The 57,671-nt window shown below is 66.6% G+C and carries 46 protein-coding genes, 1 tRNA gene and 1 pseudogene (2 of these 48 cut by a window edge); 15 read left to right on the top strand and 33 right to left on the bottom strand.

Annotated features, from left to right (window positions below; genetic code table 11):
• The 9 genes and pseudogenes from ITJ67_RS01685 to ITJ67_RS01645 all read right to left on the bottom strand — a co-directional run.
• Positions 1-1,250, bottom strand: the 5' portion of a protein-coding gene (locus tag ITJ67_RS01685; protein ID WP_194676538.1) for an ATP-binding cassette domain-containing protein. Its footprint begins 661 nt before the window's first position; 1,250 of the gene's 1,911 nt are visible here — the first part of the coding sequence; it begins with the start codon at positions 1,248-1,250; its stop codon lies beyond the left edge, outside the window.
• Positions 1,247-2,488 carry a hypothetical protein gene (locus ITJ67_RS01680; RefSeq protein ID WP_194676537.1) on the bottom strand — a complete coding sequence of 414 codons (1,242 nt, stop codon included), beginning with the start codon at positions 2,486-2,488 and terminating at the stop codon, positions 1,247-1,249. Before ITJ67_RS01680 ends, ITJ67_RS01685 begins: the two co-directional genes overlap by 4 nt.
• A complete protein-coding gene (locus ITJ67_RS01675; protein WP_194676536.1) occupies positions 2,451-3,206 on the bottom strand; it encodes a hypothetical protein in 756 nt (251 codons plus the stop codon). The genes ITJ67_RS01680 and ITJ67_RS01675 overlap by 38 nt, the downstream gene beginning before the upstream one ends.
• Positions 3,207-3,328: 122 nt before the next feature.
• Positions 3,329-3,691, bottom strand: a complete 363-nt coding sequence (locus ITJ67_RS01670; protein ID WP_194676535.1) for a peptidase inhibitor family I36 protein — start codon at positions 3,689-3,691, stop codon at positions 3,329-3,331.
• A 595-nt stretch (positions 3,692-4,286) separates the two neighbouring features.
• The gene (locus ITJ67_RS01665) at positions 4,287-4,466 is read right to left on the bottom strand and encodes a hypothetical protein (RefSeq protein ID WP_194676534.1); all 180 of its coding nucleotides are present in this window, start codon (positions 4,464-4,466) and stop codon (positions 4,287-4,289) included.
• 30 nt (positions 4,467-4,496) lie between these two features.
• Positions 4,497-4,679, bottom strand: a pseudogene (locus ITJ67_RS01660) (transposase); the annotation flags it as partial.
• 240 nt (positions 4,680-4,919) lie between these two features.
• Positions 4,920-5,009 (bottom strand) — tRNA-Ser (locus tag ITJ67_RS01655).
• Positions 5,010-5,095: 86 nt separating this feature from the next.
• Complete coding sequence (locus tag ITJ67_RS01650) at positions 5,096-5,554, bottom strand: hypothetical protein (protein ID WP_160074587.1); 459 nt, start codon at positions 5,552-5,554, stop codon at positions 5,096-5,098.
• Between the two features lie 151 nt (positions 5,555-5,705).
• Positions 5,706-6,662, bottom strand: coding sequence for a diacylglycerol/lipid kinase family protein (locus ITJ67_RS01645; RefSeq protein WP_194676533.1), 957 nt, complete (start codon positions 6,660-6,662; stop codon positions 5,706-5,708).
• 121 nt (positions 6,663-6,783) lie between these two features.
• On the opposite strand from ITJ67_RS01645, the gene radA reads away from it, so the two are divergent.
• Complete coding sequence (gene radA, locus ITJ67_RS01640) at positions 6,784-8,112, top strand: DNA repair protein RadA (RefSeq protein ID WP_194676532.1); 1,329 nt, start codon at positions 6,784-6,786, stop codon at positions 8,110-8,112.
• 131 nt (positions 8,113-8,243) lie between these two features.
• Here radA and ITJ67_RS01635 read toward each other — a convergent pair whose 3' ends face one another.
• From ITJ67_RS01635 to ITJ67_RS01625, 3 genes are all read right to left on the bottom strand, one after another.
• Positions 8,244-10,505 carry a bifunctional metallophosphatase/5'-nucleotidase gene (locus ITJ67_RS01635; RefSeq protein ID WP_194676531.1) on the bottom strand — a complete coding sequence of 754 codons (2,262 nt, stop codon included), beginning with the start codon at positions 10,503-10,505 and terminating at the stop codon, positions 8,244-8,246.
• Positions 10,506-10,629: 124 nt separating this feature from the next.
• Positions 10,630-11,277 carry a hypothetical protein gene (locus tag ITJ67_RS01630; RefSeq protein WP_194676530.1) on the bottom strand — a complete coding sequence of 216 codons (648 nt, stop codon included), beginning with the start codon at positions 11,275-11,277 and terminating at the stop codon, positions 10,630-10,632.
• A 100-nt stretch (positions 11,278-11,377) separates the two neighbouring features.
• Positions 11,378-11,881: an amino-acid N-acetyltransferase gene (locus tag ITJ67_RS01625; RefSeq protein ID WP_104242911.1), complete on the bottom strand. Its 504-nt coding sequence runs from the start codon at positions 11,879-11,881 to the stop codon at positions 11,378-11,380.
• A 67-nt stretch (positions 11,882-11,948) separates the two neighbouring features.
• On the opposite strand from ITJ67_RS01625, the gene ITJ67_RS01620 reads away from it, so the two are divergent.
• Entirely contained in the window at positions 11,949-12,878 is a 930-nt protein-coding gene (locus ITJ67_RS01620; RefSeq protein WP_104242939.1) for a Ppx/GppA phosphatase family protein, read from the top strand.
• Between the two features lie 10 nt (positions 12,879-12,888).
• On the opposite strand, the gene ITJ67_RS01615 is transcribed toward ITJ67_RS01620, so the two are convergent.
• Positions 12,889-14,178: an MFS transporter gene (locus tag ITJ67_RS01615; RefSeq protein WP_323741354.1), complete on the bottom strand. Its 1,290-nt coding sequence runs from the start codon at positions 14,176-14,178 to the stop codon at positions 12,889-12,891.
• Between the two features lie 120 nt (positions 14,179-14,298).
• On the opposite strand from ITJ67_RS01615, the gene ITJ67_RS01610 reads away from it, so the two are divergent.
• The gene (locus ITJ67_RS01610; protein WP_104299630.1) at positions 14,299-14,634 is read left to right on the top strand and encodes a PadR family transcriptional regulator; all 336 of its coding nucleotides are present in this window, start codon (positions 14,299-14,301) and stop codon (positions 14,632-14,634) included.
• A gap of 1 nt (position 14,635) precedes the next feature.
• Positions 14,636-15,586, top strand: a complete 951-nt coding sequence (locus tag ITJ67_RS01605; protein WP_194676528.1) for a permease prefix domain 1-containing protein — start codon at positions 14,636-14,638, stop codon at positions 15,584-15,586.
• Between the two features lie 165 nt (positions 15,587-15,751).
• Here ITJ67_RS01605 and ITJ67_RS01600 read toward each other — a convergent pair whose 3' ends face one another.
• The 7 genes from ITJ67_RS01600 to ITJ67_RS01570 all read right to left on the bottom strand — a co-directional run bounded on the left by ITJ67_RS01600 (position 15,752) and on the right by ITJ67_RS01570 (position 26,479).
• The gene (locus tag ITJ67_RS01600) at positions 15,752-16,822 is read right to left on the bottom strand and encodes a hypothetical protein (RefSeq protein WP_194676527.1); all 1,071 of its coding nucleotides are present in this window, start codon (positions 16,820-16,822) and stop codon (positions 15,752-15,754) included.
• Between the two features lie 278 nt (positions 16,823-17,100).
• Complete coding sequence (locus ITJ67_RS01595; RefSeq protein WP_104305904.1) at positions 17,101-19,632, bottom strand: ATP-dependent Clp protease ATP-binding subunit; 2,532 nt, start codon at positions 19,630-19,632, stop codon at positions 17,101-17,103.
• Between the two features lie 198 nt (positions 19,633-19,830).
• Positions 19,831-20,547 (bottom strand): hypothetical protein, encoded by a 717-nt coding sequence (locus ITJ67_RS01590; RefSeq protein ID WP_160070999.1) that lies wholly within the window; start codon positions 20,545-20,547, stop codon positions 19,831-19,833.
• A 254-nt stretch (positions 20,548-20,801) separates the two neighbouring features.
• Entirely contained in the window at positions 20,802-23,342 is a 2,541-nt protein-coding gene (locus ITJ67_RS20090; RefSeq protein ID WP_194676526.1) for a LuxR C-terminal-related transcriptional regulator, read from the bottom strand.
• A gap of 243 nt (positions 23,343-23,585) precedes the next feature.
• Positions 23,586-24,815, bottom strand: a complete 1,230-nt coding sequence (locus ITJ67_RS01580) for a hypothetical protein (RefSeq protein WP_194676525.1) — start codon at positions 24,813-24,815, stop codon at positions 23,586-23,588.
• Between the two features lie 116 nt (positions 24,816-24,931).
• On the bottom strand, positions 24,932-26,221 hold the full coding sequence (locus ITJ67_RS01575; protein WP_194676524.1) for an MFS transporter: 1,290 nt from the start codon (positions 26,219-26,221) through the stop codon (positions 24,932-24,934).
• A 78-nt stretch (positions 26,222-26,299) separates the two neighbouring features.
• On the bottom strand, positions 26,300-26,479 hold the full coding sequence (locus ITJ67_RS01570) for a hypothetical protein (RefSeq protein WP_068477200.1): 180 nt from the start codon (positions 26,477-26,479) through the stop codon (positions 26,300-26,302).
• 89 nt (positions 26,480-26,568) lie between these two features.
• On the opposite strand from ITJ67_RS01570, the gene ITJ67_RS01565 reads away from it, so the two are divergent.
• From ITJ67_RS01565 to ITJ67_RS01555, 3 genes are all read left to right on the top strand, one after another.
• A complete protein-coding gene (locus tag ITJ67_RS01565; protein ID WP_160071003.1) occupies positions 26,569-27,357 on the top strand; it encodes an HAD-IIA family hydrolase in 789 nt (262 codons plus the stop codon).
• Positions 27,358-27,430: 73 nt separating this feature from the next.
• Complete coding sequence (locus ITJ67_RS01560) at positions 27,431-29,182, top strand: BCCT family transporter (RefSeq protein WP_160071004.1); 1,752 nt, start codon at positions 27,431-27,433, stop codon at positions 29,180-29,182.
• Between the two features lie 158 nt (positions 29,183-29,340).
• Positions 29,341-30,423, top strand: coding sequence for a hypothetical protein (locus ITJ67_RS01555; RefSeq protein WP_160071005.1), 1,083 nt, complete (start codon positions 29,341-29,343; stop codon positions 30,421-30,423).
• A gap of 139 nt (positions 30,424-30,562) precedes the next feature.
• Here the strand turns inward: ITJ67_RS01555 and ITJ67_RS01550 are convergent, their stop codons facing one another.
• From ITJ67_RS01550 to ITJ67_RS01515, 8 genes are all read right to left on the bottom strand, one after another.
• Positions 30,563-31,480 carry an endonuclease domain-containing protein gene (locus ITJ67_RS01550; RefSeq protein ID WP_194676523.1) on the bottom strand — a complete coding sequence of 306 codons (918 nt, stop codon included), beginning with the start codon at positions 31,478-31,480 and terminating at the stop codon, positions 30,563-30,565.
• 253 nt (positions 31,481-31,733) lie between these two features.
• On the bottom strand, positions 31,734-33,233 hold the full coding sequence (gene lysS / locus ITJ67_RS01545) for a lysine--tRNA ligase (RefSeq protein WP_194676522.1): 1,500 nt from the start codon (positions 33,231-33,233) through the stop codon (positions 31,734-31,736).
• Between the two features lie 130 nt (positions 33,234-33,363).
• Positions 33,364-34,059 (bottom strand): low molecular weight phosphatase family protein, encoded by a 696-nt coding sequence (locus ITJ67_RS01540; protein WP_160071008.1) that lies wholly within the window; start codon positions 34,057-34,059, stop codon positions 33,364-33,366.
• A 114-nt stretch (positions 34,060-34,173) separates the two neighbouring features.
• A complete protein-coding gene (gene panC / locus ITJ67_RS01535; RefSeq protein WP_194676521.1) occupies positions 34,174-35,028 on the bottom strand; it encodes a pantoate--beta-alanine ligase in 855 nt (284 codons plus the stop codon).
• 28 nt (positions 35,029-35,056) lie between these two features.
• On the bottom strand, positions 35,057-35,794 hold the full coding sequence (locus ITJ67_RS01530; protein ID WP_160071010.1) for a DUF2520 domain-containing protein: 738 nt from the start codon (positions 35,792-35,794) through the stop codon (positions 35,057-35,059).
• Entirely contained in the window at positions 35,791-38,292 is a 2,502-nt protein-coding gene (locus ITJ67_RS01525) for a PH domain-containing protein (RefSeq protein WP_194676520.1), read from the bottom strand. The genes ITJ67_RS01530 and ITJ67_RS01525 overlap by 4 nt, the downstream gene beginning before the upstream one ends.
• Positions 38,292-38,777, bottom strand: a complete 486-nt coding sequence (locus ITJ67_RS01520; RefSeq protein WP_160071012.1) for a PH domain-containing protein — start codon at positions 38,775-38,777, stop codon at positions 38,292-38,294. The genes ITJ67_RS01525 and ITJ67_RS01520 overlap by 1 nt, the downstream gene beginning before the upstream one ends.
• Positions 38,778-38,879: 102 nt before the next feature.
• Entirely contained in the window at positions 38,880-39,458 is a 579-nt protein-coding gene (locus ITJ67_RS01515) for a YdcF family protein (protein WP_194676519.1), read from the bottom strand.
• 485 nt (positions 39,459-39,943) lie between these two features.
• Here ITJ67_RS01515 and ITJ67_RS01510 point away from each other — a divergent pair, with 485 nt between their 5' ends.
• Positions 39,944-40,633, top strand: a complete 690-nt coding sequence (locus tag ITJ67_RS01510; RefSeq protein WP_194676518.1) for a hypothetical protein — start codon at positions 39,944-39,946, stop codon at positions 40,631-40,633.
• Here ITJ67_RS01510 and ITJ67_RS01505 read toward each other — a convergent pair.
• Entirely contained in the window at positions 40,617-42,083 is a 1,467-nt protein-coding gene (locus tag ITJ67_RS01505; RefSeq protein ID WP_194676517.1) for a hypothetical protein, read from the bottom strand. The genes ITJ67_RS01510 and ITJ67_RS01505 overlap by 17 nt on opposite strands.
• Positions 42,084-42,219: 136 nt before the next feature.
• A complete protein-coding gene (locus ITJ67_RS01500) occupies positions 42,220-43,344 on the bottom strand; it encodes a glycosyltransferase family 4 protein (protein ID WP_194676516.1) in 1,125 nt (374 codons plus the stop codon).
• Positions 43,345-43,487: 143 nt separating this feature from the next.
• On the opposite strand from ITJ67_RS01500, the gene ITJ67_RS01495 reads away from it, so the two are divergent.
• From ITJ67_RS01495 to ITJ67_RS01465, 7 genes are all read left to right on the top strand, one after another.
• On the top strand, positions 43,488-44,549 hold the full coding sequence (locus ITJ67_RS01495) for an acyltransferase family protein (protein ID WP_194676685.1): 1,062 nt from the start codon (positions 43,488-43,490) through the stop codon (positions 44,547-44,549).
• A gap of 211 nt (positions 44,550-44,760) precedes the next feature.
• Positions 44,761-45,594: a glycosyltransferase family 2 protein gene (locus ITJ67_RS01490; protein WP_194676515.1), complete on the top strand. Its 834-nt coding sequence runs from the start codon at positions 44,761-44,763 to the stop codon at positions 45,592-45,594.
• 434 nt (positions 45,595-46,028) lie between these two features.
• Entirely contained in the window at positions 46,029-46,586 is a 558-nt protein-coding gene (locus ITJ67_RS01485) for a glycosyltransferase (RefSeq protein ID WP_194676514.1), read from the top strand.
• 116 nt (positions 46,587-46,702) lie between these two features.
• The gene (locus ITJ67_RS01480) at positions 46,703-48,517 is read left to right on the top strand and encodes an ABC transporter ATP-binding protein (RefSeq protein WP_194676513.1); all 1,815 of its coding nucleotides are present in this window, start codon (positions 46,703-46,705) and stop codon (positions 48,515-48,517) included.
• 4 nt (positions 48,518-48,521) lie between these two features.
• Positions 48,522-50,693, top strand: a complete 2,172-nt coding sequence (locus tag ITJ67_RS01475) for a glycosyltransferase (protein ID WP_194676512.1) — start codon at positions 48,522-48,524, stop codon at positions 50,691-50,693.
• Positions 50,694-50,722: 29 nt separating this feature from the next.
• Positions 50,723-52,006, top strand: coding sequence for a hypothetical protein (locus ITJ67_RS01470; RefSeq protein WP_194676511.1), 1,284 nt, complete (start codon positions 50,723-50,725; stop codon positions 52,004-52,006).
• Positions 52,003-52,950 carry a glycosyltransferase gene (locus ITJ67_RS01465; RefSeq protein ID WP_194676510.1) on the top strand — a complete coding sequence of 316 codons (948 nt, stop codon included), beginning with the start codon at positions 52,003-52,005 and terminating at the stop codon, positions 52,948-52,950. Before ITJ67_RS01470 ends, ITJ67_RS01465 begins: the two co-directional genes overlap by 4 nt.
• A gap of 28 nt (positions 52,951-52,978) precedes the next feature.
• Here ITJ67_RS01465 and ITJ67_RS01460 read toward each other — a convergent pair whose 3' ends face one another.
• The 3 genes in view from ITJ67_RS01460 to ITJ67_RS01450 are tightly spaced (at most 53 nt apart) and all read right to left on the bottom strand, a layout consistent with a single transcriptional unit that may run on beyond the window.
• The gene (locus ITJ67_RS01460) at positions 52,979-54,112 is read right to left on the bottom strand and encodes a glycosyltransferase (protein ID WP_194676509.1); all 1,134 of its coding nucleotides are present in this window, start codon (positions 54,110-54,112) and stop codon (positions 52,979-52,981) included.
• A gap of 16 nt (positions 54,113-54,128) precedes the next feature.
• On the bottom strand, positions 54,129-56,201 hold the full coding sequence (locus ITJ67_RS01455; RefSeq protein WP_194676508.1) for a glycosyltransferase family 4 protein: 2,073 nt from the start codon (positions 56,199-56,201) through the stop codon (positions 54,129-54,131).
• Between the two features lie 53 nt (positions 56,202-56,254).
• A protein-coding gene (locus ITJ67_RS01450; protein WP_160071026.1) for an N-acetylneuraminate synthase family protein crosses the window boundary here: on the bottom strand, positions 56,255-57,671 show its 3' portion. It continues 830 nt past the right edge of the window; only the last 1,417 of its 2,247 coding nucleotides appear in the window; its start codon lies beyond the right edge, outside the window; it ends in the stop codon at positions 56,255-56,257.

The raw sequence follows: 57,671 nt of genomic DNA, 5'->3' as shown, positions 1-57,671 counted from the left end.
CCGATCGCGTCAGGCGCGATACCGAGGGAGGTCGCCGCCTCTGGGCCCAAGATCGCCGCCCTGGAACCATCGCTTGCGCTGAAGAGCGCTGTGGCGTGCTCGGGCCAGACTGAGACTTCAGGTGTGGCTAAGAAGCGGTCGTCAACGATACGTGTCGCTACCGCGCTTTCCATCGTGACATCACCAACGTATCGGCGGAGGGTCGCCTCGCTCTCGGAGAGGGCCGCTGAACGGCTGGCGAAGAGCACCCCCTGGAGCTCAGTTGCCCGTTCAGCAGCCTGCAGCGATGCTCCTGCATTGGGGAGTCGAACGACGACTTCGTCAAGTGCCGCAGCGCTGAGCGTTTCGGAGACTTGGTCGGCTGCTGTCGCTGTCAAGTTTGCCGCGACCACCAGTCCGGAAATGGCGACCACGAAGGCGACGAGGATTGCGAATGAGCGTACGGGGGCAAGCAAAAGCGATGTGAGAGCTTCCGGCAAGTGCCACCCGCGGAGACTGCGCGTTCTTGGGGTCTTTGGGGCAGGGTCGAGGCCAGCCAGTTGGCCGCAGTCGACAACCGTTGCCGGCGTCTGCGATGCGACTGATTGATCGGAGACGACTTGCCCGTCTTCGACTCGTACAACGCGTTCTGCAACTCGCGCGACTTCATCCGAATGTGTCACTACGATGACGGTCACCCCGGACGCGTTGAGCATCTCCAGGTGCCCCAAAACGAGCCTGGTGTTCTCGGAGTCCAAATTTCCGGTTGGCTCATCGGCCAACAGAATCACGGGCTTGCCGGCCACGGCCCGTGCAAATGCGACCCGCTGTCGTTCACCTCCGGACAGGGTTCCTGCAAGTTGAGATGACTTCCTGATGAGACCAAATTGATCGATCGCGGAGCTCACCAAATCCACTTGCTGGTCTTGGAGTATGCCTCTCATACGGAGTGGCAAGGCGACGTTTCTAGCTACCGATTCCTCGGGGAGCACGAAAGAATCCTGAAAGACGAAACCGAACGTCTGCGAGCGCAGTCTGTCGCGCTCGCCTTCAGTCAGGCCGCTAGTTTCAACCCCGTTGATCCTCAACTCACCGGAAGAAGGTGTGTCCAGGAGTCCGAGCAGGTTAAGAAACGTGGACTTTCCTGCTCCGGATGGACCGACGATCGCAACGAACTCACCTCGCTGTATTTTGAGGGAGACTCCTCGAAGTGCAGGTGCATCCGTTGTCGCATACACCCGGTGTACGTCCGTCGCCTCAAGGACGTTCAAGGTGTGATCCTCACCGAATCACCCGGTTCGAGCCCGACCTCTGAGATCTGTGCCCAGCCTGATCCCGTTGAGAGCACCCCTATGTCAACGCGCTCGCCGGCCTCAAAGTTGGTAGCAGTATCGACGATCACGTGCGGACTACCGGAGGCGTCTCTTATGGCTGTGAGCGGGATTGCAAGCACCGGAGAGGAAGAGCCCTCTGGACTCATCTGAACGACCGTTCCTTCCGGCAACGCGTTCCAACCATCAGGGAGCGCCACAGTCGCTTCTCTGCCAGCGGGAGCGCCGCTTGTATCTGACGACGAGTCAGGGATCACGAGTTCCCCAATGCTGAGCACGGTTCCCGCTGCATCCTGCACCCCAGGGGCGCTCAGAACCACCGCTGTTCCCGCGATGAAATCCCCCTCATCGACCACAGAGACATTGAGTTGAATTTCTTTCGAGGCCGCGGAGAGCTGGGCAAGGGGTTCCTCGGCACCGGCCAAATCACCGACAGCTGCGATGGAGTCAACGGTCACATCGTTGCCCATGAGCTGGACGATCTCAGTCACTGGAACATACGAGTAACGGATGGGTGCCGTGTTCTGAGAGGGTGCCGGAGAAGCTGTTGACGTGGGTGGTGGACTGCTGGCCGCCTCCTCGGTAGGAAGTGCATACCCTCTGGTTTCCCAAAGTTCCTCTGCTGCGGACATGGAGTTTGCGCTGAAGAACTCGTCGACATCGTAGTCGCCCGGAACGAGGGCAGACAGGGCGCGTTCAAACGCAAGCACATCGGATCCTGTGTCCCCTACCCGCAGAGGTCTGTAGAGCGGAGAGTCGACCCGGAGCGCAATCATGGGTCGCCCAGCCACCGCGAGTACAAGACTGCCGCTCGAGACGGGTGTCCCAACAGACACCCCTGTCGCCGTGACGTAAGGAATGACCCCCGGATCCTCAGCGGGAACGTACATCACGTCTGTTTTTCGACCTGGAGCAACACTTCCCTGAGCCACGGTCGTCTCTTCCACGACGCGGATCTCAACGGGCGCGTTCACCGGAGCAGGTTCAGTGACGTCTAGGCCCTCTGCAGCCGGTGAACGCGGAACAAGTAGCCCGGCTGCAAACCCCGCTGCAGCTATAAGCGCCGTTACCGAGGCAAAAACGATCGCTAACTTGAGCCTCGCAACCCGCGGAAGCTTTACTCGTGGCGCATCCTCCGGTTCAGGAGTGCTCCCCGATGATGTTTCGAGCTTGTTCAATGATTTCCTGTTGCTTCTCAAGAGAGCTATTCAGTGCTGTCTGTTGGTCGGCAATGAGGGCCGCCTGGTACTGGGACTCGATGTCGGCCAGGCGTTGGATTCGGCCCGTTGAGTCACTGCATGTCGCCTCAACGACTGCTGCGCGCAGTGCCCCCTCAGCATCTGCGGGCACGACTGGCCCAAGTGCTTCCCTGTCGGCGACGAAGCCGGCATCTTCGATGCATTGGTACCACTCGTCGTCGGCAGCCTGCCATCGGGCGTCACTCTGAGCGAGTTCGAAGGCTGTCGAAGCGATCGATGACGCCAAATACGTCTCGGCGTCCTGACCGTCGGCAGCCATTGCGTCTCGAGTGACCAACGGCAGATACTTCACTGTGCCGCATTTGTCAGCCGCGAGCATGTCGGCCTCCGAGAGTTCCGAAAGAGGATCCGCGTACTTCTCCCCGGGCGGGAGGGCGTATCCATAGGCTGCGGCCTCGTCAACGTCCCAGAGTCCGTAGCGCCTCTCTGGCATTGCTGCTCTCTCTGATACGGGAACGGTAGGGACGGTGTACTGGCCACCGTTCTCGTTCACGCAAGCCTTGAACTCCAGATGGAACGCCTGGTCGATGAGGTCAGCGTCTTTGTCAGTCATGAGATAGGCGTCGAGCGGGTACGAGATCTGATGCAGCGAGTAATCGACGGTAGCGCGGACATCCGAGAATTCAGAGATATCCACCTGAGAGAAGGAAGGTGCTGTGGGGGGTTGAGTGTTGTCGGTTTCGCCAGCACAGCCTGCGAGAGCCGCGAATGCGGCGACGCTCAGGAGAGCGCCGCCGCACCGGACTGACGATCTGTGGCTCACTTAGAGCTCGAGATGATGTTGTCCATTCCCACCATGGGCAGGTACGAGTACATGCTGTTTGGGTGGGTTTGAATGCTCTTGCCCTTGAAGTTGTTGTGCTCATAGAGCATGTAGTAGCTGGAGGTGCGGTTGTTCATGCTGGAGATTTCGTCGTTCCAGAAGTCGTAGTGCATCCATGCAAACGATCGCCCGGCGACGTTCGTGATCGCACCATCGAAGTTGACCTTCTCCCAGACACAGTGGTGCCCTACGGAGCATGAACCAGTGCCGGCAGACGCGGGCGCTGCGAACACAACCGCGCTTGTTGCAAGGCCGGCCGTGACTGCCGCGGCCGCCAGAACCTTCTTCAACGACTTCATTTCGCTCTTCTCTTTGAGGTGGGTTCAGGCTCTCGACCTGGACCGAGCCAAGTGCGCTTCTGGACCGGGCCATAATATCGGGCGCGTAACGAATCTGTCAATTTTCTATGAATACCCACGAGTTCTGCGGTTGCCCCTAGCGGGCCTAGTCAAGCTAGGGGCTTCAACCGCCGGGACTCCGGGACTCTCGGCATGGAAATCGGCGACGAACTGATCTACCGAGTCAAGGACTCGGACGAGTCTCAGCGCGTTCAGCTCTTGGCGGTTGAGAACGCGAAACGTCCGAGTCGCTTTCCTCGAAGCACCTGTCGGCGAGAAGCAGGAGCTACCCGTGCCGGGTGTTCGTCTGCGTGGACCATGGGCATCCGTGGCCGAGCATGACGAGCCCATGGTCAACTGGGATCGACTGCCTCGAGTCGAAGCCCGTGAAGCGGATTGCGCTCGTTCGCGCTTGAGCGGCGGTCGAGGACGTTCTTCTGCAGCAGACTGAAGAACGATTCCATGGCCGCGTTGTCACCCGCTGCTCTCACTCGTCTCATCGAACCGCCGCGACCGCGAGGGACGACTTCCTGCGGTCGCTGATCGGATCGGCCAGTCAACGGTAGTGCGGCAGGCGAGCGATCTTCAGTACCCGGCACGTCACCGCGACAGGCACCCGGACCGGCGACGTCTTCGCGGCCAGCTCGCGGATGAGCGGGTGGATCATTGTGCGGAGCCCGGAGCCGCCGAGCTTGAGGTTCGCCTGCGACAGATGCGCTGCAGCCTTCCTCAGCACCTCGTTCTCCTGCCCCAGCAGCCGGATCCGTTACTTCGCCTCACGCAGCTCGTCCGCTTCCGCCATGGTCGCACCGGGCCGCGTTCCGGCCTCGACATCAGCTTGGCGCATCCAGTTCTGCAGGCACGTCTCGCTGATCCCTAAGTCCACCGCGACCTTCCGCAACGGCACACCCGGATCCCGATCACGCGCAACCGCGACGACACCCTCACGGAACTCGCGGGATAGGGCTTGGGCAAGATGACATCCTCAAAGCGGCACCCTCAGGCACCACAGATCAGGTGTCACCTATCCGCTCAGCAGACCCACCCGACCACCGGCGAGATCCTCGCCCAAGGCACCATCAACCCGAACCGCGACTACCAATCCGAAAACAAAAATCCCCCTCCCGAAGGAGGGGGATAATCGCCGAAGCGCGGGCACATCCGTCTACGATGTCCAGACACTTCACAATGGCGGTGACGGTGGGATTTGAACCCACGGTAGAGTCGCCCCTACACAACATTTCGAGTGTTGCACCTTCGGCCGCTCGGACACGTCACCGTGAGGAATCTTATACCGAGACCAGGGGTGCGCCGCAAATCGAGCCGCCCAGGCGTGTTCTCGAGAGACCAGCCGAGGGCGGGCTCCTAGACGATCGGGATCTGGAACGTCTCGGTGAAGGGCGGCAGCGCCACCGTCGACACGTAGGAGACGTTGGCCCCTGACGGTCCGGTGACGCGGAAGTTCGCGACCAGTGTGGTGACACCGGAGTCGACGGTGGCGGTGAAGCTGCCGTCTCCGTTGTCCGTGAGGACACCGCCCGTGATGGCCGTGTTCACGATCGTGACGCCGGCATCCGGCGTGATGACCACGGTGGAGTTGTCGGGGAGCACGGAGTCGTTGCCGTCTCCATCATCGCCCGTGAGCGTGAACCGGGCGACGTTCCCGCTCACGACGCTCGTCGACCCACCCGTGTACCAGGTGTTCGCGAGGGGAGCGGGCGTCGAGGCCACGGCGATCGGCGCCGCTACCGTGATGGCTACGGCCGGGACGGACCAGGCTGCGCCGGCCAGAAGGGTGCGACGGGAAGTGCTGTCAGAAGACACGAGGATCCTGTTCGAGAGGGGGAAGCACGCAGGGAGATGGACGAGTCGGCAGATGGGGAATCGGCTCGGCCAGGTGGATAATCGCACGCGCGAGAGAATTCGCGTTGCCCCTTGTATTTTGACGACACAAAACGTAGGAGCCGCGACAGGTCTACCGACGCGTTCCGGTCTCGATCAGGTGCACAGCTCCCACGTCGATACGGAGATCAAGCGTGCAGGCGGCCCGGCCAGGCCCGCGGAGCTCCTCGCCGTCGGCGTAGACGAGCACGCCCTTCGGCACCAGCACGCGGATGCTCGTCAGGCGCTCGAAGGTGACGGCCGGGAGGCGCGTGTGCAGGCCGACCATGGCGAGTGGGAAGAGCGTGAGCAGCCCGATCCGCGGGAGCCCGCCGACGACGAACAGATCGAGGAGTCCGTCGTCGATGACCGCGTGCGGCGCGACCGCGATGCCCCCGCCGATCGACGAGCCGTTCAGCACCGTGAGCATCTCGGCGGCGACCGACTCGGCAGGGCCGCCGTCGATCCGAACAGCGAACTCGAGTGGCTCGAAGCGCCGCACGGATTCCAGCAGGGCGGCGACGTAGCGGGCCGTCCCAGGCAGCCGCCGCAGTTCATTGGCGCGCCGATTCACGACGGCGTCGAAGCCGATGTTGACCGAGTTGACGGCCACGTGCTCGGTGCCGTCGACCATCAGTCGCATCGCGTCGACGCTCCGAGTGCTTGCCGTGCCGGTGCGCAGCGCGGTGAGCATCCGCTCGATGCCGACTGCTGGCGCGCCTCGTTCGATTCCGGCGGCTCGAGCGAAGTCGTTGCCCGTGCCAGATGGCACGACCCCGAGGGGGACCTCGGTGCCCGCGACGAGGCCGGCCCCCATCGACACCATGCCGTCCCCGCCCTGCACGATGAGCGCATCGGGGCGACGCTCCCCGGCGAGCTCGGCCGCAGCCTGGCGTCGCAGCTCCTCGAACGAGTCGGCCGCCACGAGCACGACCTCGAGATCCGGCGAGGAGACGGCACCCGCTCCCCCGGCGAGGCGCCTGCCGAGGTGCGCGGATGCGCCCAGCCCAGCCGTCGGGTTCACCACGTACAGGACTCTCTGCGCTCGCACGTGCCCATTCTGCACGCACCAGGTTCCCGCGCATCCTCACCCCGCACTTCGCGGCCCGCGAATCGCGCCGCCACGGGCCCGCTGACGCGCCAGTGTCGGTGGTGCCACCTAGCCTTGGCACATGCCTCCCAAGACCAAGCAGCAACCAGCGTTCAAGTGCACCGAATGCGGCGCATCGTCGCTGAAGTGGTACGGGCAATGCCCCGAGTGCCAGGCCTGGGGCACCCTCGTCGACCGCTTCGAATCGCAGACCGCTGGCCGCATCCAGGCGGCCACGATCAGCGAGTCACGCGCCGCACGGCCGATCACCGAGGCGCCCATCGACAACGTCGCCCACCGCCCGACGGGCATCGGCGAATTCGACCGAGTGCTCGGCGGCGGCTTGGTTCCTGGCGCCGCCATCCTGCTGAGCGGCGAGCCCGGCGTGGGCAAGTCCACGATCCTCCTCGAGCTCGCGTCACGCGTCGCAGCCAAGGGCACGACCGTGCTGTACGCGTCGGCAGAGGAGTCCGTGAACCAGGTGCGGATGCGCGCCCAGCGCACCAACGCGCTCCATGACACCCTGTACCTCGCGAGCGAGACCGACCTGTCGACCGTCCTCGGCCAGATCGAGCGTCTCGACCCGGGCCTCATCATCGTCGACTCCGTGCAGACCGTCGCGAGCGACACCGTCGACTCGCTCGCCGGCCAGCCCAGCCAGGTGCGCGAGGTCGCATCCGCCCTCATCCGAGTCGCGAAGACCAGGGGCGTGCCCGTCATCATCGTCGGCCACGTCACGAAAGACGGCACGATCGCGGGGCCCCGACTGCTCGAGCACCTGGTCGACGTCGTCGCCCACATCGAAGGCGACCGCCACACGGCGCTTCGCTTCGTGCGCACCATCAAGAACCGCTTCGGCCCCACGGACGAGGTGGGCTGCTTCGAGATGACCGGCGAGGGAATGACGGAGGTGCCCGACCCGTCAGGGCTGTTCCTCAGCGAACGCCCCGAGCCGGTCAGCGGCACGTGCGTGACCGTCGCGCTCGAAGGGCGACGCGCCCTGCCCGTCGAGATCCAGGCGCTCGTGCAGAAGACCAACGCCCCGAACCCGCGCCGCGTCACCAACGGCGTCGACACGAGCCGGGTGGCCATGCTGCTCGCCGTGCTCGAACGACGCACGAAGCACAAGCTCTCGGAGTACGACGTCTACGTGTCGACCGTCGGCGGAGTCAAGCTGCAGGAGCCTGCGGCCGACCTCGCCATCGCCATTGCCATCGCCTCCTCGATCCGCAACCGGCCCGTGCGCGACGGCACCGTCGTCTTCGGCGAGGTGAGCCTCGCCGGAGAAATCCGCCGTGTGGCATCCGCCAACCTCCGAGCGGCCGAGGCCAAGCGCATGGGCCTCGCCCACGTCGTCGACCCGTCCATCGGCAGCATCGACCGCGCCCTCACTGCCGCGCTCGGCAACTGAGCACCGGGCGCTCCCTCGGAGCGCGAGAAGCCCACAGGCTCGAGGAGCCCAGAAACGCGAGTAGGCCCGGAGCGATGCTCCGGGCCTACCTGCTCGTCGGCCGATGGCCGACTCAGTGCTGCGTGCGCGTGCTACGCGTCGCTGCCCGCGCGTCGGCGGAGCAGGATCGCGGCGCCACCGGCGACGAGGAGCGCAAGCGCGCCCGCGATAGCCGCGAACATGGCGTTCTCGTCAGCTCCGGTCGTGGCGAGGGCGCCGTCAGCGGCATCCGCCGTCGGAACCGGCGCGGCCGTGGCAGTGGCCGTCGGCTCAGCCGTCGCGGTCGGAGTGACAGAGACCGTCGGTCCAGGCGTCGAGGTCGGCGCCGGCGACTCAACCAGGGGAGGCACGATCACGGGAAGGGAAGCAACCGAGCCGGATTCGCTGGCGAGGAACGCGAGACGCGTCTCTGCAGCGTTCGCCAGGCCGTTCTCAGGAACAGTGAACGTGAACTCGACCTGGTTCGGCGTTGCCAGGTCGACCGTCTGCGCCCCGAGCTCCATCTGGCCGATCCAGCCGACGATCGACAGGTTCTGCGTGAACCCGAGCGAGGTGAGGTTGAACTTCGAGACGGTCAGCGTGTAGGTCTCGCCCGCCACGAACGTGTTGCTCTCTGGCAGTCCGACGATCTCGATTCCGTTGCGCTTCGTGTCCGGCGTGACACCCGCAGCCGAGGCTGCAGTCTCGCTGCGAATCCAGCTCACGAACGCGTCCAGGTCGATGAGGCCCGTGTCCTGCACGCCGACGTTGTTCTTCAGCGAGTGGAAGTTGTCGCCACCAGCCGCGAGGAAGGTCGGCATGACGAGGTTGTACGTCTCGTCGGGCTTCACGGGCTCATCGTCGATGGAAAGGCCCACGATGCGGTCCATGCGGGGGCGCGAACTGTCGAAGATGTAGGTGAAGTTGTCGCTCAGACCGAGCTGCAGGTAGGGGCGTGAGGGCACCTCGCCGGTGGCTGTCAGCTGCCACTGCTCCTCGAGCACGTTCTTCACGTCGACGCCCTTGAGGGAGACGACCGAGAGGTTGTTCGCGAACGGAATGACCGTCGCCGCCTCCTTGTAGGTGATCTGGCCGTCGTTGTCGAGCAGGTCGGCGCGCAGACCACCCGGGTTCATGATGGCCGCGTCGACGTCGCGTCCGGTCGCTGCAACCGTCTCGAGCATCGATTGCGACATGCTGCCGCCGAGCGAGGACTCGTCCGCGCGGTTGTCCTCTGTCGTGACCACACCGCCCGAGGTCGTTCCGTCCTCGGCGACCGCGAGGGTGCCCGGCTCGTACTCCTTGCCTCGGGACAGATCGCCGGTCTGGGTGCCGATGACCTGGGCACCGAGCACGTCGGCTTCGGCGACAGCGGCGTCCCGGATGCTGCGGACCTCCGCGATCCGCGGGTCGCTCTCCAGCGCTGCTGGCACAGCTTCAAGGGTCGGGACGACCGAGCTCTCCGACTTGGTCACGTTGCCGGATGCGTCGACGGTGAGTGCGACCTGGGCAATGTTCTCCGCGTACTGCCCGGCCTGGATCACGGGGCGCGTGGACGCCCCGTTGGGGGCGTCGTAGGCGTACTCGCGGTGCGAGTGAGCGTTGAAGATCGCGTCGACCTCCGGGGCGGTGTCCCGCACGATGTGACTGAAGACCTCAGCCTCCTCATTCGTCTCGAGCGGCACATCGCTGGCTGGTGCGCCCTCGTGGTACGAGGCGATGATGACATCGGCGGCTTTGCTCGCGGTGAGCTCTGCTGCGACCTCGTTCACTGCCTCGACGGGGTCGCCGAAGGTGACGCCCGTGATGCCGTCCAGCGACACGAGCGTCGACGTCTCCTCGGTGACTGCGCCGATGACGGCGACCTTCAGGCCGTCGACCTCGAAGATCGCGTGCGTGTCGAAGGGGTGCGAGCCGTCTTCGAGCGTGACGTTCGCGGCGAGGTCCGGCCCGTCGGTGGCGGGGGCGATGCGGCCGGTTGCATCGTCGATGCCCTGGTCGAACTCATGGTTGCCCTGCGTCCACGCGTCCACGCCGATCGCGTTCAGGACATCGATGGTCGGCTGGTCCTGCTGGATCGAGGACTCGAAGATGCTCGCCCCTACGGCGTCGCCGTTCGAGATGACGAGGCTGTTCTCTTCCCCGAAGCCCTGCTGCGCCTGCAGCACGGTCGCCGCGAACAGGTCGGCGTCGAGGAACCGACCGTGGAAGTCGTTGAAGCCGATGAGGTTGATCTGCGTCGCGCCGGCGGTTGGCGTGATGAAGCTCGGCGAGAGGACGGCGGCTTGAGCTGGTGCCGCGAAGGCAGACACAAGAGCTGCCGTGCCGAGAACGGCAGCGGCAGCGGTGGCGCGCTTGCGAGTGGGCGTCGTCATGAGTCTCCTGGCGATCGACGAAAGGACTGAATCGTGCGGAACGTGAGGATGCTCTCAGCTCACACTGTCTTCAAGGTTAACGTTCAGGAGATTTTCGCGAAAGCCCCCGGGCACCCCGCGCGAGTCAGTCGAGAACGAACGTCGCCGGCTGCGACGCGATGCCGTTGACGCTCACGACGAGCTGGTAGTAGGCACCCCCGGCCACCGCATCCGCCCTGTCGGTCCCGCACGTGTCGAGCGAGGAACGCTCGCGCACCCAGGTGATGGGAGGGGCTGTCACCGACTGTCCAGCACCGATCGTGACGATCTCGTCAGCTGGGTCGGTCTGACAGTGCGACGACACCCAGATCACGTCGGCGCCGCTCGAGATCGTGTAGACCTGCACGGCCGTGCCGACGTTCATGACACACGCCTCGCCGCCCGTGTTGGTGATCGAGAGCGACAGCTGAGGCTGCGCGTCAGGCGCGTAGTTCGGCGCGTCGAGCATCGCCGAGACGACAAGTTCAGGGGCTGCGCACTCGGCAGGCCCCGTCGGGGTGGGTGTGGGCGTTGGCGTCGCCTCGGCCGCCCCACCATCGCCGCTTGACGCGGTCGAGGTGGACGACGCCGTCGGCGCAGTGGATGTCGGGGCATCGCCAGGGTCGCCAGAACCGGTCCCGAAGAGGCTCGCGATCCCCCAGACGAGCGCCCCGACGACAAGCACGCAGACGATGAGGAGCGCCAGCCGCCGACGGCGGTAGACGGCCTTGCTTGGTCTGCGGGTCGAACTCACTCGCCAAGGGTACGGACCCGTCCTTGGGACTCCCGTGAGGCGCACCGTGCGGCTCCGGCGACGCGCCCGAGGAGCCCGTCGCGGCGGCAGGGATGCCCCTTTACAGCACCTTCAGCATGCGCGTGTTGCCGAGCGTGTTGGGCTTGACGTGGGCGAGGTCGAGGAACTCCGCAACGCCCTCGTCAGGCGAGCGGCGCATCATCTCGTAGGTCTCCGCATCCACGATCTGCTCGCCGACCGAGACGAAGCCGTGCCTCTCGAAGAAGCCCGTCTCGAAGGTGAGGCAGAAGAGGCGCTCCAGGCCCAGTTGACGCGCATCCGCCATCAGCCGATCGAGGATCACGTGCCCGACACCCGTGCCGCGAACCGAGTCCGCCGTCGCGATGGTGCGCACCTCGCCGAGATCGCGCCAGAGCACATGCAAGGCGCCGCAGCCGACCAGCTGCCCACGCTCATCGACCGCCACCCGGAACTCCTGCACCGCCTCGTAGAGCGTGACGAGCTCCTTTCGCAGGAGCACGTTTCGGTCGACGAGCGGCTGAATGAGCTCGCTGATGCCCACGATGTCGTGCGTGGTGGCCCGCCTGATGGTGATCTCCTGCATCCGACCAGCGTACGCGCGGCCGCACGGGCAGGACGCTCAGGGCGACAGCACGGGTAACATCACGGACATGCGCCTTGGAGTTCTCGACGTCGGATCCAACACCGTCCACCTCATCGTGGTCGACGCCCACCCCGGTGCGAAACCAGTCCCCGAGACGTCCCAGAAGAGCGTGCTGCGCCTCATGCGCTACCTGCAGGCCGATCGCTCCATCTCCGACGAAGGCGTCGCGAAGATCATGGAAGCCATGCACCGCGCCGCCGACGCCGTGAAGAAGAGCAAGCTCGACCACTTCATGCCCCTCGCCACCAGCGCCATCCGAGAAGCCAAGAACGGGCCGGAGCTGCTGAAGCGCATCCACCGCGAGACCGGCATCGACCTGCAGGTCATGAGCGGCGAAGAGGAGGCGCGCACGACATTCCTCGCGGTGCGCCGCTGGTTCGGCTGGGCCGCCGGGCGCATCATGCTCGTCGACATCGGCGGCGGATCCCTCGAGCTGGCCGTCGGCGACGACGAGCTCTCCGAGCACGCCATCTCCGTGCCGCTCGGAGCGGGCCGCAGCACCGTCAACTTCCTGCACAACGACCCGCCGACCGACGATCAGGTCGAGGAGCTGCGCAAGTACGCACGCAAGCTCATCAAGGAGGCAGCGGAGACCTTCGAGGGTGGAGCCCGACCCGACCAGTTCGTGGGCTCGTCCAAGACCATCCGCTCCCTCGCGCGCCTCGCCGGCTCGTCCATCGACGGCATCGGCGCGGGCCAGCGCACCACCCTGCAGAAGTGGCAGCTCGACGACTGGGTGCCCCGCCTCGCGAAGCTGCACTCCGAGGCACGCCCCGCGCTCCCTGGCATCACCACCGACCGTGCCCTGCAGATCGTCGCCGGCGGCGTCGTCCTCTCCGAGGTCATGCACGTCTTCGACATCAAGCAGCTCGACGTGTCCCCGTGGGCTATGCGCGAGGGTGTCCTCCTCGACTACCTGGACCGCCTCCCTCACTGAGCACCCGGCGTCACCGCCGCTGCCGCGGAACGTGCTTCGGGATCTGCCACCCCATGAGGGCCGCGCCCACGAAGCCGAGGACCCCGAGCATCCCGGACGTGAACGAGATCGACACGACAGCGGTGGCCACCGCCACGATGACGGGCACGGATGCTGCTGACGAGTCGGTGATGAGTCTCCAGGCCCCGAGGAACGGGGCCGGATCCTGACGCGGCGCGAGGTCGGCGCCGAGCGTCATGAGGATGCCCGAGCCGATGCCGTTCGCGAAGCCAAGCCAGATGGCGAGCACCGTGAACCACTGCTGAGAGGCGTCGCCGACAAGATCGTGCGTGAAGGCGAGCGTCAGGAAGCCCGCGCCGAGGCCGAGCAGCGCGGGCACGGCGCCCCACACTCGCCCGAAGCGATCCATGACCCAACCGGACACGAAGAAGAGGGCGAAGTCCACACCAGCGCTCACGCCGATGACGAGCACCGCTGTGGCGGTGTCCATGCCGATCGACAGCGCCCACAGCGGCAGCATCACGTTGCGCGCCGCCCGCAGCGCGGCCATGATGCCCGCGCCCGTCCCGAGGCGTACCAGCACGCCCGCGTTGGCGCGGATCGTCGCGAACACGCCGAGGCGTGCGGGCACGCCTTCCACCGCACCCGCCGCGCCAGCCAAGACCGGCGTCTTCGCGGAATGCGACGGGCGTGCGACCGTCTCGGGGTCAGGTGCGAACAGCAGGATGAGCGCGGCCACCGCACCGCACACGACGAAGACCCAGAACCCGTACTGGGGAGCATCGAACAGGACGAGGATCCCGGCGATGATGAACGGCCCGACGAAGAAGCCGGCGCGGAACACGCCGCCGAGCGTGGACAGCACTCTCGCCCGGTAGCGCAGTGGCACGTAGGTCGTGAGGAACGCGTGCCTCGCGAGGTTGAAGTTCGCGGCGGAGATGCCGATGATGACGACACCGACGAGCAGCATCCAGGGCGCAACGGCGAACGCGCAGAGCAGGATGCCGATGAGGCTCACCCCGAGGGCGGCGAGCATGGCACGCTTCTCCCCCAGGCGCTGCACGACGGCACCTGCGGGAAGATCGCCGATCATCTGACCGATCATGAGCGACCCGGCGATGAACCCGGCCAGCTCGATGCCGGCTCCCAGCGAGACAGCCACGGTCGGGATGATCGGGATGATCGCGCCCTCCCCGATCGCGAAGACGAACGACGGCAGCAGCGCCAGCAGTGTCACCTGCGCGAGCGTGGCTTCCTTCTTCGGCTTGCCGTTTGACGAGGGGGACGCGGATGCAGGCACGCGTTCCAGCGTAAGCCCGTCCGGTCGTGCGCCGGACAGGGGCCGCCGGCACTGCACACTTGCTTCGTGCTCTTGCAGTGTCATTGACGACACTGTGTGACGCACACTATGGTGTGAGTCATGGGCACAGAAGAAACGCACGACATCCACCTGCAGGAGCTCCGCAGGGGCACCGTCGTGCTCGCATGCCTTCGCCTCCTCTCCGAGCCTGGCTACGGCTACGGCCTCCTCGAAGCACTGCAATCCCGCGGCTTCGACACCGATGCCAACACCCTCTACCCGCTCCTTCGCCGCCTGGAGAAGCAGGGCCACCTCACGAGCGAGTGGAACACCGACGAGGCGCGACCTCGCAAGTTCTATCGCGCCAGCCCATCCGGTGCCGCACTCGCCGCCGCGATGACCACCGACTTCCGCTCCCTCGCCCAGGCGATCGAGCACCTCCCAGAAGGGGCCTGACATGACGACCATCACCGACACCCTGACCGAGCGCTACGTGAGCGCCGCCATGCGCACGGTGCCCGACGACCAGCGCGCCGACCTCGAGGCCGAGCTGCGCGCCTCCATTCGCGACCTCGTCGATGCGCGAGTCGAATCCGGTGAGGCGGGAGACGCCGCCGAGGTGGCCGTGCTCACCGACCTCGGCGACCCTGAGCTGCTCGCAGCCAGCTACACCGACCGCCGGCTGTTCCTCGTGGGGCCTCGCTACTACCTCATGTGGTGGCGGCTCCTGAAGACCCTGCTGTGGATCGTCCCGGTGTGCGCGGCTTTCGGTGTGGCGATCGCACAGACGCTCATCGGCAGCACCATCGGCGAGATCATCGGCGAGGTTGCGGCGGTCACCTTCAGCGTCATCATCCACGTCTCGTTCTGGACGACCCTGGTGTTCGTGGTGCTCGAGCGCTCCGGTGGCCAGTCCAAGCCGGAGCAGTGGAGCGTCGCCGACCTGCCGGAGATCCGCCAGACCGGTGCCGGCAGATCAGAACTCATCGCCTCGCTCGTGTTCCTCGCACTCGGGACCGGCGCCGTCATCTGGGACCGCTTCATCGGGTTCGTGCCGACGCAGCCGGGCCTGTCGTTCTTCGGCCACGACCTCTGGCCATGGTGGGCCCTCGCGCTGCTGGTGCTCTTCGTGCTCGAAGCCGCCTACAGCGTGGCGCTCTACCGGACGGGCCGCGTCACGCTGCCCCTGGCATGGGCCAACGCAGTGCTCGCGGTCCTGTTCATGTCGTTGCTCCTGACCACCCTGGGTCGCGGTCTGCTGCTGAACCCTGACTTCTTCGCCACGATCATCCCGAGCAACGACAGCGCGGCGACGGTCACCACCATCGTCACCGTGATGATCGCCTTCGGAGTCCTCGCCACCAGCGTGTGGGACATCTGGGACGGTTTCCGCAAGGCCACCCGCTAGAGCGCCCCCACCGCCTCCTGCCTCCGCCCTTCCCCCTCCGGCCTCCCCCTCCCGGCCTCCCGCCTCCCCCTCCCGGCCTCCGGCCTCCCGCCTCCCGCCTGCCACCCTCCCGTCTCGAAGAGTGAGCCAGATGCACCCGTTCGCCTCGGCGAGCGTGTATCTGGCTCACTCTTCTGCCCGCGGCTCCTGCCCAGCCAGCTCCACCAGCCGTCGGCGCCTGAGCTCGTGCGCGTAGGCGACGAAGGCATCAGGGGTCGGTTCGAGATCGTCGACGGTGAGACGTTCGTCGCGCCAGCCGAGCATGCGAAGCAGACGTGGGCGCTTGACGTCCTTGCGGAACTGCCGCTTGTCGACGCGGTGTCCGTCGCCGTCGAAGTCGTAGAGGATGCGCGCCTCGAGGTCCGCTCCATCCGCTCTCGCCAACTCGACGCCGTTGTGGACGATGGAGAGCTGCAGAGTCAGCTCCGGATAGCCGGACTCGTGCAGGTGGAAGCGCATCGACGTTTCGTAGGGGGACTCGACTCCGGCTCGAATCATGGGGGTCACCCGACGGAGCCGCGCGCTCCCCGTTCCCGGAGACCAGCGGTTCGCGGACTCGACGAGCTGCTCAACACTCGAGAGCGCAGTGAACCATGTGCGGTTCGGATAGTTGTCGGCTTCCGTGACGAGTGCGTCGCCGACCGCCAGCAGGTCAACCTCGGAAAGGTCCCGCGCGAGTAGGCAGTAGAGGAGCTCGGGCGGCGTGCACGGTACGCCATTGACCATCTGCAGATCGAAATGGCGTTCTGGCACTCCACGCGCCTGCACCCCAGCCGCCTTCGGACGGCAGCTCCCTTGCGGCACGATGACGTCGACGGTCGTGTCACGCAGCAGGCGAAGGGGCAACGGCAGCCCGCGCAGCAGTGCCGTGGCGCGCGGTCCGAACGCCTGTTCTGGCCGGAGCCGAGGGACATAGGCAAGGATGCGTCGCCGCTGCCGAAATCGGAGGCCTTGGAACTCGTCGAGCAGACCGCCAGGCGCCTGATTTCCACCGGGAGGCGACTTGGGCGGAACCTGACGAACACCGTAGAAGGGGCGCTCGAGCCCCGTGTTGCTCAACGATCCCCGCCCGACGCCCGCCTTGCGAGCGTCCGCAACACTGAGCGCCTTCGCCCCGAGCGCGGCGCGCAGAGGCTGCCGGGGACGCCAGGGCGTGCTTCCCTCTGGCCTCTGTCGGGCGTCCTTGGGTTCTCCCATTGCACGAGCGTAGAAGCAGCAGCCACTCCCGCGGCCACCGATCTTCTCGCCTGTGGAGAACCCGCCAGCCTCTTCTCATCCAGCGCCTCCAGCACGCCGACGTCGTCGTCGTCGCGAACGCACCACAAGAATCAGCCAGAAACACCTGCCCGCGCTCGGGAGCATGCTTCTGGCTCACTTTTGCGAGGAGGCAGGGACAGGGGACAGGGACGGGGGGTGCGCGACGAAGCCCCCGCATCACTTGGATGCGGGGGCTTCGTCGTACGTGCGTGCGGAGGTTACGCGGTCGGCGCGTCACCCTCACCGGCGTCGGCGATGATGCCCTCAGCCTGCGAGGTCACTCCGCCTGCCGCGACCGTCTCGGGGACGAGGCGCTTCGAGACGTTGAACACGAACTCGTCTACCGGGTAGTCGACCTCGACGTGGTCGCCGGCCTTGAGCTCGCCGCGGAGGATCTTCTCGGAGAGAAGGTCTTCCACCTCGTGCTGCACGGCACGGCGCAGCGGACGAGCGCCGAGCGTCGGGTCGAAGCCGACCTTGATGAGCTTGCGCTTGGCGAGCTCGGTGATCTCCACGGTCATGTCGCGGTCGAGCATGCGCTCGCTGAGGCGACCGATGAAGAGATCCACGATCTGCAGCAGCTCGTTGGTGGAGAGCTGCGGGAACACGATCGTGTCGTCGACGCGGTTCAGGAATTCGGGCTTGAAGTGCTTCTTGAGCTCTTCGTTGACCTTCGACTTCATGTTGTCGTACGACACCGAGGCGTCGCCTTCGAGCTGGAAGCCGACAGGGCCGCCGGAGATGCCCTTCGTGCCGAGGTTGGTCGTCATGATGATGACCGTGTTCTTGAAGTCCACGACGCGACCCTGGCCGTCGGTGAGACGTCCTTCTTCAAGCACCTGGAGGAGCGAGTTGAAGATGTCGGGGTGAGCCTTCTCGATCTCGTCGAACAGGACGACGGAGAACGGCTTGCGGCGCACCTTCTCGGTGAGCTGGCCGCCCTCTTCGAAGCCGACGAATCCTGGAGGGGCACCGAAGAGCCGCGAAACCGTGTGCTTCTCACCGAACTCGGACATGTCGAGCGAGATGAGCGCCGACTCGTCGTCGAAGAGGAACTCCGCGAGCGCCTTGGCGAGCTCCGTCTTGCCGACGCCCGTAGGGCCAGCGAAGATGAACGAGCCGGATGGGCGGTTCGGGTCCTTGAGTCCGGCGCGGGTGCGGCGGATGGTCTTGGACAGGGCCGCGATCGCCTCGTTCTGGCCGATGACCCGCTGGTGCAGGGCATCCTCCATGAACACGAGACGCGCAGTCTCTTCCTCGGTGAGCTTGAAGACTGGGATGCCGGTGGCCTGCGAGAGGACTTCGGCGATCAGGCCCTCGTCGACGGTGCCGGTCGACTTGACGTCGCCCGACTTCCACTGCTTCTCGAGGCGAAGGCGCTCGCCGAGCAGGTTCTTCTCGTCGTCGCGCAGTGACGCGGCGCCTTCGAAGTCCTGCAGCTCGATGGCCTGCTCCTTGTCGGCGCGGACGATGGCGATCTTCTCGTCGAGTTCGCGCAGCTCGGGGGGCGAGGACAGCACCGAGAGGCGGAGGCGGGCGCCTGCCTCGTCGAGGAGGTCGATCGCCTTGTCCGGCAGGAACCGGTCGGAGACGTAGCGGTCGGCGAGGGTGGCCGCGGCGACGATGGCGTCGTCGGTGATGGACACCTTGTGGAACGCCTCGTACTTGTCGCGGAGCCCCTTGAGGATGTTGATCGTGTGTGCGATCGACGGCTCTTCCACCTGGATGGGCTGGAAGCGTCGCTCGAGCGCTGCATCCTTCTCGAAGTGCTTCTTGTACTCGTCGATCGTGGTGGCGCCGATCGTCTGGAGCTCACCTCGTGCGAGGAGCGGCTTCAGGATGCTCGCGGCGTCGATCGCGCCCTCGGCGGCACCCGCACCCACGAGGGTGTGGATCTCGTCGATGAAGACGATGATGTCGCCGCGTGTGCGGATCTCCTTGGTGACCTTCTTGAGGCGCTCTTCGAAGTCACCGCGGTAGCGGGATCCGGCGATGAGCGAGCCGAGGTCGAGCGAGTAGAGCTGCTTGTCCTTGAGCGTCTCGGGAACCTGCCCCGTGACGATCGCCTGGGCGAGGCCCTCGACGACGGCGGTCTTGCCGACGCCCGGCTCGCCGATGAGGACGGGGTTGTTCTTCGAGCGGCGCGACAGGATCTGCATGACGCGCTCGATCTGCTTCTCGCGCCCGATGACGGGGTCGAGCTTGCCTTCGCGAGCTGCCTGCGTGAGGTTGCGGCCGAACTGGTCGAGCACGGCGGAGCCCTGGGCTGCCTGCTGCGGCTGGTCCGCTCCCGCGACGACCTGCTCCTTGCCCTGGAATCCGCTCAGCAGCTGGATGACCTGCTGGCGCACCCGGTTGAGGTCGGCTCCGAGCTTCACGAGCACCTGAGCTGCGACACCCTCGCCCTCGCGGATGAGGCCGAGGAGGATGTGCTCCGTGCCGATGTAGTTGTGGCCGAGCTGCAGCGCTTCGCGGAGCGACAGCTCGAGCACCTTCTTGGCTCGCGGCGTGAACGGGATGTGCCCCGTCGGACGCTGCTGGCCCTGGCCGATGATCTCCTGGACCTGCTCACGTACGGCAGGCAGCGAGATGTCGAGGGATTCGAGCGCCTTGGCGGCGACCCCTTCACCCTCGTGAATGAGGCCGAGGAGGATGTGCTCGGTCCCGATGTAGTTGTGGTTGAGCATCTTCGCCTCTTCTTGGGCGAGGACGATCACGCGACGGGCGCGGTCGGTAAATCTCTCGAACATCCGTTTCTCCTTCGACTCCCTGACCTCGACACCTGGCTACAGGGTCGGGGGCCGTGTACAGAGAGAGTAACGGCGTCAACCTCCGTTTCCCTCCCCTGTTCGCCCTGGGCGTGCGGATGCGTCGCCCGAGCACGCGAATGCGCCGCCGCTGGTCTCTTCGACCGCGCGACGGCGCATCCATCCTTCAGTTTCGGAGGGCTAGAGGCACTTCTCGAAGGAGAGGTCGCTCAGCCCGATGAGCTGGTTGTGGTTCGAGTCCAGCTTCTTGAGGTCCTGGTAGTAGCGGAAGGTGACCTCGCTGATGGGCCCCGTGTAGAAGAGCTGCACGTTGCCATTGAGGGAGGTGCTGGGGATCTCGCCTTCGGTGGTCTTGCGCCACGGGCTTGCGAGGGTGCCGCTGCCTTCGAGTGCCGATGCCCGCGTGAAGGAGGTCGGTGGGGTCGTGGCGATGACGGCGTCGCGGTGGTTGCCCGGCGCCCAGTCGAGGTCGAAGAGCGTGAACGAGAGCTTCGTGACCGGCTCGCTGAAGACAATCTTGACGTCGACGCCGCTGCCGGAGCGGGCGGTCGCGTTCTCGATCTTGATCCACTTGAGCGACTGCGGGTTGCCACCCTGCGGTCCGTCCTGGACGGTCCCGTTGGTCGATGAGCCCGTGAACCCTCCGTAGCCGACGTAGCTCAGTGTCGCGGTGACTCCGGTGCCGGGGAAGGGGATGCTCGTGGGCTTGGTGCCCGTCTTGAGCGCGTTGTAGTTGGTCTTGATGACGCATCGGGAGGCCGCCTGGGCTGGCGCGGCGGTTGCGAGGGCGATGACGGGCGTGGTCCACGCGGCGGCGCGCAGCACTGAGCGGCGAGTGGTTCCGCCCTTCGCGTCGGTGATGACTGGGGTGGATGGGGAGCTGGGGATTTCAGACAAGGGGGAACCTCTTCGGAGCAGATCGGGGAAATTGCTTCCGCGCCGGTGGGCGCGTGGTTCGCCGGTGCATCCAGATCGGAGGTACCGAGCGGCTCCATAGCACCCCGGTTTCGAGTCCGATTTCGCGAAGTCACCCCAGACTTCACCCTAAGTTGTATCTACAATTAAATGACCCACCAATTTCCCCGGGCACCAACGAAGAAACCACCCCGGGCTTCACCCCGGAGTGGCTTGCGAAACAGAAGCGCGACGAACTACTCGCCGTTTCGCTCCCGGAGAAGACCCAGAGATTCGGCTCTCCGCAGGGCCTCCGGCCGCGTGTGGACGCCCAGCTTCTTGTACGCGGACCGCAACTGCGTCTTCACGGTATTGGGCGAGACGAACAGCTCCTCGGCGATTCGGGTCGGCGAGGTGTGCCTCGCAAGCGCGTGAACCACGACTCGTTCGCGCTCCGTGAACTGCGGCATGGCACTCACTTCCTGGAAGTTCGTCACGACGTCGAGCGAGTCGAACATCCCGATGTCGTCTGCGCCGCCGGACTCTCGGCTGAGCTCAGCCAGCGCGCTGCGGTCGCGATCGGGCAGCATCAGGAGCGGCGAGACGAGCCCGTACTGGAGCGACAGCCCAGAAGCGAGGCCGACCATGCTCCGGGCGACGTCACGGTCGCCATCGCGCAGCGCCCCGGCCGCGCCGATGAGGTGCATCGCCATGCGCATCCTCGGCGTCGTCACGAAGTCCAGCGACCGCGAGACCCATTGCATCGACTGATCCGTGTCACCGTCGACGAGAGCGAGCAGCGACCTGGCCGGCAGCGTGCGGAAGTCGTCGACGGCGTACCCCTCCAGCAGCTTGCGCGCGCGTGCCGGGCGGCCGGCGGCGAGCCAGAGGACGACGAGGAGGGACTTCACACGGAAGAGACCGAGGCTCTCGCCGACCCCAGAGGCGGTGAGAGGACCGTCGAGCATCTCCTCGACACGTCGGGCCTCCGCGAGCGCCTCGCCCTGAGCCAACCGAGCAAGCATGACCGGCTCCTGCAAGTAGGGCCAGAGGTCGGACGTGACTGCGAAGCGCTCGATGTCCTCCAAGGCCGCCTGCGCCTGCACCCATTCGCCGCGTTCGAGATGCCCGTAGGACCTCGCGATGTGCCCGAAGGTGCCGAGGTGGCCACGCGCGCTTGTCGTCATCCAGGCCCCGTCTTCGATCTGCGCGAGCATCGCCGCCGAGGCGGGCATGTCTCCGTCGACGGACTTGTAGCCCGCCGCATCCCAGAACGACAGGTTGCGTGAGCTCTTCGACTGCGGCACCACGAAGGTCTCGGCGACCGCGGCGTGAGCCCCCGTCACGTCACCAACGAGGAAGAGCGAGAGCGCTGCCCCACGAGTGAAGACCGGGGACAGCGTCGCCGATGCGCACACCCGACTCTGAGCAGCGCTGAGCTCAAGCGCTTCGCGCGCGAGCTCAGCCGACTCCAGGTGCCTGCCGAGCGTGCGCAGCGCGAAGACCTTGAAGCAGAGGTACTCGCCGCGACGCTCGACGGCAAGGTCGCCCGGGATGCGCATCCCTGCGGCGATCTGCAGGAGCGGCTTCGCGCTGCTCCGCAGCACCGGGTTGGCAAGACGGGCGAGACCGAGCACAAACGCGAGCACGGGGTACGCCACGAGCACGTCCTGCGGGAGATGCTGCAGCCGCGACACGTAGCGATCCGTCGTGTACGCCTCGACGACAGTGAGGAGCAGTCGAGCGCAGATGCGTGATGCGAGCTCGAAATCGTCGACCTCGAGCGCCAGCTCGAGGGCGCCTTCCGGGTCGCCGTTCGCGCTCAGCCATGCCGCGGCAAGGGAGGCTGCGCGTCGATACTCTGCCGGCGACCCGGCCCGCAGCTCCTCGTGGAGCGCCTCACGGAGCGCAGTGACGTACTGGAAGGCGTTGCTACTGCGGGTGAACGAGATGTGCCGCCCGAAGCCATCCGCTTCCAGCATCTCGATCGCCGCATCCGGATCCAGGTCGGGGACGAGCATACGCGCGAGCGAGGCGTCGAAGTACGGGACGACGCTGGTGATCCTCGCGAACCTGGCGAGCTCGTCGTTGGGCAGCTGACCGGAGAGGTTCGTCGAGTTGAGTGCGTTCTCGCGCCAGTGGAATGCGCGCGGGCCGGACCGGGAGAGCTCGAGGACGGCCGCGCGGACGGCGATGGCGTAGCCACCGGTCGCCTCGTGCACTTCCGTCGGCGTCGCGACGTGGGTCTCCCCCACGACGATCTCGAAGAACGCTGCGACCTCGGCCTCTGTGAACTCCAGGTCGATGTTGGTCACGACGCGAACGCGGCCCTGCAGCTGGAGCCTCGATTGGTCGAGCGTGGTGCGTCCCCTCGCGGCGATGATGACCCGCATGTTCGGGACGCTCTCGGCACCCCTGAGGAGGTCCTGGTCGACGATCGGAACGAGGTCGCCGAGGCGCTCATAGCCGTCGAGGATGATCGTGAAGGGAACCTCGCTGCGCATGGCCGCGACGAGGTCGCGCTTCCCGAAGTCGTCGCTGTTGATGAGCGTCACGAGGTCGTCGTATTCGAGGCTCGTGAGGAGCCCTTCCCGGAGGGCCGCGCGAGCGATCTGCTCCCAGACGCCGTTGCGGGTGGTCGTCGCGGTGCCGAACGTCACCCAGAGCAGGCGGCCTGTGTAGTGACCGGATTCGGCCCACATGCGCAGGAGCGTCGTCTTCCCGTATCCGCTCGGCGCATGGAGCAGGGTGATCCGCGTCGAATCATCGTCGAGCGCCCGGAGGAGACGCTGTCTCACCAGTAGTTCCCGCGTTGTTGCGTGCACTGAATTCACCCCAGCTCGAGTCCATGATTCTTCACCTACCAAATGGATGGTCATGACTCTAACTCGCGAATCTCCGTTTGACGAGATCCGGGTGACCGGGGATTCACCGGGGATCATGCCATACCACACCAGAGGTTTACCACTTTCTGGCAGGCGCGAGGCGGGCGGATTGAGACCACCAGAGGGGGGCTTTCTCAGGAAATTGCCGCTGCGAACCTATCGCTGATCAGCGCAAACCTGCTCGGCCATCGTGAGGGCGCCGGTACCATGCAGGCTCGAAGCCCAGGCGAGCTGAAGCTCACGCGTGAGATCCGGCCACTGCGACCCCGACCAGAATTCACAGTCACGAACCCCGAACTTCAGCTCGAAGACGCCGAGGCCCGTGAGGTTGTTCCCCACGAAGTTGACGCTGAAATCCCGATTCGCGTTCTGGAGCTCCGGGACCAGGGCGAGCAACTCCTGCCATTCCGCGGTCTCCCGGAACGCCTTGGCGGCCTCCCCAGCCTTGACTCCCTGCATCGTGTCGTCGAAGGCGGTGACATTGACCTGGGTTCCACCGTGGGCCGAATCATCTACGCGCACATGGACGCTCGCAAGCTGCTCCGACTCATCGAACACGGCGCTCGTCTCTCGGACGAACTCGATCTGCTCAGCTGTCGGCAGCTCGCTCTGCACGAACTGACCGGTCGTGAACGGAGCCAAGCCCATGAGGTCCCACTCCCCGGTGGCAGCGCCCGGATCATGCAGCGAACGAGCGGTCTCGAGGAGCTGCATCGTGCGCTCGCTATCGCCGCGCTCCTCGCTCGAGAGCTCGATCACGACAAGCCGCCCACGAGCGGCCGCAGAAAGGGAGGGCGCGCTGGACTCCGTCGGCGAGACAGTCGTGGGCGCCGGTTCGCCAGGAGCCTCCGTCAACGACGGCTGCGCTTCGGTCCCCTGCGAGGCGAGACCGTCCGCTGTTTCAGCGGATACCTGATCGGTCACGTCGAACATGCCAGCGGTCACCGGCGCCGAGTACGTCCGCGTGGAGATCGACTCGAACCCCACAGCCGTCAGCTCACGCCAGTAGCCGAGCTGGGCATGGAGCGACTCCGGCGTGGTGAGGTCGAAGTAGGAGTAGGCGGAGCCCGCGAGCCTCAGCTCGACCGTCCCCGCCCACTGGCCCTGGTCGAGCTGCACGGTCGGGAAAGTCGAGGCGTAGTCGCCGATATCCGCGAGCTCCTCCTCGGTCACCTCCTCCGCGAGAGTGACGACGAGGTCGACCTTCACTGCCCCATCAACCGGCGGCCGGTCGAGGCTGGACCCCTCGACGCCGGGAAGCGAGCGAAGGGTCTGGTTGAACGACTCGAGCGCGGTCTGCACGGACGGGAACGGCCCGGAAGCGCATCCGGCGAGCATCGTCATCATGACGGCCGCGATGAAGACGGGCAGGGCAGAACGCGGCATCGTCAGCACCCTCCTCCGCGTCCTCGATCCAGCACGACGACGATCAGGTTACGCGGCGCTCCCCGGAGGTATCTGAGGACTCCCTCAGAGCGAGCGGCAGTCCGCTCCGCCGAGGTTCAGCTCGCCGCCGGAGAACCGGCTGCCTCGCCATCCGCTCTGACCTCGCCTGCCCTGCCGACGTGCACCAGGGAACGCCAGACGAGCGCGAGGATGAGGATGCTCGCGCCGAACGCGACCCAGATCGTGGTGACGATGCCGAAGCCCTGGCCGATGAGGCCCCCCACGAAGGTGCCGACGGCCATGCCGCCGATCATCCCGAGGAAGTAGACGCTCGAGACCCGCCCGCGCATGCGGCTCGGGACGGCCCGCCCGCGGATGGTGCTCGCGAGCGTCGCCCAGATGACCGTGTACATGCCGAAGACGAACATCGTGAGGCCCGCGACGATGACGTTCGCCGTCGCCGCGAGTACGAGGTGCAGCACCGTCTCGAGCGCGAGACAGGTGCGCATGAGACTCGTGTAGGAGAACCGGCGCTCCAGGCGTCCGTAGAGGGCTGTGCCGACGAGCCCGCCGAGCGCCGAGACCGCGAGCAGCAGCCCGTAGCCGGCATCGTCCAGTCCGAGGCGCTGCTTCGCATAGAGCACGAGCACCCCGTAGGTCATGCCGTACGTGATATTGAACGCGAACAGGATGATCGCGAGTGTCCGGACGGGCGGGTTCTGCCAAAGCCAGGCGAAGCCCTTCGCGATGTCCCGACGCACACGGGCGACTGAGCGCACCGTCTCGATCGGCCCGGTCGTCGCCGTCGAGACGGGCGGTGAGGTGATGCGGGACACCAGCACCACTGCGAAGAGCAGGGAGACGACGGTCACGCCGTACGGGATCGCATGCCCGACCGCGAAGATGGCACCGCCGATCGCGGGACCGGCGAGCTGGTTCATGACGGTCTGGCTGGCGATGAGTCGCGAGTTCGCGATGCCGAGCTCTTTCGACGGGACGAGGTCGGGCACGATCGAGGTCCAGGCGTTGTCGGTGAAGACCTCCGCCGACCCCACGAGGAACAGCGCGATGTAGAGGATCGGCAGGTTGACGGTGTCGGTGAGCACGAGTGCGCCGATGACGGCCAGCATCAGGACGCGGCTGAGCGCCCCCGTGACGATGATCGCGACACGGGGCAGGCGGTCTGCGACCACGCCCGCGAAGAGGCCGAACACGAGCCACGGAAGCTGCTGCACGACCAGGGCCAGCGAGACGAGCAGCGGGTCCTGGGTGAGGCTCGCGACGAGCAAGGGGCCCGCCGCGATCAGGATGCCGTCGGCGAGGTTCGAGAACAGCGACGAGGAGAGGAGGTATCGGAAGGGCGTGCCAAGTGGCTTCGGGGATGCCCAGTTGAGCAGGAGTGACATGGGTCGGGTCCAGACGACGAGAACTGACCCCCTCTTCGCTGAGGGGGTCGAGACGGAGCGGGAAGGTGAGGCGGCGCGCTAGCTGTTCGCGTCGAGCTGCGGGAGGCCGAGGCGAGCGCGTTCTTCGCGTTCGATCTTGTCGGCCATGGCACGCTCGCGACGATCGCCGGAGAGAATCGAAGTGAGGATCCAGAAGAACGCAGCCCCGATGATCACGGTCGGGATGAGCGACCAGAGCGCGTTGAGGAAGAAGTCCATGATGGAGGGAGTCTACGCGAAGCCCCCCGCGCACCGGCGAGTCTCGGCACATCCGTCTCGATGTCGGCGCATCCGCCTAGGCTGTGCCCATGGTCGATCGCTCGAACGTCGAATGCTGGCTCACTGACATGGACGGCGTGCTTGTGCACGAGCAGGCCGCGCTCCCCGGCGCAGTCGAGCTGCTCGCGCAGTGGCAGCGGGACGAGACCCCGTACCTCGTCCTCACGAACAACTCCATCTTCACGGCCCGCGATCTCGCGGCCCGCCTCCGCTCGAGCGGCATCAACGTGCCGGAAGACCGGCTCTGGACCTCGGCGCTCGCGACGGCGGACTTCCTGCGCCAGCAGCTGCCGGGCGGGTCGGCGTTTGTCATCGGCGAGGCGGGACTGCTCACGGCGCTGCACGACGCGGGTTACATCATGACGGAGACCGACCCCGACTTCGTGGTCGTCGGCGAAACCCGCAACTACTCGTTCGACGCCATCACGAAGGCCATCCGCCTCATCGGCAACGGTGCGCGCTTCATCGTCACGAACCCCGACGCGACCGGTCCGAGCGCCGACGGCCCCATGCCCGCGACGGGTGCCATCGCGGCCCTCATCACGAAGGCGACCGGCCGCGAACCCTACGTGGTCGGCAAGCCGAATCCCATGATGTTCCGGTCTGCGCTCAACAAGATCGGCGCGCACTCGCACAACACGGCCATGATCGGCGACCGGATGGACACCGACATCGTGGCGGGCATGGAAGCGGGACTGCACACAGTGCTGGTGCTCACGGGCATCAGCGATCAGCGAGAGATCGAGCGCTACCCGTTCCGCCCCGACGAGATCATCTCCGGCGTGCACGAACTCGTCCGGCCTGCTGGCGAGAGCTGAGCTGCATCCGCCCGCTCGACCCTGATTGCTAGGCCAACTAGCGATTTGCCGCAGCTCGCGTACCATTGGCGCAGTGACTTCCAGCTCCTCCAGCTCAGCAGCCGCTCCCGATACGCCGAAGAAGAAGGGCCCGCCGACGATCAAACGGTGGGTCTTCTGGCCCGCCGCGATCATCGTCATCGGCTTCGCAGGCTTCTCGATCCTCGCCCCGACCGCGGCTGACGCCGCGTTCAACGCCGTCCAGTCGTCGATCGTGCGCAACTTCAACTGGTACTACGTGCTCATCGCGGCGTTCTTCGTGGTCTTCAGCCTCGTGATGGGCTTCGGCAAGTACGGCGACATCAAGCTCGGCAAGGACGACGACAAGCCCGAGTTCTCGAACCTCAGCTGGCTGTCGCTCCTCTTCGCCGCTGGCATGGGAATCGGCCTCGTCTTCTACGGCGTGAGCGAGCCGCTCAGCCACTTCATCGAACCGAAGCCCGGCGTCTCCGGCACCGAGAGCCAGATCGCTCAGCAGGCCCTCTCACAGACCTACCTGCACTGGGGCGTGCACGCGTGGTCCATCTACATCGTCCTCGGCCTCGCGCTCGCCTACGCCATCCACCGCCGCGGACGACCGGTCAGCGTGCGCTGGGCGCTGGAGCCGCTCCTCGGCCGTCGCGTTCGCGGAGGCTGGGGCAACCTCATCGACGTCGTCGCGCTGGTCGGCACCATCTTCGGAGTCGCCACCTCGCTCGGCCTCGGTGTGCTGCAGATCGGCTCTGGCCTGGAGGCCGCGGGCATCCTCGAGTCCTCCACGACCTCATCCATCGCCATCATCGCCGTCATCACCGCGTTTGTGCTCTTCTCGGTGCTCTCCGGCGTCGGCAAGGGCATGAAGTGGCTCTCGAACACGAACCTCATGCTGGCGGGCGCACTGCTCGTCTTCATCCTCATCGTCGGCCCGACACAGTTCCTGCTGCGAGACTTCGTGCAGTCGCTCGGCAACTACCTGCAGAACTTCGTCAGCCTGACCTTCTCGACGAGCGCATTCTCCGGCGAGGCGGGCGTCGACTGGCAGTCGGCGTGGACCACGTTCTACTGGGGCTGGTGGATGTCGTGGGCGCCGTTCGTGGGTGTCTTCATCGCCCGCATCTCCCGCGGTCGCACCGTGCGCGAGTTCGTGACGGGCGTCATGCTCGTGCCAACGCTCGTGACCTTCCTCTGGTTCTCGGTCCTTGGCGGCACAGCCCTCTACATGCAGCTGAACGGCGTCACCGACTTCGTCCAGGGCGACGGATCGGTCGACGTCGAAGGGGCCCTCTTCCAGATGCTGGCTCAGCTCCCCGGCGGTGCAGTGCTGACCATCGGTGCGATCATCCTCATCGCGATCTTCTTCATCACGTCCGCAGACTCCGGCGCGCTTGTCATGGGCATGCTCGCGACCGGCGGTCAGGCCGAGCCGAAGCACTGGGTGCGCGCATTCTTCGCGGTCATCACCTCGCTGCTCGCGGTCGCGCTCCTGCTCGCTGGCGGATTGAACGCCCTGCAGACGGCCGCGATCAGCATCGCGCTGCCCTTCTCGATCGTCCTGCTCCTTTCCTGCTGGGCGACGGCCCTCGCGTTCGCACGCGAGAAACGTGCATACGACCGGGCCAACCGCGCCGCCCTGGTCGGCCACATCGGTGACTTCTACGGTCTCGAAGTGGACGAGCCCGTCGAGCGTGCGCCCGGCAAGATGTTCCCGTGGCTGCGGAAGGCGAACGTCATGAACGTGCCCGTCGCGGGCCCGCAGACGAGCCAGGTCGCGGTCGTGGCGCAGGCTGAGGAGCCCAAGAACGACTGACCGCCGAGCGGCTCGGTTTCGAGGCAGGCAGGGGCCGGATGCACACGCATCCGGCCCCTGCCTGTTCCCCTGCAAGCGACGCGCGGTGCTTCCGTCCTCCTCTCCCCCGGATGTCAACCCTCAGCGAGCATTGACCGCGAAGCCCCACCCTGGAGTGGATGCAGAAACTCGCCGGCGCCCTCCTCCCCGCGCTCACGCCCTCCCGACTCCTCCACGTGGCAAAGACCGCCGCCGCCGCAACGCTCGCCTGGTACGCCGGGCACCTCGTCCCGGGAGAGGCGAACGCCTACGCCTACTACGCGCCCCTCGGCGCGCTGGTCGCGAGCGTCCCGACCGTTGCCGGTTCCGTGCGATCGAGCGTCCAGGTCGTGGTCGGTGTGCTCCTCGGAGTGCTCGCCTCCGGGGCGCTCGTGACCCTCGGCACCCCCGTGGCGCTGGCAGTCCCCGTCGCGGTCGGCGTCGGCACGCTGCTCGCAGGGATTCCGGTCTTCGGAGCGGGCCGCGACTACATTCCCATCGCAGCACTCTTCGTCTTCGTGGTGGGCGGCGCGAATCCCGACGGATTCTCCATCGGCTACGTCGTGCAGATGGCTGTCGGCGCAGCCATCGGTGTCGGGCTCAACCTCATCGTGCCTCCCGCGACCGGCCGGAAGCAGGCCATGCAGGCGACGAGCGCCCTCAAGGCGACCATCGCCGACACCATCCAGCGAGCAACGGAGCTACCGGCCGGCGACGCCCCGGAGGACGACCTCAAGGCCTGGCGAAGCTCACTCATTCGCCTCGACGGCGAACTCGCAGACGCCAAGACGCTGGTCGCCGAGGTGCAGGAGAACCTCCGAGGCAACGCCAGGGGCCTGCGCACCAAGTTCGACAGCTCCTCCGTCCAAGCGGAGCTGGACAGCCTCAGCCGCATCACTCGCCACATCGCCGAACTCCAGGAGCCGTTCCTCGAAGTCTCCTGGAGCGAGGCGAAGTCCGAGTCGGGACGCGCCTTGCAGGCCGCAGGAGAGCAGCTCGGGCAGCTGCTGCGTGCCTGGGACCAGACCGATGACGATCTGCGCGCGCGGCTTACCGCCGCCTCCTCGGCCCTCGACGACCTGCAGCGCTTGGAGTTCGAAGACCACACGGGATGGGATCCACCAGCGCAACGCCGTTCCGTCACGATCTACGCGCTCAGGAAGATCGTCGCCGAGATCGAGTACCGCGTGGAGAGCCAGAAGAGCACGGCGTCCACGGGATAGGCGTGACTGCGCGCTGCCCGCGCTCCCCGCGCTCCCCGTCCGTATCCCCGCCCGCGCTTCCCGCCCGCATCGCGCAGAGCTGACTTGTGGTCGTCATTCTCGCGAGAGAACGACCACAAGTCAGCTCTGGGCGAAGGCATCAGCGTGAACGCATCGCCGAGCGGAGTCGAGCGAAGAGGCGCTTCGGGTCCTGGATGTCGCGTCGGGTGATCTGGATGACGATCCAGCCGAGACGCTCGAGCTCACGTCGTCGCTCGATGTCCTCCACCGCCTTCGCCACGGTGAAATGGTGTTCGCCTTCGTATTCGAGTGCGATCTTCAGCGAAGGGTAGGCGAGGTCGATCCGCGCCACGAACCGCCGCCCGTCGAAGACGCGGTGCTGCAGGACAGGTTCCGGGAAGCGGGCCGAGACGAGGGCGTGGCGAAGTCGGGATTCTCCGGGCGATTCGACCTGCGGTCTGGCGAGTTCGACGGCAGCACGGAGCTGGGCGACTCCAGCACGTTTCGCCCAGGCGTCTGCGACTGCACGGAGCTCGTCCAGCGTAGCCAGCGAGCCGCCGTGGCGCCGTCCCGGGTAGTTGTCTGCGCTCGTGAGGAGTGCATCCGCCTGCACGAGAGTTTCGCGCGGGGCGAGCTGAGCGGCGAGCTGCGCCCAGGCGACGCAGGGCGACAGCAGCCGGACACCCTCGAACTCGCGGTCGCTGAACAGGTGCGGCGCCAGCCTGAGACCCGTGATCGCGACTCCCGTTGGGACGTGCCGTGGACTCCGCACGGCGACGAACGTGTGTCTGCGCGATTCGATGGCCAGCGGGAGCGGGATTCCCCAGACCCGGCAGGCGGAGACGCTGGCCAGCGCGATGTCCCGCGGCGCGGCTCTCGCGTAGGCCAGGTCGGCGTCTCGCGCTGACGTGATCTCACGGGTGGTCCGGATTCCGCGGTGTGGGCCGGTGGTCGTCGACGCTCTGACCTGGGCTCGCGTGATCCCGTTCTCGAGAGCGTCGGAGTAGCGGAACGTCGTGTCGGTGAACTCGGGCGGGAGCGGCGTTCTAGATCGCATTTACGAACGGTAGATGGATGCGCGCGGCGGTGTCCGGCTCATCTCCCCGCCTGTGGAGACCACGCTCTCGACACCCGAGGATTCTGCAGGCCCGCCTCGCCGGCGCCGCCCCATCCCGCGCCGCCCGCGCCATCCCAGGCCGTTCCATCCCATCCCGAGCCGCAGAGCTGACTTGTGGTCGTCAAACTCGAGGTTTGACGACCACAAGTCATCTTTGGGAAGACAGGGCGCGGGGAGCTACCCGACGAGGGCGCTACTTGACGAGGGGGAACAGCACCGTCTCGCGGATGCCAAGGCCGGTGATGGCCATGAGCAGGCGGTCGATGCCCATGCCCATGCCGCCGGAAGGAGGCATAGCGTGCTCGAGCGCAGCGAGGAAGTCCTCGTCGACGCGCATCGCCTCGACGTCTCCGCGTGCCCCGAGCGCCGCCTGCTCGACGAAGCGGGCACGCTGCTCGACGGGGTCGATGAGCTCCGAGTACCCCGTCGCGAGCTCGAAGCCGCGAACGTACAGGTCCCACTTCTCGACGACACCGGGGATCGAGCGGTGGGATGCGGTGAGCGGCGACGTCTCGACGGGGAAGTCCATGACGAACGTCGGACGGGTGAGGTCCTCCTTGACGAAGTGCTCCCAGAGCTCTTCGACGAGCTTGCCGTGTGTGGGGTGGTCGACCTCGACTTCCACCTTCGCGGCGAGGGCCTCGAGCTCGGCGAGGGGCGTCGACGGCGTGATCTCGACGCCTGCCGCTTCCGACAGCGACGGGTACATGGACACTCGGTCCCAATCACCGCCGAGATCGAACTCGGTGCCATCCGCCCAAGTGACGACGTGCGAGCCTGCGACGGCGTGGGCCGCATTCTGCACGAGCTCCTGCGTGAGGTCGGCGATCGAGGTGTAGTCGCCGTAGGCCTGGTAGGCCTCGAGCATCGCGAACTCGGGGCTGTGGGTCGAATCAGCGCCTTCGTTGCGGAAGTTGCGGTTGATCTCGAAGACCCGGTCGAGGCCGCCGACGACGGCGCGCTTCAAGTACAGCTCAGGTGCGATGCGCAGGAACAGCTCGGTGTCGAACGCGTTGGAGTGCGTCACGAACGGGCGGGCCGCGGCGCCGCCGTGCATCGTCTGCAGCATGGGCGTCTCGACCTCGAGGAACTCGTGGTTCGCGAAGGTCTGACGAAGCGAGGCGTTGGTCTTGGCTCGAGCGACCACCACTTCGCGGGCGGCGGGTCGCTGGATGAGATCGAGGTAGCGCTGGCGGACGCGCGTCTCGTCGCTCAGTTCGGCGTGGAGGTTGGGAAGCGGCCGGACCGCTTTGGACGCCATCCGCCATTCGTCGGCCATGATGCTGAGCTCGCCGCGGCGTGACGAGATGATCTCACCGGCAGCGAAGACGTGGTCGCCGAGGTCGACGTATTCCTTCCACAGGTCGAGCTGCTCCTGGCCGACGACGGCAAGCGAGAGCATGATCTGGATGCGCGACCCGTCACCCGCCTGGAGGCTCGCGAAGCAGAGCTTGCCGGTGTTGCGGAGGTGCACGATGCGCCCTGCGACGCCCGCGCGTTCGCCGGTGGACGCGCCGTCTTCCAGCTCGGTGTGGGCTGCGCGCAATTCGGAGATGGTGTGCGTGATGGGGAGCGTCAGTGGGTAGGGCGCGATGCCCGAGTCCAGCATCCGCGCGCGCTTTTCGAGACGCACCTGCTTCTGCTCGGAGGCTTCGGCCTCGGAGAGTGCGTCTTGGATGGGCGCGTCGGCCATTCGGGCTCCTTGCGTTGCGTGCGGCTGGGTGTGGATGCGTGTTCCGGGCGCGACGAATGGTGCTCGGAAACGCACTCCCCCAGTTTGGTGCACTTCGCGCCGTCGCGCGAACCGGCAACCCTCGGGGTCGCTACGCGGTGCGGGCCTTCGCCCAGTCGACGACGCCCTCGAGGTACGCGACGATCGTCTCGGCCGCCGGCACGAGCTCGCGGCCCGAGCGCTGATAGGTCTCGTCTGAGCGGCGGAACGGGTCGACCACGTCGTAGTCGGCGGCGTTCTCGAGCGGGGCGACGAGGCCGCGCAGCGGGGCGGCGGCGGCAACTGCCGCGGCGAGCGCTGCAGCGACGATGTCCTGCTCGGAGGCGCCCGAGCCGGCGCCGTCTGTGGCTCCTTCGAGCGCTTCGCGGCGCGAGCGACGCGAGCCGTGGCTCGCACCTGGCGCCTCGTAGGACTCCTCGAGGTCTTCCGCGGTGACCTGGCTCGCGATGTGCGCGAACTCGCGCAGCGTGAATGTGCGCCGGACGACGGAGGGGGCCAGCTCGACGATGCGCTGGCGGTGGTCGCGGGAGAGCGCAAGCACGAGGCCTGCTCCACGGGCGATGTCTTCCGTGAGCTGCCTCGAGATGTGCGCTTCCGCGTCCGTCACCCCGTACTGGGCGGCGAGCGCGAGCGCTTGCTGGGGCATCCCGCTGCCGACGAGGGCACCTGTTCCCGCGCTCTCGACGGTGACGCCGGGCAGATCCCGGAGCCCGTCTCGAAGCAGTTGCTCGGCGAGTGGCGAACGGCAGATGTTGCCCGTGCAGACCGTCAGGATGCGAAAGCTCATGCGTGTGTTCCCCCAGGGGTCGTGGAACGTTCAGCGTAGCAACGAGACGAGCGGGGCGCGGCACTCGCGCTGTTCGCGCGCGTCCGCCCCAAGCCGGAGCTGCGGGCGAGCGCCCTAGCGGTACTCGCCGACGTAGGCCTTCATGTTGTCGATAAGGCGCGTGGTGCCGACACGGGCGGCGACCAGCACGAGTGCCGTCCCGCGGTACGCCTCGTTGACGAGCACGAACGTCTCTGGGTCGACGATGGAGACGTAGTCCATCTTCACGAGCTTCTCGTCCATGAGGGCGCCCTGGGCCTGCGAGATCATCTCGCGGATGCCACGGTCCCCGTTGGCGGCAGCGGCGGAGAGCGCGCGCACGAGGCTGAGGGCCGCGCTGCGCTCGTCGTCGGAGAGGTAGACGTTGCGACTGGAGCGCGCGAGGCCGTCATCTTCGCGGATGATGGGCGCGCCCACCACGTCGATATCGAGGTCGAGGTCGCGGACGAGGCTCCGCACGAGGAAGAGCTGCTGCGCGTCCTTCTCGCCGAAGACCGCCACGTTCGGGCGGATGATGTTGAAGAGCTTCGTGACGACCGTGAGGACACCATCGAAGTGCGCAAGACGGTGTGCCGCCTCGAGGATGCCAGCGGCCGGTCCGCCGACGACGCGTGTCTGCTTGATGCCGTTGGGGTACATATCGTCGACCGCTGGCGCGAAGACGTAGTCGACGCCGGCCGCGTCGAGCTTCGCGAGGTCGTCTTCGAAGGTGCGGGGGTAGCGTTCGAAGTCCTCGCCGGGCGCGAACTGCATCGGGTTCACGAAGACGGACACCACGGTCTTCGAGGCGCTTCGCTTGGCGATGTCGACAAGCGACAGATGGCCTTCGTGGAGAGCGCCCATCGTGGGCACCAGCGCGATCGTGTCGGTTTTCCCAACCTCCCGGAGCACTGCTTTGGCTTCGGCGATCGTGGTCAGAACGTGTGGCAAGAGCCCTCCTCGGAACCTGCGGCTGCCGCTACGAGCGCGGGTCCGCCTCAGGAAGCGTACCGTCGAGCGGGTCGAGGCGTTGCGGGGTGGCGTCGGCGAGGGCGTTGTCTGCGGCCGAGCGGACGAGGCTGGAGAGCATGAAGCCCGGGTTCTCGACCCCGATTCCGGTGAGCAGCTCTGTGGCCTGCTTGACGATGGAGCGAGTGAACTCCGTCGCGGTGTGGAGCGCTTCCGCATAGGTTGGGCGGTCCTGCTCGGCGATGACGACCGGCTCCGCGCCGATCTCGACGACGAGGGCCTGCGCGATGGGCAGCACCGGCCGCGGCGCGGTCACTGCGCACCAGGCTTCCTTGAGGCGGTGCAGGTCGAGGCTCGTCCCGGTGATCTCGATCGCGGGATGCACGGCGAGCGGGATCACGCCTCGGTCGAGGGCCGTGCCGAGCACGGCGGTCCCTCGCCCGGCGACGGTGTGCAGGACCAGCTGACCTGCGACCCACGCCTTGCTCTTGGAGAGCTCGAGGACGCGCGCTTCGAGCTCGTCCTCGTCGAAGGCGAGGATCACGAGCTCGCTGCGCTCGATGGCCTGCCGCTGGGTGAGGTTGGGGGCGCCGGGGAGCATGGCGGATGCGCGCTCGGTCGCTTCGGCGGACTCGGTGGCGACGCCGACCAGCGCGTGCCCGGCTCCGGCGAGTGCCGTTGCGACGATGAGACCTGTGGGCGAGTCGCCCACGAGTCCTATGCCGAGCCGTCCCTCACGTGTGCTCATGCGTTGCCCTCCGGAGCCTGTCTGCTGTCGTGACCCGGTTGCTGGTCCGGGGCGGTGCCGTTATCCCGCTGTTCCCGCAGCTGACGTCGGGTCAGCGGCTGCGGCTGATCGGGAACAACCGACGGCTCTTGGACCTGGGCGCTCTCGGTCTGCGGCGCCGCCGTGGGCGCCGCCTCGCGCTCGGCTGGCGGGCGGTGCGCGGGTGCGGGTGCGGGCGCGGGCGCGGGTGCGGGGCCGATCGTCGCCGGCGACTGGATGGGAGTCGGGGTCGTGTCGATCGAGGAGTCATGCGATGCCGGCGGCGCGGCGACGGGTTCCCAGGAGACGGGAGCCCAAGCGCCGTTTGCCGGCGCTCCTGGCACGGGACCGATGGACGAGGGCATGGGTGCCGCAGCCGCGGGAGGTTGGGGAGCCGTCGCGGGCAGGCCGACGCTTTCGGGGGGAGCAGAAGGGCTGACGCCAGCAGAGGGCGTGGATCCTGCTGAGCTGGCGGAGCCGAACTGCGCCGGGATCCTCGAAAGATCGGGCGCGGGCGTGGCCCGCTGAGCGGCGGACGGTTCCGCGACGGGTGGTGTGGACGTGCCGTCCACGCCGCTCTGAGCGAGCGCCTGCTGGTACTCGCGTTCGGCCTGCAGCACGGCGATCGTCTGGCTGTCGACGGCGGTGCCGCGGCTCTCCGCATCGGCGACGCGCATGCGGGCGGTCGCGATGGCGCTGAGCGTCGCGGCCTCGCGCCAGCGGTGGGACGTGTCGAGGCTCGCGGCGCGGATGGCGACAGCGGAGACATCGTCGAAGAGTCGAACGCCGATGTCGCCGTCGACCATGCCGATGCGAGTCGTGACGCCCATGCCGAGCACGGTGTGCGCGTGGAGGTTGACGACGTTCGCGAAGTAGCCGATCGGGCCGCGGTCGAGTCCGATGGACTGCATCCGCTCGGCTGGCACGATGGTGAGCTTGCGTGACCAGGCACCGAAGCGCAGGTAGAGGGCGCGACTATCGAGGCGGAACCCGTGTCGCCGCCATGAGAAGGGACGCATCCACGCCGCGCGCTTGGGAGCCGTCACGAAGTAGTCGTCGTCGCCCTTGCTGTACATGCCGAGCTCGATGAGACGGCGCACCTCGTCGTTGACGAGCATCGGGAGGAGCAGCGCGAGCACTCGCTCGGTCTCAGCTCGCGTGCCGACAGGGAGCACGAGGTTGCGGGTGAGCGCTGCCTGGTTCTGCGAGCCGTCGGAGGAGACCTGCTCGGTGCCTGCGCGCGTGATGCGGACCATCCACCAGTCGAAGGGGCGCCAGAAGAGAGGCTGGGAGACCTGCACGGCGTGGATCCGGCCGGGCGGGACCGTGTCGTTGCTCGTGGTGAGGAGGCCTCGGCCGACGCGCACGCCGTCGGGCGTCGCGGCGATGCTGTAGTTGAGGGATGGCAGGATCTGACCGGCGGTGACGGCGAAGAACACCGCACCAAGGGGCAGGATCGAGAAGAGCAGCCACCAGAACCCGAAGGTGAAGGTGACGACGAGCCCTGCGACGAGCGCGACGACGATGACGACGAGCCACGGGTTGACGAGGTTGGCGACGACGAGGCGCCAGGGAGGGAGGCGCACCACCGACTGCGGTGCAGCTTCTCCGGGGGCCAGCTCGGGGCTCGTGAGCTCCTCGACTCGCTGCGCGAAGAACTCAGAGGCCCTGGTGCGAAGCTGTTCTGCGGTCGGCGGGCGTTGCGCCGGAGCCTGCCCGACCGCACCGGCTGGGCCTGCACCGTTGGGCTGGCCTGCGCTCGCCGGCATGTGCATGCCGCCGTTCACGCCTGCCGCGCCGTGCTGCGCGGAGCTGGGGAACGACTGGCCGTGAGCCGCGCGCTCGTTGCGCTTCGCCCCCGATGCGCGCTGCAGGATGCCGGCGCGGATGCCGTCGGCGTCACGGGTTCGCACGTAGACGAGCTGGATGTTCGCGTTCTCGCCGGCGACGCCGATCTCGATCTTGGACGCGCCGACGATTCTCGCGACGAGTGGTCGCTGGATGTTGATGTCCTGCACTCGATCGAGTCTTGCCTGACGGCTTTTCCGGAACAGCACGCCGCTCTGCAGCTCGATCGTGGTGTCGCTGACCCGGAACTGCGCGAAGCGCCAGGAGAGGTAGCTGAAGAGCCCCAGGAGGACGATGACGAGGAGCGTCCCGAGCGCGGCCCAGAGCAGCCAGGTCTGGTTCTCGAAGACCATGCGAGTGGGGTCGTACTCGGCGCCGCTGTACTCATCGAGCTGCGGGAAGATGAAGCTCGTGATCGTCTGCCAGGACTGGTTGATGAGGAAGGCGCCGATCGCGATGACGAACACGCCGACTTTGAGGAGCGGTGTGAGCGGGTGGAGTCGATGCCACTCGCCGTCGATCAGGTCGGAGCCCTGTCCGAGCGCCGGCCCCGGAGCCTGTCCCTGCGGCGGCCCAGGCGGCGGACCCCCGAACTGCGCGCCCGGAGACTGCGGTGGGAGGTGGGCGCTCATCAGAGACCTGCTCGACGAGTCTCGGCGAGCGCGACGAGGTCGTCCCGGAGCTTCTCGGCATCCCGCCAGTCGAGGCCGGGGATGGTCACGTTGGTGATGGCGGCGGCGGTGACGACCTTCAGCGAGGAGAGCCCGAAGATGCGGGTGACCGGGCCGCGTTGGATGTCGACCAGCTGCAGACGACCGTAGGGGATGGCGACCATGCGGCTCCAGAAGAGACCGCGACGGAAGACGAGGTCGTCCTGGCGCAGCTGGTAGCCGATGGCCCGCACGCGGCGCCATTCGAAGGGGATGGATATGAGGATCAGCAGGAGGATGGCACCGGGGGCCAAGGCGATCCAATTCGACACGTCCGGGATCACGAGGAGAGCGATGACTCCCGCGAGCGAAACCAGCGCCCAGAAGAACGCGCCGAGGAGTTCAGACCAGATGTACTTCGCGGAAACCCTGCGCCATTGCACGGTGGTGTGGTCAAGCGCGGTCATGTTGCCCCCTCGTTGCGACGTGTCGTCATGCGCCTACCGTATCGAGAACGACCGACATGTCGGGTCGCCCTGCCTGGCATCAGCTGAACTGAGCCGTCGGTGTCAGCAGGTCGGCGCGACCAGCGCCTTGATGAATGCCCCCGATTGGTACAGGTACTGCCAGGCCCAGTTGGAGTCGCCGATACCGACGCCGTCGTCCGTGGCGAGCACTCCCCCGCCCAGGCAGTCGGTGAAGATCATGCGCGCGCGGGAGATGTGGGTGGTGCTCGTGACGATCATGACCGACTCCCATCCTTCCGCTGCGGCCAACCGCTTGACCATGAGCGCTTCGCCTGCCGTGGTGAAGGGCTCCGGGATGAGGCAGCGGGTGACGGGCGCGGTGGGCGCGTCGTCCGCCCCGACCTCGCACGCGTGGATGTTGATGGCGGAGTCGATGCCGTAGTCGTCGACGGCGATGACGATCGTGTCGCTGTAGCCGTCGGCGAGCAGCTGCTGGGCGGCCTGGATGCGCGCCTCGCGCGGCGGGCCGAGGACGATGATGGCGTCGACGTCTCGGGGTTCATCCGTGGAGGGGAAGACGAAGAGGGGCAGCCCGGCCGCGATGACGACGATGATGAGGGCAAGCACCACGCCCGCGATGGGCGCCGCCCGTCGCACCACCCCTGTTCTGCTTCCACTCACGAGCACAGGCTACGTGAGCGGCGAGAACCACTTCCCCCGTGCGCCGCGTCTCAGCGCCGCGCCCCGTCCGAGCAGGTACCCCTCAGGCCGGCGACTCATGGTCTGACGCGGCCCGAGCGGGCGCCGCAATGGCGATGGCGATGATCGGAGTGGCCCAGGCGACGGCGCCCAGCAGACTGCGCCGTTCAGCGCCACTCTCCGGCTCTGTATCTGATTCGTAAGTGGACATCGTCGTTCCCCCTTGCTTCCTGCGCGGGGTGTCTCCCGCGCACCAGGTCGGCCGGCGACTGACCCCCGTCGAGTTCCGACCTTCCGAATACCCGACCCTACTCGAATTGGTTCGGTCCAGGGGCGGGAGGAGCTCCCCTGTGGATGCGGCGACCGGGTGACCGGTCCGAACGTCACCGCCCCGCAGGTGCCGTCCCGCAGGAGCCGAGGGCGGAGCACCATCTTCGTCGCCCGTGGCGGGCAATAGCATTGGGCCCATGAATCCCCCGCCGGAGCCGCCTCCGCGACGCTTCCTCGAAGCTGTCGAGCGGCGACTTCCCGCCTCGCTCGTCGAGCATCCATTGCGCTGGAGTTGGGCGTGGTTCGTGCTCCTCGCGTCTGCGACGATCCTGGGGTGGGTCGCCGATTGGCCGATTCCCGTATGGGTGGCGGTCGTCGTGGTGGGATCACTACCCTCGCTGACGGCGACGGTCGCCCTCCTCCTCCGCACTCCTCGCAGCCACCTCGACGAGCACGACTCGGTGTTCGGGCACTTCTTCGTGCGCTTCGTGACGCTCGTCGTCGGGTTCGCGGCGTGGACCATCTCGGTGGTGATGAGCGCGAGCCTCTCGACGCTGCTGCAGCTCATGGCAGAGAACCGCGAAGACGAGATCACCTACTCGGGCATACAGCTCTTCGCGGGCCTCATGCTCCCGGTCGTGCTGGCGATCTGGCTCGTCTTCCTGCTTCGTTGCGCCTGGTTCCTCGCCAAGCTCCGCGGATGGCGCGAGCACCCGTCTCTGAAGCGCTCGCGTGTGCCGGGTACCTTCCTGGCCGAGTTCCCGAGGTTGCGCCACGTCGTCGTCGGGTTCGCGCACCCCGGTGCCCTGCTCGCTTCCGCGGGGCTCTCGTCGGCTGCCGTCCTCACGGAGGAAACGCTGCGCCTGACCTTCACGATGTTCTTCTAGATCTTTTGGGCAATGCCTGCGCGGCGCCTGCGACAAGGGCGAGCAGGAGAAGACCTGCCACCAAACCCACCCCGCCGCAGACGCCGTCGGCGCCGGTCGCTGCGAGAGCGTTCGCCTTCGGTGTCGACGCGGGAACCGCCGGGTCGGGAGCCGAGTCGGAAGCGTCCGCCTCCGGCCCCATCGAGGTGGACGTGCTGGCCGATGCGGACGGCGCCGCAATCGGTACCCCAGGGACCGCCGCCGTGGGAGTGGGCGATGCCGTCGGAGCGATCTCGACGAGAGCGGAGGCCCGGATGAAGTCGGTGCCACCCATCGTGGATCCGGAGAGCGTCACCGCACCACTGACTCCACCCGCTGCGGCGCGGATGCGGAACGAGAAGCTCGTGTCGGTCGTCCCGACAGGCACGGTGAACACGAGCAGATCTCCGATGTTCGTCGGCTCGCCGACGGTCGATGAGCCCTGCACGTAGCTCGCTCCGGCGGGGATCCGGATGCTCGGTGCCCCGGACATCGCGATCGGCGCATCCGCTGCGCCGAAGGTCGCTGTCACCGTGTTCTCACCCGGAGCGCCTGGCGCCGAGTTCACATGGACCGGAACCGCCCGCTCGCCCTGCGCGGAGTAGTGCGTCTGGAGGGCGACCGTGGAGGAGGCGCCCGGCTCGAGATCGAGCATCCAGCTCAAGCCCATGACGTGGTCTCTTGCGTGGCCAGCGAACGTCGCGCTGTCCATGAACTCGACTTGCAGGCCCATGGAGACGCCGACTCCCCTGCCCTGGTCGATCGCGAACCGGCTGCCCTCGGTGAGCGGGATGAGCTGCGCGTAGTCGTCGCCCGCCGTGGTGCCCTGCCCCCAAGGTCCGGTCGGGATGCCCTCGACGCTTCGGCAGAGGATCGACCCGTCACCCGTCGGTGGTTCCGAGTAGGCGAGGGATCCTGTCTCCGGACGGGTGCAGTCCGCGATGCGGTAGACGATCGGGGTGAGCCGCTCGGTCGCGAGACTGGTGACCTCGATCGACGTGGTGGACGAGGAGCCGCCGGAGACGTAGGTGTCCACCTGGGTGAGCTGGAGGAGGTCGCCGTGCACGACCGTGGTGATCTGGAAAGGGTCGACCTGGGTGCCGCTGCCGGTGCTCGTCTGGGAGAGCGGAGACCACCCCCGTTGGTGCGCACTGGCTTCCTCGCCCGCGAGCCCGCTCAGCCAGAAGTCGGCGGGCACATTGAGCGTGCCTCCTGCGGCTACTGCGGTCAGACAGCTCGCGCCAAGCCCGAAGAGCGGCGCGTCTGGCGTTCCCGAGACCGTTGCGCCGCAGCTGAGATCCGTTGTCGTCGTGAGTGACGTCAGCGGCCCCGTGTCGCTGATCACGGTCGCGGCACTGGCTGGCGTCGCGGTCCCGGCTCCGATGAGCGCTACGACGGTGAGCATGACGGCGACGATGTGTGCAGTTCGCATGTGTCCCCCTGGTGGTGCGCCTGCGCGCTGCCCGGCGCAGGGATCCTCGTCAAGCATCGGGGTGCACCGAGACGACGGCCAGGGCCTTGCCACGCCCTGGCCGGGAATCGTCCTGACAGATGGCCAGTCGGGGCGACTACGCCGTATTCCGCCCCGTTTCCGGGGAGTCGGAAACAGCACCGGACGAGTTCTCCACCCGATCGCGCTCGAGCTGCTTGGCAATCGACTGCCACATCTGATCGAAGGTGTACCGGTCTTCGACGGCAGCTCGCGCCCTGCGGCCCACCTCGAGCAGCTCGGCTGGTCGGGCGAGAACTCTCTCGATCACCGCGGCAACCCCCTGCGGGTCGTGGAGGGGCATGCCGAAGTTGCTCACACCCTCGTCGATGTACTCGCGCATCGCCTCCGTCTCGGTCACGACGCAGGCCTTGCCCGAGGACATGGCCTCGAGCAGCACGCTCTGGCCAGTGGGGTACGCGAGATCGTGGGTCGGGATGACGACGAGCTGGGCTGCAAGGAGATTATGCCGGTGCGCCGGCCCGTCAGAGGGTCCGCTCGTCGTGACGTTGTCCGGAAGTTCCATGTGCTGGAACCTGTCGAGATGCGAGACGAGGTGGAAGTCGATGTGCGGGAGGAGCCGTGCCGCCTCGACGAGGGTCTCGAAGTCGCGGCCAGCATCGAGGCCTCCGCTGAAGACCTGGAAGCGCTGCTCTACCGAGGCGTCCGGCACGTACTTCGTGTGCTCGACCCCGAAGTTGATGGGAGCGACCTTCGCGCCGGCGCCGGTCTGAGCGAAGAGCTCGGCTTGGTTCCGTGAGAAGACGAAGATCCGATCCACACCCGCCACCGTTCGCGCGATCTCCTGGCGCCGCGAAGACGAGCCGGTCTTCAGTTCCTCCGCCCACCAGCAGGAGACGACGGCGAGCCGCGTCTTGGCGTATGCACTCAGGCCCCGGCGCTTGAGCGCGGCTGGAAGCACCGACTTGTCTTCGAGGATCGCCAGGACAGCATCCGCCCGCCGCGCCGTGGCCAGGCCCCGGATCGCGAGGTCGGCGGGAACACCCGTTCGGTGCTCGACGACGGCCTTGACCTTGCGGTGCACCCGAGAGGTCGCCATGCGAACTGTGGCTAAGTTGGCGTACTGGCCGAGCAGCTCAGCACAGTAGGGTCCTCGCAGCTGATCGCCGGGCGAAGTCCCCGAAGTGATGGAGGGCAGCCCGTCGTGGTCGAAGAGGCCCAGGATGGTGACGTTGTCGTTCACGATGTCAGCCTAAGGACACTGAGGGCTTTTCTTCCCATCCCGTATACTCGATTGCATACTGTTTCGCACCAGGTTTCACCCTGAGTGCGCATACGCGCTCACCCCCCTTATGGCGCAGGTTCTTTTTTTAGGGGGGGGGCTCTATCTCATCGACACGCTTCGTTGAACTCGATGGCCTGCGCGGCCTTGCAGCCGCTGCAGTTGTCGTCGGGCACTTCACGACCACGTTCTCCGAGCACTACCCGACGGCGCCGGGCAGTTCCATCGAGCTGCAGTACGGCCAGTTCGGAGTTCAGCTCTTCTTCCTCATCAGCGGGTTCGTCATCCTCATGACCGCTGATCGAGCCAAGCGGGCATCAGACTTCGCAATCTCACGATTCACCCGTCTCTACCCGGCCTACTGGATAGCCGTTGTCATCTCGATCGCCGTGGGCGCGCTTGCGAACGTTCCAGGAACGCAGTTGACGCCGCTCGAGATGCTCCTCAACTTCACGATGATCCAGCGACTGCTGCTGGTTCCGGACGTCAACGGCGCCTTCTGGACGCTTGCGGTGGAGATGCAGTTCTACATCATCGTCTTCCTCGTGCTCCTCCTCACCAAGTGCAGACTGACGGACGTGCTCCTGCGATGGCTGGTGGCGGCCTGGCTCGCCATCGCCGTCGCCTCGGCTGTCACGGCGGCGCTCTTCGCCCCTGGCGTCGACATCACGGCCGCGCCAGTGCTGGTCCGTGCGATGGTCAACGTCACCCTCGCGGAGTACGGCCCCCTCTTCTGCCTCGGAATGCTGCTCTTCATGGCCCGCAGGAACCAGCGGTTCGAATGGCTGACGATCCCGGCCTTCCTGGCGGTCGTCGTGTCGGCCTACCTGCTCCACTCGTCGAGCTACGCCGCGATCGTCGCCGGCATCGGCGTCTTCTTCACCTTCGTCGCGCTGCGCACATCGACTCCTCCGCTTCGACTGCGTCCCCTGCTCTGGCTCGGAAAAATCAGCTACTCGCTCTACATCGTGCACGTCGTCGTCGGCTACGCGACGATCGATCTCCTCTGGCCACTCATCGGACGCGACCTCGCGACGTTGGCGGCCACCGCGGTCGCGGTAGTGCTCGCGTGGGGATTGCACGCTGTCGCGGAGTCCAGGATGAGCGCCTCGTGGCGACGGACACTTCTCCAATTGCGCGATAAAGCAAGGGACAACCTGCAATGAGGCCGAGAGCGACGCTCTGGCAAGACTTCGCCAGGTCGCATTCGCTGAGTATTCTGGTGCCGGTTGACGACGGGGATAGACCAATGCAGATCGGGGAGAGCAGATGTTGAATGGCGGAGGAGCAAGAAAGCGACTCGGTATCTACCGACGCGAGTTGGGGCGGATGCGCAACCCGAAGCTCAGAGCAATCCACCGGCAGGTGAATGCCCACATGGTGGGGAGACTCCCGCTCTGGCGCCCGCGGAAAAAGGGCAGCTTCTGGGCTGTCACCCTCGTCAAGAACGAGATCGATATCATCGAGCTCTCGGTGCGCCATTTCGTGGACCAGGGGGCCGAGCGAGTCCTCGTCGCGGACAACGGTTCGACAGACGGGACCCTGGAGCTGCTGCGGCGACTCGCCGAGGAGCTGCCGATCATCGTCATCGAAGACCGACTCACGGCGTACCACCAAGGCGAGAAGATGTCGTTCCTGGCGCGGGCAGCGTGGCGCGGGGGCGCCGACTGGGTGGTCCCGTTCGATGCCGATGAGCTCTGGTACGCACCCGCCGGCACTCTGCGGGACCACCTGGCCGCATCCCCATCGAGCATCATCGACGCGAACATCTTCAACGCCTACCCGATCGACGGCGAGCCCGGGCCGTATCGCGTCGACACGGTGCGGCACGACTTCACGCAGTGCTGTTTTCGCAGCCACCCAGTCGCCAGGCTCGCGAACGGAAACCACACAGTGAACGTCCTCGGCCGAAAGTCCAACGAGATCAACATGCTGCACATCCCTTGGCGGTCGAAGGAGCAGATGCGCATGAAGGTCACCCAAGGATGGGCCGCTATCGAAGCGACCGGCGCCGAGGTCGGTTTCGACGGGCACTGGGGCGAGATGTCCGAGGCGAAGGAGTCCGCGATCGACGAGATCTGGGCGTCGATCGCCCTGGGGGTAGAGACAGAGCTCGATTTCGGATACAAGGCGCGTGGCTCTCTGGCACGGATCGAACCGTCGACGTGGACGCATTGGCCTGACGATTTCCCAGCAGAGAGCACATCATGACTACGCGAACGCACTTCTTTGCCCGCTCGCCTGAAACTGCGCGTGAAATCGTCGCTTGGGATCCCGATTCCGACCCGCAGCGATTCGCACATGGCGCAGGGCACAATGTCTTCGAATTGTTCGCGCGCCTCAGGGATCTGGGCGCGAACGTGACGATTGGCCCGGATATACCCGGGGATGCCGATGTGGTCGTCGCATTCGCCACTGAATTCGCATTCCTCAAATTCGCCTGGGTTGTCGCGCCGTTCCGGCTGCTCATGATCAGGAGCGATGTGAGTCCAGCGATCGACTGTCCGTATACACCGACTTCCGTCGCGGTCCCCAATGCCTCGTCATTCTGGACTGATCGCTACGGGAGCGCGAGCATCTACTTGCCCGCGCTTCCGCAACGGGGTCTCGTCGCGAGGAACACTGCGCGAGATGGCATCACAAACGTGGGACTCAAAGCGAATCCTGGCAACATTCCAGACGAGATCCTCGCCCCGGAATTCGCGGACCGCCTTCGGGAGATCGGCTGCGCGCTCGACATCGATGCTCCGGCGGACGTCGACGGCTCAGATCAGCGCTGGCACGATTTCTCGGAGACCGACGTCACGCTCTGCTTCCGCCGTTCGGGCGAGGAAGCACTGGACTTGAGGAAGCCGCCGACCAAGCTGGTCAACGCCTGGTCGGCAGGGACCATCCCGATCACCGGGGACGAGCTCGCCTACCGGTCCTTGATCCGTCATGGCGAGGATGGCTTCATAGTCGAATCCGCCCGCGACGTCCCCGCTGTCGTCGAACGGCTGCAGCACGAACCGGAACTCCGGAAGCGCCTGCTCGCCAACATCGCGGAGCGTCGTGACGAGCTCAGCACCGAACGCCTCACTGCAGCCTGGTCGGACCTCATCGACGCCACTGCCCGCGCTCCCCGATCTCCGCTCACGACGCTCCTGAACCGGTTCAGGGTCGGAATCGCGATCTTGCGCAAGCGACTGCGGGAATCTCCGTGAGCGTCGCCGTATTCTGCTCCTGCAACCCACTCCGGTGGCAAGCGCGGTGCTACGCTCGATCCCGCACGTACGTTGAGTCGCTGCGTACTCTCTGACGACCTGAGGTGAACTCGATCTTGCGCGAGAAGTTACTGCTCATTTTTTCCAAAAGCGCCCGCGCCAAGCTCGCAGTGGGACTCGTGGGATCGATCATCGTCGCTCTTGGAGAGACAGGCTCAGTCCTCCTCGTTGGGCCCCTCCTGGCGCTGCTGGTCGGCGGACCGACCGACAGCGGCATGCTTGGCGTCGTCTCCGATTTCCTCGGCAACCCGTCGCCGGAAGCCATGGTGCTCATCCTGCTCGGCGGTGTGGTCGTCGGCTTCGTCGCCAAAGACATCTTCAGCATCGCGTTCCGCTGGTGGATGCTCGGCTTCATCGCCAGGGAGCAGGTCAATACCGCCACACGGCTCCTGCGCTACTACCTCTACGCGCCGTACAGCCTCCATCTCGGCCGCGGCACGGCTGACCTGCTGCGCACCATGGGTGTCTCGGTCGGCCAGCTCTACTCGCTTGGCGTCATCGCCGCCCTCAACGCGATCACCGATGCGATCACGATCCTCGCGCTCCTCATCTCCATGCTGGTCATCATGCCCATCCCATCGCTCATGGCCCTCGCGTACTTCGGCTTGGCAATGCTGGTCTTCTCCCGAGTCATCCGGCCGCGGGCAGAAGCCGCCGGCCGCATGAAGATGGAGGCCGCGAAGCGCGGCTACACGGCGGCGTTCCACGCAATCGGCGGAGTCAAAGAGATCAAGATCCGCAGCGCCCAGCCGCACTTCGTGGGCGCATTCGAGGATGTGGAGCTCGAACACGCACAGGCGACTCGCATGGTCGGGTTCCTTGGCGAGATCCCAAAATACCTGCTGGAGATCCTCTTCATCGTGGGCCTCGGTGGCCTCATCCTCTTCCTCCTCGGCACCGGCGGCGGCATCACCGCGGTCAGCTCGATCGGGCTGGTCGCCGCAGCCGGGTTCCGACTCCTCCCGTCGATGTCACGGCTGCTGGTCTCGGTCGCCAACATGCGGGTAGGCGGCCCTGCCCTCACCGAGGTCTCCTCTGAGCTCAAGCTCGCGAAGCACTACGAAGACAACGAGCTGCTCGCTGTCACGGCAGCACACGCCGTCGACTTCGAGAACGTGATCAAGATGCAGGATCTCTCCTTCAGATACACAGACGCATCGAAGGATGTCCTGTCGCAGATCTCGCTGGAGATCCCCTACGGCACGTCACTCGCGCTTGTGGGCTCCAGCGGAGCCGGCAAGAGCACCCTGGTCGACCTGATCCTCGGCCTGCACCGCCCGACGGGTGGTCAGTTCCTCGTCGACGGGCGCCCCCTCACGGACGAGCTCATCGCAGCCTGGCAGCACAACGTCGCCATGGTTCCTCAAGACGTGTACCTGCTCGACGCTTCCCTGCGCGAGAACATCGCCTTCGACAGCGCCCCGGAAGACATCGACGAGGAACTCCTCCTCGATGTCGTGCGCCGCGCTCAGCTGGACGACCTCGTCGATTCTCTCGACATGGGCCTCGAATCCTCGGTCGGAGAACGAGGGTCTCGTCTCTCGGGCGGGCAGCGGCAGCGGGTCGGCATCGCCCGTGCGCTCTACCGTCGGCCTTCTCTCCTGGTCCTCGACGAGGCGACATCCGCGCTCGACAACGAGACGGAGCGCAAGATCATCGAGACGATCGAGGGGCTCCAGGGTGAGGTGACGGTGGTCATCGTCGCTCACCGCCTGTCGACAGTCCAGGAGGCCAATGCGCTCGCGTACATGAAGGACGGGAAGCTCGCCGGCTACGGCTCCTTCGAGGAGGTTCGATCAACGAATGCCGACTTCGCTCGCCAGGTGGAGCTCGGCTTGCTCAAGCTCCCCGAAGACGAGCCTGCGAAGTAGCACCGTGGTCGACATCTCGACGCGCGTCGTCACGCTCGGCGGCGCCGTCCCGTACCCGGGTGTTCGGCACGCGGGGGGCCTGTACGTCCACCACCTCACGCAGTCGTTGTCGGAACGCGGTCTGGTCGAGGTGATCGCTCCAGACCATCTCGCGAACCAGAAGGCGCTCGAGGATGCGGACGCGCGCGTCTCAGCGCACCTGGTCGGCCGGTGGGCATCTTCCAGCGCACGACAGCGGCTGCTGCAGCGCGGCGTCGGGATCGTCGAGAGGGGCTGGAGGCGTATCGATCCTGCATCGCCCCCACTCGGCATCCTTGCGAGCCTCTACCTCGATCAGCGGGTCCGCGAGTCCGTCACGAGCGCCGACATCGTGGACCTGCAATGGTTCGAGTTCGTTCGTCTGGCCCCGCACATCCGGCACCTCAACCCGAAGGCGAAGATCTTCGGCACCTTCCACGACGTGCTCTCGCAGCTGTACGCGCGTCGCGCCGAAGAAGGGGATGCGGCCCGCTGGCGTCGAGCGGAGGCCCTGGCCATCGCTGCCGAGCGCAGGTCGTTCCGCCACCTCGATCGCGTCCTCACGCTCAACGAGAAGGATGCGGAGCTCCTGAGGCAACGCGGCGCGGCAGACGTGAGCGTCATCGACCCGCCGCTCGCCCCGGTCTCGCTACCGGAGCGCAAAACGCTCGGCGGCAGCCCGGAGATCGTGTTCGTCGGGTACTTCGCGCGACAGGTCAACGTCGATGCGGCTGCCTGGTTCATCGACCACGTGTGGCCGAGCGTCCTCGCCTCGGTCCCGGACGCGCGCCTGAAGCTGGTCGGCCTCGACCCGGACGCAGCTCTGGCGCCGCTCGTCTCGCGCGCCGCCAATGCTGCTGCGCTTGGATTCGTCGACGACCTGTCACCCGTCTACGCGGATGCCTCGGTGGTCGTGGTACCTCTGCTGTCCGGGTCCGGCGTGAAGTTCAAGACCATCCAGGCGATGACGTACGGGATCCCGACGGTCTCCACCACCGTCGGAGCGGAAGGGGTCGCCCACAGCGACGAGCTGGAGGCTGTCACCGACGACCCGGCCGCCTTCGCGCAGGCCGTCACCGGCATCCTGCGGGATCAGCCCGCTGCTGACCGCCGGGCTCGGGACCTCGCCGGGAAGCTCGCGGCCACCTACGGCGAAGAACGGTTCCAGGAGACAGTGAAGAGCATCTACGCACCGCACGAGCAGCGCACCGCACTCGTCACCGACGCAGTGACCGTCGTCATCCCCTACTACGGGGACCCGACTGACACGCTCAACCTCATCGAGCAGCTGCGCCCTCAAGAGGGCCTCGCAGAGATCATCGTCGCCGATGACGCGTCACCGGTCCCGTTCCCGGACCAGGTGGGAGTCCGAGTGGTCCGCCGCGAGGCGAACGGAGGGTTCGGGGCGGCCGTCAATACGGGGGCGGCGCTCGTGTCGACCGACCTCATGCTCGTCCTCAACAGCGACCTCGACATCGGCACCACCTTCATCCGCGATCTGCTCGCGAGCGCGAAGGCGCTCCCGACCGCCGTCGTGAGCCCGCAAGTGCTGAAAGCGAGCGGTGCTCCCGAATGGACTGCCCGATCTTTCCCTCGGACCAGGCACCACGTGGTCGAATGGCTGTCACCCCTCGCCCGTTGGCGCCACCTTCCCGCACTCCACCGCGCGGTCGGGCACGTGACCGACCTCTCGCCCGAGGGGAGCGACCGGGTCGACTGGGTCATCGGGGCGGCGATGCTCGTTCCCACGGACGACTTCCGCGCAGTGGGTGGATTCGACGAGCAGTACTACATGACCTCCGAGGAGGTGGACCTGCAGAGGCGGCTCTCCGCTCGCGGAGTGCCATCGTACGTGGCCAACGCGGTCGAGATCACGCACGTGGGCGGCGGCTCGTCCGACTCCTCCCACCGGCGCCAGTGGCTCGTGACCGCCAGGCAGCGGTACGCGAACAAGTGGGGCGGCTCCGTCGCCTTCACCGCTTCCCTGACCCTCGCGAGCCTCGTCAACTTCGCCGCGAATGCGCCGCGCCAGCTCGCCGGTCGAGACCTCGACGCGCGAGCGGTCCTCCGCTACGAACTCGGGCTGCTGCGGACGGCGCGCCAACAGGCGAAGCAGGCAACGCGAGTGACGACGCACACCCAAGGGGGGCAAGGATGATGTCGAGGACACCACGAACCGTGGCGTTGATGGGGACCAGGAAGGCCGCGCACCTCGCGAAGGGTGCACTCGGCAGGGCGCGGGACGCATTCGCCGGAATCGAGGCCCGCATCAGCGAGCGCATCGACGCGAGTGGAGACTCCACGATCACGCCGGACGAGCTGCTGGCGAATCGCTTCGCCGCCTTCCGCCCACTCCACGCAGCTCCGCCGGAACCCGCGCAGCGCCCCTCGGTGACCGTCTTCGGCTTCTTCAACAGCAGCGGCTTCTTCGGCGGGATCGCGACGCTGCTCAACCTGAGCGCCACCATCGCCAAGGATCTCGACTACGACCTGCGCCTGGTGCACACGACGTCGTTCGAAGAAGACCCCGATGTCGCCGGATTCCTCAAGAACCAGGGCATCGACTTCGACGCAGCCCGCATCCGCTTCGTGAACGCGGCGAACCGCAGGGCCGAGGGCGCATCGCTCCCCCTGCACGCAGACGATCTGCTGGTGGTCAGCGCCTGGTGGGATGCCTTCGCCGTGGATCGCCTCCAGCACGACCGACCCTACGTCTACCTCATCCAGGACTACGAGCCGATCTTCTACAGCAACGGCGATCAGCAGGTCTGGGCGTCAGCGACCTACGAGTCGACGAAGTTCGTGCCGGTGCTCAACAGCTCGATCCTGCACGACTACTTCCGGACGACGACCCACGCACGCGTCGCCGAAGAGGCCCTGGTCTTCGAACCGGCAGTGCGTGTTCCCGACCGGGCCTCCCAGCCCGCCAAGCGACCCCTGAAGAAGCGCCTGTTCTTCTACGCCCGACCAGAGACCGAGCGAAACCTCTTCTACACGGGGCTGCTCGCGATCGACAAGGCCTTCGAGGAGAGTGCGGAGCTGCGCGACAACTGGGACGTGTGGCTGGGTGGAACTCAGACCATTCCGCCGCTCCGCCTCAAGAGCGGCCTGGAACTGCAGCGCCTCGGCAAGATGTCGTTCGAGGACTACCAGCAGTTCACGCTCACCGCTGACCTCGCGATCTCCTCGATGCTGGCCCCGCACCCGAACTACCCGACGCTCGAGTTCTCGCGCCTTGGGACTGCCGTGATCACAACCTCGTGGGAGACGAAGACCAACCTCGATCGCTACTCCGAGAAGATCACGCTCGTCGAGCCCACGGTCGCCGCGATGGCGGAGGCGATCGTCCGCTGCGCGAGCGCCGGTGGAAGCGAGCCGGAGACGGTTCCGAAGACCACGGACTCCTGGCCGAAGGCACTCGCTGAGGTTGCCGGCTCCATAGCAGCGCTCCACAGGAGCACCGCGCCGTGATCGCCGAGGAGCTGACGCTCGTCATCGTCGGCTATAAACACGAACACTACGTCACGACCTTGCTCGAGTCCGTCGAGGCGCAGACGATGTTGCCCGCTCGAATCCTCCTCGTCGACGACGACCCCGCGGGTGGAACCGCCGAGGTCGCCGAACGGTACCTCGCGAAGAGCGCCCTGCAGGTCGAGGTAACACGCAACCAGGTCAATCGAGGTCTGTGCACGAGCCTCAACACGGCGCTCACGAGCATCGACACCGAGTACTACGCCTACATCTCCGCCGACGACTGGATGCTCCCGACCCGCATCCGACGTCAGTTCGACGCCATCAGCGCGGCTCCGTCGACGACCGCCGTCGTCTACTCGAACGCGATCCGAGTCGACGAGGCAGATCGTGAGCTCGACGAGGACTTCAAGACCGCCTACGACTGGCCAACGCACCGCTCTGGCCAGGTCTACGCGGAGATGAGCGCCTACAACTGGCTCCCGGCCCCATCGGTGATGCTGCGCACTCAAGCGGTCAGGGACGTGGGCGGCTACGACGCGGAGCTCTTCTTCGAGGACCACGACCTGTGGCTGCGCCTCGCTGTCGGGCACGAATTCCTGTGCGTGGACGAGCCACTCGTGGCTTTCCGTGAGCTCGGGTCGTCGCTGGGGCACCAGCAGTTCCAGACCGACAACCCGCGGTTCGTGGTGGCGTATCTGCAGATCCTCGCGAAGCAGTTGGGCATCTCATCGACCATCGACGCCGACATGTTCCCGCGCCTCTGGAGCCTGGCGCTCCGACTCTGGCGCATCGAGGGAGCAACGCCCCGCGTGGTCGCCTATCTGGGGAGCTACGTGCGGGGTGCGCAGAGCCTCCGAGTCGGCAAGGCATACGTGCGGCTTGCGAAGATGGGCGTCTCCTACGCCGCCCTGGATCGCATCCGCAAGCTCCTTCGACGCTGATCCGAGGGATGCGCGGCCGCAGCGCTGATCAGCGTCGTGCCACGTCGACGAAATGACGGACTCGTCCGTCGAAAACGCCCTCGAACGGGAACCCCTGCATGAACGTCAGGCCTCGTCTGGCCTGAACCTCGAGTTGTGTTGGGTCCGCTGCGAGGCGCGCGACGACCTCGGCGGCAGCGACCACGTCGCCGTTGTCCACCGCCCAGCCGCCGCCGCCTGCGGCGAGGAGCGGTGACAGGGTCCGGTTCTGGAACCCGAGCACCGGAACCCCGGACCCCATCGATTCGAAGTAGGTGCTCGCCGAATCGCCCTGGATGTGTGGCAGGAACATGAGGTCGACCTGGGTCCGAGCGAACGACTTCCAGCTCTGCTCGAAATCCATGTAGCCCGCGAACTGCACGTTCGACGGCACCTCTCGCCTGAGCTGCTGCTCCAGGTTGCCCGCCCCGACGATCGTGAACTCGTAGTCGATGTTTGCCCGATCGAGCTCCGTCATGAACGGCGGGATGAGGTTCACCCCCTTGATCTCCGTCAAACGACCGGAGTAGGCGATCCGCAGCGGGCGCGTGCCGTCCCAGAAGCTCCGCTGACCCGCTGCACGCACGTCGTCCGCGTGCATCCGGTGGTCGAAGAACATGTGCGTCGATTCGTTCACCGTCGCGTAGTGCTCTGCTGCTGAGTGTCCGTTGCACTGGAAACCGTCGGCGCGCGCCGCAAGCCCGTCGAGGCGGCGTGTACGCCTCGCCGCGCCGAGACGGATGCGGACGCGGTCCGCCAGGCCTCGGTTCGTGACCAGGCCAACCTCGAGGCGGACTTCGGGGGACCAATCGTCGGTGAGGATGACTCGGAAGTCGTTCCCGAGCAGCGTCTCGCTGAGCGGTCCGACGACGGAGTGCATGACCAGGTCAGCCCCGAGTTCGGAGATCCTGCCCACATCGACACGGTCGATGAACCGCAGCTCCCGGGCGAGCGGGTCGTCGGCCCACTTGAACTGCGGGTCGTCGATGGCGGCCGGCAGCGGAGGCTCCAGGGAGGAGACGATCACCTCACCTGGCCAGCGCTTCGCGTACTCGGCGAGGCCGGTCATCGACTTCGCGAAGATGCCCAGGACACCTTGCGGGCTCACCCTCAGTGGGCTGTCGTTCAGGTAGACAAACTTCATGACCTGCCTCGGTCTCTCAAGCGGGTGAGTTGGATGCGATCCTGCGGAGCAGGTCACCGACTGCGCTGGCGCCCGCGTCTGGCGAGTAGTGCTCCAGCCACCGTCGTCGGTTCGACCCCACATTTGCGTCGAGGCCGCGAGCGATCTTCCGCTCGATCGCTGAGGCGAGAGCCGAGGCGCTGCCGGCGGCGAAGACATCTCCGGTGGTCTCCGGCACGATCTCCGGCAAGGCCCCGGCATCGCTGACGAGCAGCGGGACTCCCGCGGCCATCGCTTCGGTCGCGACGAGTCCGAACGGCTCGGGCCACACCGAAGGGACCACAAGCAGGTCGATGCGATCGAAGAAGTCTGCCGGCGCTACCCAGCCCGGACGGTCGGTGAGGTGCGCGACGGGCTGCAACGCCTTCTCCACGGCCAGCTGGGCTTCCGCGGACACGAATCGTGGCTCACCGGCGAGCAGCAGCCGATAGTGGCCGGGCTCGCGCGCCTCCAGCTCCTGCACGGCGGCGGCCAGCACGTCCACACCCTTGTCGATGGATGGCCTGCCCAGGAATCCGAGCACGATCGGCGGTCCTTGCGGCACCCGGTTGCGTGTCCCTGGGCTCTGGCTCCAGTTCGGCAGCACTTCAGCGTTGCCGACGGCCGCCGCCATCGATGCGGATGGCACGATCGTCGTGAGCGCCTTGAAGCGAGCCAAGGGCTCGATCACGCGCAGCGCACCCAACGGGCGTTGGTGAAGGTGCACGATTCGATCGGGGCGCCCTGCTGTGGCTGCGGCGGGCACGAGCCCGTTGCACCAAAGGATTCCCCGTCGCTCCGCGGCGTCCCAACGGCGGAGTGCGAGCATCCACGCTCTCCGCCCGGACGCCTCGAGTTCCACGACACGATGCCCGGCATCCCGCGCGGCGGCGACGAGCTCGCCCGGTTCCGAGGGGCCGACGATGGTCACGTCGACGCCGAGCTCCTCGAGCACGGCGGCGATGCTCAGGAGCATCACCTCTCCTCCGCCGATGTCTCCGTTGTTCGTGGCGATGGTGACGTGGTTCGGGAGGCCGCCCGGCAGATCGGATGCGACTCCCGCCTTGGCGTAGACACCGGCGATGGCTGCGGTCATGTCGGAGACCGACGGCCAATCGTCGAGCGTCGTGACGGCGTCGCTATCCAGGAGCACACGCGCGACCTGCGCGACATCATCGGCGTCGACGAGTCCCGCCTCCGCGACGATCTCCGGGTTTCCGCCGACGCTTGAAGCCACGACGCGCATCCCACGATTGGCGGCGTCGAGCAGCGAGTACGAGCAGTTCTCCCACACGGACAGCTGCGCCAGCACGTCGGCTTCCGCCATGGCGGCGTCTGGATCCACGAAGCCCGGGAAGTCGACGGCATCGGCGAGGCCGAGGTCGCTGACTCGACGTCGGAGCTCGGCGTCCAGCGCGCCGACGCCGGCGATCGTCAGCCGGGCGTCCGCTCTCTGCGCGTGCACCCGAGCGAACGCGTCGATGAGCTGCGGGATGCGCTTCTCGGGAGAGAGCCGCGCGAGGGCGAGCACGCGCAGGGAGTCGGAGGCACGGGCTGGACGCACAGGTAGCTGGTCGACGCCGTTGTAAACGACGTGCACCTCCTGCTTCGGCCCCCACTTCGCGAGCATCGCCCGCTTGGTCGCCTCGGAGACGGCGATGACGCCCTCGAACCGACGGAGCCTCGCTCCGTGCACGCGGGCCATGAGCTGCGACTTCCAGGAGGACCCGTGATAGATGCTGTCTTCGCCGGCGATACCGTGCTCACTCGTGACGCGCGCGGTGCCGGCCGGCAGAGGCGTGGCGGCCACGACGACGTCCGCGTACGCGAGATGCGAGTGCACGACAGCCGGCCCAAGACGGCGCGCGGCCGACCTGAGGGTCCGGATCGACCGGCTCAGGCCGGCGTCTGGCCCGATTCTGCCCACGGCGAGGCGGGCGCCGACCGCACGGAGACGATCGACGAGAGGCCCCTCCGGGCAGAGCACGACGAGCTCGAAGCCGGGAATGCCCTCCTCGGCCACGTCCAGGACGTGACGCGCGACCCCGCCCAGGTCAGCAACGGGAATCACCCAGAGAGCGATCGGCCGCGAGGAGCGGCCTCCGTCAGATGCTGCCCGCGCCTCTAGAGCCACTTCTCGAGCCGATCGAGCGCCGTCCAGAAGCCCTGCCCGTTGTCAATGTGTCCTTGCCAGATCTCAGGGATGAACGGTGCACCCGGCGCGAACTCATCGAGCTGCCCTGCCAGCAGGGGCCAGTCGACCTCGCCGTCGCCGACCTGGACGCCCTCGCCATCGACCCCCGTCGCGTCGACGAGGTGCAGGTGGATGCTGTGGGGCGCGATGAGCTCCGTGTAATCGGAGAACTGCATCCCGAGGAAGTTCGCCGCGAGCTTCGAGTGCGACACGTCGAAGCAGAGCTTCGTCCCCGTCGTCGCCGAGAACTCCGCAGTGTCGTGCGGATCGAGGAAGAGGTTGTGGAACTGCTGGCCTCCCATGAGCCACGGGAACGGCGGAAGCGTCTGCGCCGCGATCCGCACGCCGTCCGTGTCGAGACGCTGCACGGCATCCGCGATCCGCGCGTACATGGCGGTGCGCGCCTGAGCGGGGACGTGCTTGTCCTTCGTGAAGCCGCCCATCGTGACGACCATGATCGGCTCGGTCGAGCGCGTGAACCACTTCTTCAGGCTGCGGGTCGTGTCGATGGTCCGCTGCACCTCGCGGATCGACCGCTCCCAGTGCTCGTCGTCCGTCGACGCGAGGTCGACGAGGAAGTCGCCGGAGAACAGGTCTGGCAGGTGCGTCGTGAAGTCCATGTCGAGGGGCTCCGTGAAGAAGCTGTCGATGTCGACCTCGAGGTCCTTGTACGAGAAGTGGAACTCCAGGAAGTCAGGAGTCGAGTTCTCGATGAGCTTCTTGTAGTCGTGGTAACGAACCGGAAGGCCCCAAGGGCGACGGAACTCGAACTCGCGCCCGACGGACGCAGTATCGGTGAGGTCGCTCTCAAAGAAGAACTCGCCTTCCGCCATGTCGTGATTCACCGTGCGACCCACGAGCTCGTCGAGACGATTCGGCTGCAGCCCGCGACCGGGGCTCTTCACGGCGATGTCCTCAGCTCGGAGCACCTCGCCCTCGCGGAGCTCTCGTGCCGCGACCAGCGACTTCGCGAGCGTCGTGCGGTTCATGAGCTCTCCCGTGGACACCTCGCGCGGTGCCGCGTCGCCCAGCGAGAGCTCGATGTCTCGGATCTGCTCGACCATCTGCTCGAACTCGTCCGGGAGCAGCGAGACCGTGTGGTCGTTGCCCTCCATGCCGCGATCGACGGTGAAGTGCTTCTCGATGATGCGCGCCCCGCGAGCGACCGCAGCGACAGGCACGTGCCAGCCGCGCTCGTGGCCCGAGTAGCCCACGATGCTGTCGCCGATCTCCGCGAGTCGGTCGAGGTAGGCGAGGTTGATGTCCTTGAAGGGCGCAGGGTACGTCGACTGGCAGTGGAGCAGCGCGAAGCTGGAACCCAGGGACCGCATGAGCCCGACGGTCTCG

This window comes from Pseudoclavibacter sp. VKM Ac-2867 (assembly GCF_015351275.1).
Classification (GTDB): Bacteria; Actinomycetota; Actinomycetes; order Actinomycetales; family Microbacteriaceae; genus Pseudoclavibacter.
This window is presented reverse-complemented; position numbering and strand designations above follow the sequence as displayed.

Bases quoted from the DNA above. Each gene is read 5' to 3' on its own strand.
- ITJ67_RS01600 (WP_194676527.1), bottom strand. From the start codon at position 16,822: ATGGGAGAACCCAAGGACGCCCGACAGAGGCCAGAGGGAAGCACGCCC.
- ITJ67_RS01605 (WP_194676528.1), top strand. From the start codon at position 14,636: ATGACGACCATCACCGACACCCTGACCGAGCGCTACGTGAGCGCCGCC.
- lysS (WP_194676522.1), bottom strand. From the start codon at position 33,233: ATGGCCGACGCGCCCATCCAAGACGCACTCTCCGAGGCCGAAGCCTCC.
- ITJ67_RS01470 (WP_194676511.1), top strand. From the start codon at position 50,723: ATGGGGACCAGGAAGGCCGCGCACCTCGCGAAGGGTGCACTCGGCAGG.
- ITJ67_RS01550 (WP_194676523.1), bottom strand. From the start codon at position 31,480: ATGCGATCTAGAACGCCGCTCCCGCCCGAGTTCACCGACACGACGTTC.
- ITJ67_RS01490 (WP_194676515.1), top strand. From the start codon at position 44,761: ATGGTGGGGAGACTCCCGCTCTGGCGCCCGCGGAAAAAGGGCAGCTTC.
- ITJ67_RS01510 (WP_194676518.1), top strand. From the start codon at position 39,944: ATGAATCCCCCGCCGGAGCCGCCTCCGCGACGCTTCCTCGAAGCTGTC.
- ITJ67_RS01530 (WP_160071010.1), bottom strand. From the start codon at position 35,794: ATGAGCACACGTGAGGGACGGCTCGGCATAGGACTCGTGGGCGACTCG.
- ITJ67_RS01570 (WP_068477200.1), bottom strand. From the start codon at position 26,479: ATGGACTTCTTCCTCAACGCGCTCTGGTCGCTCATCCCGACCGTGATC.
- ITJ67_RS01505 (WP_194676517.1), bottom strand. From the start codon at position 42,083: ATGCGAACTGCACACATCGTCGCCGTCATGCTCACCGTCGTAGCGCTC.
- ITJ67_RS01610 (WP_104299630.1), top strand. From the start codon at position 14,299: ATGGGCACAGAAGAAACGCACGACATCCACCTGCAGGAGCTCCGCAGG.
- radA (WP_194676532.1), top strand. From the start codon at position 6,784: ATGCCTCCCAAGACCAAGCAGCAACCAGCGTTCAAGTGCACCGAATGC.
- ITJ67_RS01520 (WP_160071012.1), bottom strand. From the start codon at position 38,777: ATGACCGCGCTTGACCACACCACCGTGCAATGGCGCAGGGTTTCCGCG.
- ITJ67_RS01625 (WP_104242911.1), bottom strand. From the start codon at position 11,881: ATGCAGGAGATCACCATCAGGCGGGCCACCACGCACGACATCGTGGGC.
- ITJ67_RS01540 (WP_160071008.1), bottom strand. From the start codon at position 34,059: ATGAGCTTTCGCATCCTGACGGTCTGCACGGGCAACATCTGCCGTTCG.
- ITJ67_RS01620 (WP_104242939.1), top strand. From the start codon at position 11,949: ATGCGCCTTGGAGTTCTCGACGTCGGATCCAACACCGTCCACCTCATC.
- ITJ67_RS01565 (WP_160071003.1), top strand. From the start codon at position 26,569: ATGGTCGATCGCTCGAACGTCGAATGCTGGCTCACTGACATGGACGGC.
- ITJ67_RS01575 (WP_194676524.1), bottom strand. From the start codon at position 26,221: ATGTCACTCCTGCTCAACTGGGCATCCCCGAAGCCACTTGGCACGCCC.
- ITJ67_RS01595 (WP_104305904.1), bottom strand. From the start codon at position 19,632: ATGTTCGAGAGATTTACCGACCGCGCCCGTCGCGTGATCGTCCTCGCC.
- ITJ67_RS01555 (WP_160071005.1), top strand. From the start codon at position 29,341: ATGCAGAAACTCGCCGGCGCCCTCCTCCCCGCGCTCACGCCCTCCCGA.
- ITJ67_RS01525 (WP_194676520.1), bottom strand. From the start codon at position 38,292: ATGAGCGCCCACCTCCCACCGCAGTCTCCGGGCGCGCAGTTCGGGGGT.
- ITJ67_RS01635 (WP_194676531.1), bottom strand. From the start codon at position 10,505: ATGACGACGCCCACTCGCAAGCGCGCCACCGCTGCCGCTGCCGTTCTC.
- ITJ67_RS01460 (WP_194676509.1), bottom strand. From the start codon at position 54,112: ATGAAGTTTGTCTACCTGAACGACAGCCCACTGAGGGTGAGCCCGCAA.
- ITJ67_RS01670 (WP_194676535.1), bottom strand. From the start codon at position 3,691: ATGAAGTCGTTGAAGAAGGTTCTGGCGGCCGCGGCAGTCACGGCCGGC.
- ITJ67_RS01580 (WP_194676525.1), bottom strand. From the start codon at position 24,815: ATGCCGCGTTCTGCCCTGCCCGTCTTCATCGCGGCCGTCATGATGACG.